51 protein-coding genes and 1 tRNA gene (1 of these 52 cut by a window edge) are annotated in these 56,374 nt (G+C 69.5%); 31 read left to right on the top strand and 21 right to left on the bottom strand.

The features are described 5' to 3' along the window. Positions 1-1,676: the 5' portion of a dihydroxy-acid dehydratase gene (ilvD, locus tag F0Q34_RS15165; RefSeq protein ID WP_149813075.1), read on the bottom strand. The gene continues 175 nt to the left of window position 1, outside the view; only the first 1,676 of its 1,851 coding nucleotides appear in the window; its start codon is at positions 1,674-1,676; the stop codon falls past the left edge of the window. A gap of 229 nt (positions 1,677-1,905) precedes the next feature. Here ilvD and F0Q34_RS15160 point away from each other — a divergent pair, with 229 nt between their 5' ends. Beyond that, positions 1,906-2,529 carry an FMN-binding negative transcriptional regulator gene (locus tag F0Q34_RS15160; protein ID WP_149813074.1) on the top strand — a complete coding sequence of 208 codons (624 nt, stop codon included), beginning with the start codon at positions 1,906-1,908 and terminating at the stop codon, positions 2,527-2,529. 22 nt (positions 2,530-2,551) lie between these two features. Here F0Q34_RS15160 and F0Q34_RS15155 read toward each other — a convergent pair whose 3' ends face one another. Continuing rightward, positions 2,552-3,445 (bottom strand): LysR family transcriptional regulator, encoded by an 894-nt coding sequence (locus F0Q34_RS15155; protein WP_149813073.1) that lies wholly within the window; start codon positions 3,443-3,445, stop codon positions 2,552-2,554. 125 nt (positions 3,446-3,570) lie between these two features. On the opposite strand from F0Q34_RS15155, the gene F0Q34_RS15150 reads away from it, so the two are divergent. The 11 genes from F0Q34_RS15150 to F0Q34_RS15100 all read left to right on the top strand — a co-directional run bounded on the left by F0Q34_RS15150 (position 3,571) and on the right by F0Q34_RS15100 (position 14,515). After that, positions 3,571-4,950, top strand: a complete 1,380-nt coding sequence (locus tag F0Q34_RS15150) for an ABC transporter substrate-binding protein (protein WP_174242058.1) — start codon at positions 3,571-3,573, stop codon at positions 4,948-4,950. A gap of 9 nt (positions 4,951-4,959) precedes the next feature. Next, positions 4,960-5,895, top strand: a complete 936-nt coding sequence (locus tag F0Q34_RS15145; protein ID WP_149813072.1) for a branched-chain amino acid ABC transporter permease — start codon at positions 4,960-4,962, stop codon at positions 5,893-5,895. After that, positions 5,892-6,833, top strand: coding sequence for a branched-chain amino acid ABC transporter permease (locus F0Q34_RS15140; RefSeq protein ID WP_149813071.1), 942 nt, complete (start codon positions 5,892-5,894; stop codon positions 6,831-6,833). Before F0Q34_RS15145 ends, F0Q34_RS15140 begins: the two co-directional genes overlap by 4 nt. Continuing rightward, complete coding sequence (locus tag F0Q34_RS15135; RefSeq protein WP_149813070.1) at positions 6,830-7,624, top strand: ABC transporter ATP-binding protein; 795 nt, start codon at positions 6,830-6,832, stop codon at positions 7,622-7,624. Before F0Q34_RS15140 ends, F0Q34_RS15135 begins: the two co-directional genes overlap by 4 nt. Further along, positions 7,611-8,267, top strand: a complete 657-nt coding sequence (locus F0Q34_RS15130) for an ABC transporter ATP-binding protein (RefSeq protein ID WP_149813069.1) — start codon at positions 7,611-7,613, stop codon at positions 8,265-8,267. Before F0Q34_RS15135 ends, F0Q34_RS15130 begins: the two co-directional genes overlap by 14 nt. 98 nt (positions 8,268-8,365) lie before the next feature. Beyond that, on the top strand, positions 8,366-9,556 hold the full coding sequence (locus F0Q34_RS15125) for a CaiB/BaiF CoA transferase family protein (RefSeq protein ID WP_241665509.1): 1,191 nt from the start codon (positions 8,366-8,368) through the stop codon (positions 9,554-9,556). After that, positions 9,553-10,953: an MmgE/PrpD family protein gene (locus F0Q34_RS15120; RefSeq protein ID WP_149813067.1), complete on the top strand. Its 1,401-nt coding sequence runs from the start codon at positions 9,553-9,555 to the stop codon at positions 10,951-10,953. The genes F0Q34_RS15125 and F0Q34_RS15120 overlap by 4 nt, the downstream gene beginning before the upstream one ends. Before the next feature lie 14 nt (positions 10,954-10,967). Beyond that, on the top strand, positions 10,968-12,137 hold the full coding sequence (locus tag F0Q34_RS15115; protein WP_241665508.1) for an acyl-CoA dehydrogenase family protein: 1,170 nt from the start codon (positions 10,968-10,970) through the stop codon (positions 12,135-12,137). Between the two features lie 3 nt (positions 12,138-12,140). After that, entirely contained in the window at positions 12,141-12,989 is an 849-nt protein-coding gene (locus F0Q34_RS15110) for an FAS1-like dehydratase domain-containing protein (RefSeq protein ID WP_149813066.1), read from the top strand. 41 nt (positions 12,990-13,030) lie between these two features. Beyond that, positions 13,031-14,011 (top strand): Bug family tripartite tricarboxylate transporter substrate binding protein, encoded by a 981-nt coding sequence (locus F0Q34_RS15105; protein ID WP_149813065.1) that lies wholly within the window; start codon positions 13,031-13,033, stop codon positions 14,009-14,011. 75 nt (positions 14,012-14,086) lie between these two features. Further along, positions 14,087-14,515 carry a VOC family protein gene (locus tag F0Q34_RS15100; protein WP_149813064.1) on the top strand — a complete coding sequence of 143 codons (429 nt, stop codon included), beginning with the start codon at positions 14,087-14,089 and terminating at the stop codon, positions 14,513-14,515. Here the strand turns inward: F0Q34_RS15100 and F0Q34_RS15095 are convergent. Next, positions 14,509-16,704 (bottom strand): putative bifunctional diguanylate cyclase/phosphodiesterase, encoded by a 2,196-nt coding sequence (locus tag F0Q34_RS15095; protein WP_149813063.1) that lies wholly within the window; start codon positions 16,702-16,704, stop codon positions 14,509-14,511. The genes F0Q34_RS15100 and F0Q34_RS15095 overlap by 7 nt on opposite strands. 361 nt (positions 16,705-17,065) lie before the next feature. Between F0Q34_RS15095 and F0Q34_RS15090 the strand changes: the two genes are divergently transcribed. The 5 genes from F0Q34_RS15090 to chrA all read left to right on the top strand — a co-directional run bounded on the left by F0Q34_RS15090 (position 17,066) and on the right by chrA (position 21,905). Continuing rightward, a complete protein-coding gene (locus F0Q34_RS15090) occupies positions 17,066-18,088 on the top strand; it encodes a CAP domain-containing protein (protein ID WP_149813062.1) in 1,023 nt (340 codons plus the stop codon). 246 nt (positions 18,089-18,334) lie between these two features. After that, entirely contained in the window at positions 18,335-18,688 is a 354-nt protein-coding gene (locus tag F0Q34_RS15085) for an ArsR/SmtB family transcription factor (protein WP_149813061.1), read from the top strand. Next, the gene (arsC, locus tag F0Q34_RS15080; protein ID WP_149813060.1) at positions 18,685-19,062 is read left to right on the top strand and encodes an arsenate reductase (glutaredoxin); all 378 of its coding nucleotides are present in this window, start codon (positions 18,685-18,687) and stop codon (positions 19,060-19,062) included. The genes F0Q34_RS15085 and arsC overlap by 4 nt, the downstream gene beginning before the upstream one ends. 145 nt (positions 19,063-19,207) lie before the next feature. After that, a complete protein-coding gene (locus tag F0Q34_RS15075) occupies positions 19,208-20,521 on the top strand; it encodes an arsenic transporter (RefSeq protein ID WP_149813059.1) in 1,314 nt (437 codons plus the stop codon). Positions 20,522-20,651: 130 nt separating this feature from the next. Continuing rightward, complete coding sequence (gene chrA, locus F0Q34_RS15070) at positions 20,652-21,905, top strand: chromate efflux transporter (RefSeq protein WP_149813058.1); 1,254 nt, start codon at positions 20,652-20,654, stop codon at positions 21,903-21,905. An 81-nt stretch (positions 21,906-21,986) separates the two neighbouring features. Here chrA and F0Q34_RS15065 read toward each other — a convergent pair whose 3' ends face one another. After that, complete coding sequence (locus F0Q34_RS15065; RefSeq protein ID WP_149813057.1) at positions 21,987-23,456, bottom strand: amidase; 1,470 nt, start codon at positions 23,454-23,456, stop codon at positions 21,987-21,989. A 57-nt stretch (positions 23,457-23,513) separates the two neighbouring features. After that, positions 23,514-24,818: a PQQ-dependent sugar dehydrogenase gene (locus tag F0Q34_RS15060; protein ID WP_456316245.1), complete on the bottom strand. Its 1,305-nt coding sequence runs from the start codon at positions 24,816-24,818 to the stop codon at positions 23,514-23,516. A gap of 430 nt (positions 24,819-25,248) precedes the next feature. Here F0Q34_RS15060 and F0Q34_RS15055 point away from each other — a divergent pair, with 430 nt between their 5' ends. From F0Q34_RS15055 to F0Q34_RS15045, 3 genes are all read left to right on the top strand, one after another. After that, positions 25,249-27,129 carry a hypothetical protein gene (locus F0Q34_RS15055; protein ID WP_206668043.1) on the top strand — a complete coding sequence of 627 codons (1,881 nt, stop codon included), beginning with the start codon at positions 25,249-25,251 and terminating at the stop codon, positions 27,127-27,129. A gap of 21 nt (positions 27,130-27,150) precedes the next feature. Next, positions 27,151-27,906, top strand: a complete 756-nt coding sequence (locus tag F0Q34_RS15050) for a Crp/Fnr family transcriptional regulator (RefSeq protein WP_149813055.1) — start codon at positions 27,151-27,153, stop codon at positions 27,904-27,906. A gap of 113 nt (positions 27,907-28,019) precedes the next feature. Then, positions 28,020-28,412 (top strand): hypothetical protein, encoded by a 393-nt coding sequence (locus tag F0Q34_RS15045; RefSeq protein ID WP_149813054.1) that lies wholly within the window; start codon positions 28,020-28,022, stop codon positions 28,410-28,412. 114 nt (positions 28,413-28,526) lie between these two features. Here the strand turns inward: F0Q34_RS15045 and F0Q34_RS15040 are convergent, their stop codons facing one another. Then, complete coding sequence (locus F0Q34_RS15040) at positions 28,527-31,388, bottom strand: tetratricopeptide repeat protein (RefSeq protein ID WP_149813053.1); 2,862 nt, start codon at positions 31,386-31,388, stop codon at positions 28,527-28,529. 155 nt (positions 31,389-31,543) lie between these two features. On the opposite strand from F0Q34_RS15040, the gene F0Q34_RS15035 reads away from it, so the two are divergent. Next, the gene (locus F0Q34_RS15035; RefSeq protein ID WP_149813052.1) at positions 31,544-32,116 is read left to right on the top strand and encodes an ester cyclase; all 573 of its coding nucleotides are present in this window, start codon (positions 31,544-31,546) and stop codon (positions 32,114-32,116) included. An 85-nt stretch (positions 32,117-32,201) separates the two neighbouring features. Here F0Q34_RS15035 and F0Q34_RS15030 read toward each other — a convergent pair whose 3' ends face one another. Continuing rightward, entirely contained in the window at positions 32,202-32,753 is a 552-nt protein-coding gene (locus tag F0Q34_RS15030) for a cyclase family protein (protein ID WP_149813051.1), read from the bottom strand. Between the two features lie 466 nt (positions 32,754-33,219). Here F0Q34_RS15030 and F0Q34_RS15025 point away from each other — a divergent pair, with 466 nt between their 5' ends. The 8 genes from F0Q34_RS15025 (at position 33,220) to F0Q34_RS14990 (ending at position 41,411) form a co-directional block, all read left to right on the top strand. Then, positions 33,220-34,020, top strand: coding sequence for a DeoR/GlpR family DNA-binding transcription regulator (locus tag F0Q34_RS15025; protein WP_149813050.1), 801 nt, complete (start codon positions 33,220-33,222; stop codon positions 34,018-34,020). Between the two features lie 36 nt (positions 34,021-34,056). Further along, positions 34,057-34,896 (top strand): HAD family hydrolase, encoded by an 840-nt coding sequence (locus tag F0Q34_RS15020; protein WP_174242057.1) that lies wholly within the window; start codon positions 34,057-34,059, stop codon positions 34,894-34,896. Then, positions 34,893-35,984, top strand: coding sequence for a phosphate/phosphite/phosphonate ABC transporter substrate-binding protein (phnD, locus tag F0Q34_RS15015; protein ID WP_149813048.1), 1,092 nt, complete (start codon positions 34,893-34,895; stop codon positions 35,982-35,984). Before F0Q34_RS15020 ends, phnD begins: the two co-directional genes overlap by 4 nt. Positions 35,985-36,011: 27 nt before the next feature. Further along, positions 36,012-36,800, top strand: coding sequence for a phosphonate ABC transporter ATP-binding protein (gene phnC / locus F0Q34_RS15010; protein WP_456316244.1), 789 nt, complete (start codon positions 36,012-36,014; stop codon positions 36,798-36,800). Continuing rightward, positions 36,797-37,588, top strand: a complete 792-nt coding sequence (phnE, locus tag F0Q34_RS15005) for a phosphonate ABC transporter, permease protein PhnE (protein WP_174242056.1) — start codon at positions 36,797-36,799, stop codon at positions 37,586-37,588. The genes phnC and phnE (F0Q34_RS15005) overlap by 4 nt, the downstream gene beginning before the upstream one ends. Further along, positions 37,585-38,406, top strand: a complete 822-nt coding sequence (gene phnE, locus F0Q34_RS15000) for a phosphonate ABC transporter, permease protein PhnE (protein ID WP_149813045.1) — start codon at positions 37,585-37,587, stop codon at positions 38,404-38,406. The genes phnE (F0Q34_RS15005) and phnE (F0Q34_RS15000) overlap by 4 nt, the downstream gene beginning before the upstream one ends. Beyond that, entirely contained in the window at positions 38,406-39,899 is a 1,494-nt protein-coding gene (gene glpD, locus F0Q34_RS14995) for a glycerol-3-phosphate dehydrogenase (RefSeq protein ID WP_149813044.1), read from the top strand. The genes phnE (F0Q34_RS15000) and glpD overlap by 1 nt, the downstream gene beginning before the upstream one ends. A 297-nt stretch (positions 39,900-40,196) precedes the next feature. Next, positions 40,197-41,411, top strand: a complete 1,215-nt coding sequence (locus F0Q34_RS14990) for an MFS transporter (RefSeq protein ID WP_149813043.1) — start codon at positions 40,197-40,199, stop codon at positions 41,409-41,411. A 110-nt stretch (positions 41,412-41,521) separates the two neighbouring features. Here F0Q34_RS14990 and F0Q34_RS14985 read toward each other — a convergent pair whose 3' ends face one another. From F0Q34_RS14985 to F0Q34_RS14935, 11 genes are all read right to left on the bottom strand, one after another. Further along, complete coding sequence (locus tag F0Q34_RS14985) at positions 41,522-42,403, bottom strand: MBL fold metallo-hydrolase (protein WP_149813042.1); 882 nt, start codon at positions 42,401-42,403, stop codon at positions 41,522-41,524. Positions 42,404-42,591: 188 nt separating this feature from the next. Then, a complete protein-coding gene (locus F0Q34_RS14980; RefSeq protein WP_149813041.1) occupies positions 42,592-43,530 on the bottom strand; it encodes an SMP-30/gluconolactonase/LRE family protein in 939 nt (312 codons plus the stop codon). 101 nt (positions 43,531-43,631) lie between these two features. Beyond that, positions 43,632-43,907: a muconolactone Delta-isomerase gene (gene catC / locus F0Q34_RS14975; RefSeq protein ID WP_149813040.1), complete on the bottom strand. Its 276-nt coding sequence runs from the start codon at positions 43,905-43,907 to the stop codon at positions 43,632-43,634. Between the two features lie 25 nt (positions 43,908-43,932). Then, complete coding sequence (locus F0Q34_RS14970; protein WP_149813039.1) at positions 43,933-44,385, bottom strand: nuclear transport factor 2 family protein; 453 nt, start codon at positions 44,383-44,385, stop codon at positions 43,933-43,935. Then, on the bottom strand, positions 44,385-45,116 hold the full coding sequence (locus tag F0Q34_RS14965; protein WP_149813038.1) for an ABC transporter ATP-binding protein: 732 nt from the start codon (positions 45,114-45,116) through the stop codon (positions 44,385-44,387). Before F0Q34_RS14965 ends, F0Q34_RS14970 begins: the two co-directional genes overlap by 1 nt. Beyond that, complete coding sequence (locus tag F0Q34_RS14960; protein ID WP_149813037.1) at positions 45,113-45,862, bottom strand: ABC transporter ATP-binding protein; 750 nt, start codon at positions 45,860-45,862, stop codon at positions 45,113-45,115. Before F0Q34_RS14960 ends, F0Q34_RS14965 begins: the two co-directional genes overlap by 4 nt. Further along, complete coding sequence (locus tag F0Q34_RS14955) at positions 45,862-46,740, bottom strand: branched-chain amino acid ABC transporter permease (protein ID WP_149813036.1); 879 nt, start codon at positions 46,738-46,740, stop codon at positions 45,862-45,864. Before F0Q34_RS14955 ends, F0Q34_RS14960 begins: the two co-directional genes overlap by 1 nt. Beyond that, positions 46,737-47,606, bottom strand: a complete 870-nt coding sequence (locus F0Q34_RS14950) for a branched-chain amino acid ABC transporter permease (protein WP_149813035.1) — start codon at positions 47,604-47,606, stop codon at positions 46,737-46,739. Before F0Q34_RS14950 ends, F0Q34_RS14955 begins: the two co-directional genes overlap by 4 nt. A 4-nt stretch (positions 47,607-47,610) precedes the next feature. Then, a complete protein-coding gene (locus F0Q34_RS14945) occupies positions 47,611-48,738 on the bottom strand; it encodes an ABC transporter substrate-binding protein (RefSeq protein WP_149813034.1) in 1,128 nt (375 codons plus the stop codon). 53 nt (positions 48,739-48,791) lie between these two features. Continuing rightward, entirely contained in the window at positions 48,792-49,457 is a 666-nt protein-coding gene (locus F0Q34_RS14940) for a 3-oxoacid CoA-transferase subunit B (RefSeq protein ID WP_149813033.1), read from the bottom strand. Positions 49,458-49,466: 9 nt separating this feature from the next. Next, positions 49,467-50,153, bottom strand: coding sequence for a 3-oxoacid CoA-transferase subunit A (locus tag F0Q34_RS14935; RefSeq protein ID WP_149813032.1), 687 nt, complete (start codon positions 50,151-50,153; stop codon positions 49,467-49,469). A gap of 303 nt (positions 50,154-50,456) precedes the next feature. On the opposite strand from F0Q34_RS14935, the gene F0Q34_RS14930 reads away from it, so the two are divergent. Then, entirely contained in the window at positions 50,457-51,290 is an 834-nt protein-coding gene (locus F0Q34_RS14930) for an IclR family transcriptional regulator domain-containing protein (protein ID WP_241665506.1), read from the top strand. Positions 51,291-51,317: 27 nt separating this feature from the next. Next, positions 51,318-52,106, top strand: coding sequence for an alpha/beta fold hydrolase (locus tag F0Q34_RS14925; protein ID WP_149813030.1), 789 nt, complete (start codon positions 51,318-51,320; stop codon positions 52,104-52,106). Between the two features lie 480 nt (positions 52,107-52,586). On the opposite strand, the gene gyrB is transcribed toward F0Q34_RS14925, so the two are convergent. From gyrB to F0Q34_RS14910, 3 genes are all read right to left on the bottom strand, one after another. Then, positions 52,587-55,046, bottom strand: a complete 2,460-nt coding sequence (gyrB, locus tag F0Q34_RS14920) for a DNA topoisomerase (ATP-hydrolyzing) subunit B (protein ID WP_149813029.1) — start codon at positions 55,044-55,046, stop codon at positions 52,587-52,589. A gap of 61 nt (positions 55,047-55,107) precedes the next feature. Beyond that, positions 55,108-56,259, bottom strand: coding sequence for a DNA replication/repair protein RecF (gene recF / locus F0Q34_RS14915; RefSeq protein ID WP_241665505.1), 1,152 nt, complete (start codon positions 56,257-56,259; stop codon positions 55,108-55,110). A gap of 40 nt (positions 56,260-56,299) precedes the next feature. Then, a tRNA-Met gene (locus F0Q34_RS14910) sits at positions 56,300-56,373 on the bottom strand. Between the last annotated feature and the right edge of the window lies 1 nt (position 56,374).

The raw sequence follows: 56,374 nt of genomic DNA, 5'->3' as shown, positions 1-56,374 counted from the left end.
GCCAGCACGATGGAGCGGTTGGGGATGTCGATCTCGATCTGGTCGCCATCCTGCACCAGCCCGATCAGCCCGCCTTCCGCCGCCTCGGGCGAGACATGGCCGATCGACAGGCCGGAGGAGCCGCCGGAGAAGCGGCCATCCGTCACCAGGGCGCAGGCCTTCCCCAGCCCCTTCGACTTCAGGTAGGAGGTCGGGTACAGCATCTCCTGCATGCCAGGGCCGCCCTTCGGGCCTTCGTAGCGGATCAGCACGATGTCACCCGGCACGATGCGGCCGCCCAGGATGCCTTCCACCGCCGCGTCCTGGCTTTCGAAGATGCGGGCCGGCCCGTGGAAGGTCAGGATCGAGGCATCGACCCCGGCCGTCTTCACGATGCAGCCATCCTCGGCCAGGTTGCCATACAGCACGGCCAGGCCGCCATCCTTGGAGAAGGCATGGTCGAGGTCGCGGATCACGCCCTTCTCGCGGTCGAGATCCGGCTCCTCCCAGCGGGCGGACTGGCTGAACGCCTCGGTGGTCGGGATGCCGCCGGGCGCCGCGCAGAAGAAGTCGCGCACGCTGGCGCTTTCGGTGCGCTTCAGGTCCCAGCGCTCCAGCGAATCCGCCATGGTGGCGGTGTGGATGGTGTGGACGTCGCGGTTGATCAGCCCGGCGCGGTCCAACTCACCCAGGATGCCCATGATGCCGCCGGCGCGGTGGACATCCTCCACATGGACGTCGGCCACGGCGGGGGCCACCTTGCACAGCACGGGCACGCGGCGGGACAGCCGGTCGATGTCGCGCATGGTGAAGTCGACCTCGCCTTCCTGCGCCGCCGCCAGCAGGTGCAGCACGGTGTTGGTGGAGCCGCCCATGGCGATGTCCAGCGTCATCGCGTTCTCGAAGGCGGCGACGGTCGCGATGTTGCGCGGCAGGGCCGTGGCGTCGTCCTGCTCGTAATAGCGGCGGGCGAGATCGACGATCAGCCGCCCCGCCTCGACAAACAGGCCGCGGCGGTCGGAATGGGTCGCCAGCACGGTGCCGTTGCCCGGCAGCGCCAGGCCCAGCGCCTCGGTCAGGCAGTTCATCGAATTGGCGGTGAACATGCCCGAGCAGGAGCCGCAGGTCGGGCAGGCCGAGCGTTCGATCACCGCCACCTCGGCATCGGTGACGGTGCTGTCGGCGGCGGCCACCATGGCGTCGATCAGGTCGATCGCCCGCTTGGTGCCGCGATGCACCACCTTGCCGGCCTCCATCGGCCCACCCGAGACGAACACCACGGGGATGTTGAGGCGCATCGCCGCCATCAGCATGCCCGGCGTGATCTTGTCGCAGTTGGAGATGCAGACCAGCGCGTCGGCGCAGTGGGCATTCACCATGTACTCGACGGAATCCGCGATCAGCTCGCGCGAGGGCAGGCTGTAGAGCATGCCGCCATGCCCCATGGCGATGCCGTCATCCACCGCGATGGTGTTGAATTCCTTGGCGACGCCGCCGGCCGCCTCGATCTCCCGCGCGACCAGCTGGCCGAGGTCCTTGAGGTGGACATGGCCGGGCACGAACTGGGTGAAGGAGTTGGCCACCGCGATGATCGGCTTGCCGAAATCGCTGTCCTTCATGCCGGTGGCGCGCCAGAGCCCGCGGGCGCCGGCCATGTTGCGGCCATGGGTGGTGGTGCGCGAGCGGTAGGCGGGCATGGTGATGTTCCTCCAGCGGGCAGGGAAGCCGGTGTCGGCCATCGCGTTCAAGGCTGCGCGGCCGGTTCATTGCGGGTTTAGCGCCCTTGGCCCCATGGAGCCAATCCTTGTGGACGAACAGGCGCCCTGCCCCTGCGGCATGGCGGCGGCGCGGGAAGACCTTACCCGGGCGGCAGCAGGCATGGTTCTCTGTTCCACCCGCCAGCGCCGTTTCCCAGGAGCCGTCCCGATGTATGTGCCTCCCGCCTTCCGCGACACCGAGCTTGCCAGCCTGCACGGGGCGATCCGCGCGGCGCGGCTGGCCAACCTGGTCACGGCCACCGCGGAGGGGTTGCTGGCCACGCCCCTGCCCCTGTTCCTGGAAGAAGCCGAAGGCGAGCAGGGCGTGCTGTACGGCCATCTGGCCCGCGCCAACCCGCAATGGAAGCAGCCCGCCCTCGGGGAGGCCCTGGCCATCTTCATGGGACCGGACGCCTATGTCTCGCCCGGCTGGTATCCCACCAAGGCGGAAAGCGGCAAGGTCGTGCCGACCTGGAACTATGTCACCGTCCACGCCACCGGCCCCATCGAGTTCTTCGAGGACCCTGGGCGGCTGCTGGCCGTGGTCAGCCGCCTCACGGAACAACACGAAGCCGGGCGGGCCATGCCCTGGGCCGTGGCCGATGCGCCGGAAAGCTTCGTGCGGGCGCAACTGCGCGGCATTGTCGGCCTGCGCCTGCCGATCGCGCGGCTGGAAGGCAAGCGCAAGCTGAGCCAGAACCGCAGCGAGGCCGACCGGGAGGGCGTGGCGGCCGGGCTGGCCGCCAGCGACGATCCCGCCGACCAGGCGATGGGCGCGCTGATCCCGCGCTGAGCCCGGCGCCCGGGCTTGCGCCTCAGGCGGTGTGCAGGCGGCTGCGCACCAGGTCGCGGAAGGCCGCCGTCACCGCCGGCGCGGCGCGGCGTTGCAGCACCAGGCTCATGGGCGCACGCGGGGCATCCCCCTCGATCGGGCGATAGGTCACGCCGGGCGTGTGGAGGTGGCGCATCGAGGCCGGCACAATGGAGATGCCGATGCCCGCCGCCACCAGCGTCACGGTGGAGCCCATCTGCGGCGCCTCCTGGCCGATCTGCGGGCTGAAGCCGGCGGCGAGGCAGCCGCCCACAATGGCGTCATACAGCGCGCTGCCATTGCGGCGCGGGTAGAGGATAAAGGTTTCCGTTGCCAGCTCCGCCAGCGGCACGGCGGACCACGCCTCGAGGCGGTGGCCGACCGGCAGGGCGACCAGCATCTCCTCGTGGAACAGCACCTCCTCCTCCAGCCCCTCGGTTTCGGCCGCCGCCGGGCGGATAAAGGCGGCGTCCAGTTGCAGGACCCGGAAGCGCGCCAGCAGCGCCGCCGTGTTCTCCTCCATCAGCTGCACGCCGACCTGCGGGAACTCGGCGCGGAAGTCGCGGATCACGCGGGTGACGAACGGGTTGAACGAGGCCGAGGATGTGAAGCCGATGCGGATCGTGCCCAGTTCCCCGCGCGCCGCCGCGCGGGCGTTGTCGGCGGCCTGGTCAAGCTGCGCCAGGATGGAGCGGGCGTCGCGCAGCAGGCGCTGTCCCGCCTCGGTCAGGGCCACGCCGCGCGGCAGGCGGTGAAACAGCGTCACGCCCACCAGCCGCTCCAACTGCTGCATCTGCTGGCTCAAGGGCGGCTGCGCCAGGCCGAGGCGGGCGGCGGCGCGCGTCATGTTCAGTTCCTCCGCGACCGCCACGAAGTAGCGAAGGTGACGCAGTTCCATATGTCTGCCCTATGGCTAGCCGGGGTTCAATATATTGGACAGGCCGGATGGTCGAGGGCAGAGTTCATCGCCCGGCGCCTGGACGCGCCGGAGCAAAGACAAAGAATTTCTGGGGAGAGATGGGGATGGTCGCCAAGATCGTAGCTCCGCCTGCGTTGTCGCAGCCGGGCAGCGGACATGTCCTGGGGCCGGTCACGCGCCGCGCCGCGCTGCTCGGCGCCATGGGCGGCGTTGGCAGCCTGGCGCTGGCCGGACGCAGCGCCCAGGCGCAGGCGAGCAAGCCCGCCGAGATCAAGGTCGGCATCGCCACCTTCCTGTCCGGCCCTTCCAGCGTGTTCGGCGTGCCGGGGCGGCAGGCCGCGGAAATGCTGTTCGACGAGCTGAACGAGGCGGGCGGCATCGGCGGCGTGAAGGTGCGCCCGATCTTTGTCGATGAAGGTCCCGGCGTCGATCACTTCGTCGGCGAGTACCGCCGGCTGGTGCAGAGCGAGAACGTCAACCTGATCTTCGCCGGCATCTCCTCCGCCGACTGCCTGGCCTGCGCGCCGCTGTCGGACGAGATGAAGCGCCCCACCCTGCTGTGGGATTGCGGCACCCAGCGCATCTTCGAGGACGGCAAATACGAATACGCCTTCCGCACCCAGGCCAATGCGACGCCCGAGGTGCTGTCGGCGCTGCTCTACCTGCTGCGCGCCAAGCCGGATTTCCGCTCCATCGCCGTGGTCAACCAGGATTACGCCTGGGGCCGCGATTCCTGGGACATCTTCCGCACCGGCCTGCAGGCGCTGAAGCCCGGGGTGCGCGTCGCGGCGGAGCTGTTCCCGCGCTTCGGCGCCACCGATTTCTCCACCGAGATCACCCGGCTGCTGGCGCTGCGCCCGGATGTGGTGCTGTCCACCACCTGGGGCGGCGACCTGGATGCCTTCATCCGCCAGTCCTTCGACCGCAAGCTGTTCGAGCGCTCCACCTTCGTGCTGCCGTTGGCGGAATCCTCGCTGGAGCGGGTGGGCAAGTCGCTGCCGGCCGGCCACATCATCGGCGCGCGCGGCGACCACTGGTTCCTGCACCCGAGCCCGCGCGACCCGGCGCTGCTGGCCCGCTTCACCGAGAACTACCGCAAGCGCTTCAACACCTACCCGATCTATTCCACGCACCACATGGCGCAGGCGGTGTTCGCCATGAAGGCGGCCTACGAGAAGGCGATCGCGGCCAAGGGCGGCGCCTGGCCCACCGATGCCGAGCTGGCGGCGGCCTTCAAGGGGCTGGAATTCCCTTCCCTCACCGGCTCGGTCCGCATCCGCGAGGATGGGCAGGGGCTGGAGGACCAGCTGATCGGCACCACCCTCCACACCGACAAATACCCCTTCGCCGTGATGACCGACATGGTGGTGTTCCCGGCCGCCTCGGTGACGGCGCCGGTGGGGCAGAAGAGCCTCGACTGGCTGAAGACGCTGAAGCCCGACATGGTGCAGGCCCTGCCGCAACCCGTCGCCTACAAGCCCTGAGGCAGGCCGATGGGGGACTGGCTTTCGCAGAACGGGCTGCTGCTCGGCCTCGCCACGCTGGACGGGCTGTCCTACGCGGCGGCGGTGTTCATGGTGGCGGTCGGGCTGAACCTGGTGTTCGGGGTGCTGCGCATCCTGAACATCGCGCATGGCAGCCTGTATGCCATCGGCGGCTATGCCGCGGCCTCGCTCAGCCTGTTCCTGTCGTCGCGCGGCCTGCCGGAATGGCTGTCGCTGCCGGCGCTGGTGGTGGCGGCCGCCCTGGTCGGCGTGCTGCTCGGCCCGGTGATCGAGCGCCTGCTGCTGCGCCGGGTCGAGGGGCAGGAGCCGGTGCTGCAATTGCTGGTCACCTTTGCCCTGTTCATGGTGCTGGAGGATCTGCAGAAGCTGGTCTGGGGCGTGCAGCCCGTGGTGTCGGACACGCCGGTGCGGCTGCTCGGCAATGTTGAGATCCCCTTCGGGGCCGACACCATTCCCTTCACCGCCTACCAGCTTTTCGTGCTGCCGGGCATCGCCCTGCTGACGCTGGTGGGCCTCGCCTGGTTCCTGCGCCGGACGCTCGCCGGGCGCATGATCGTCGCCGTCACCGAGGACCGCGAGGCGGCGCGCGCCATGGGCATCGACGCCGCCAAGGTGACCCTGCTGACCTTCACCGCGGGCGCGGCGCTGGCGGCGCTGGGCGGCGCGCTCGCCTCCCCCGTCGCCTCGCTGGTGCCGGGCGTGGGGGCGCAGACCATTGTGCTGAGCTTCGCCGTGGTGGCGACGGCCGGCCTCGGCCGGGTGGAGGGCGCGGCGGTCACCGCCCTGCTGATCGGCCTCGGCCGCGCCTTCGCCGTGTATTTCGAGCCGGAGCTGGAGGTGGTGGTGCCCTACATCATCATGGTGCTGGTGCTGCTGATCCGGCCCCAGGGCCTGTTCGGCACGCCGGAGACCCGACGCATATGAGCCGCTCCACGGAAATCCTGCTGGCGCTGATCGGCGCCGCGCTGGTGCTGGCGCTGGCCTGGGCCGTGCCCTGGCTGCGCTTCGTGATGACGATCGCGCTGGCCAAGGGCCTCGCCGTGCTCGGCATCCTGCTGTTGCTGCGCGCGGGGCAGGTGAGCTTCGGGCACGCGCTGTATCTCGCCTTCGCCGCCTATGCCGTGGCCTTCGGCGCATCGGTGGTGCCAGAAACCCTGGTGCTGCTGCCGCTGGCGGCGCTGGGCGCGGCGCTGCTCGGGCTGGTGGTCGGGCTGTTCGTGGTGCGCTACCGCGAGATCTTCTTCGGCATGCTGAACCTGGCGCTGTCCATGGTGTTCTATTCGGTGCTGGAGAAGTTCTACGCCATCACCCATGGCACGGACGGCATCCGCCTGCCGCCCACCACCTTCGCGGGCCAGACCCTGTCCAACGAGGCGCAGGGCTGGGCCATGCTGGTGCTGGCGCTGCTGCTGTCCCTGGGCTTCGGCGCGCTGATCCGCGCTTATCTCGCCTCCCCCATGGGGCAGGCCCTGGCCGGCATCAAGACGCGCGAAACGCGGCTGGAGTTCATGGGCATCTCAGGGCGCCGCGTGCTGCTCGCCGCCTATGTGTTGTCGGCACTGATGGCCGGCTGCGGCGGCGCGGTGCTGGCGATGACCACCCGCCACGTCACCCCGGCCCTGGCCTACTGGACGGCCTCGGGCGAGCTGGTGTTCATCGCCATCCTGGGCGGCGCCGGCAGCGTGTTCGGCCCCTTCCTGGGCGCGGTCGCCTATGAGCTGACGCGGGTCTATGCCGCCGCCCTGGTGGCCGATGCCTGGCAGATGATCCTCGGCCTGGTGCTGCTGCTGGTGATCCTGTTCGCGCCCGGCGGGCTGTGGGGCATGGGGCGCGCCTTGCTGGCGCGGCGGAGGTCGGCATGAGCGTGCTCCTGTCCGCCCGCGGGCTGCGCATCGCCTTCGGTGGCCTGAAGGCCGCCGACGGCATCGACCTGGACGTGATGGAAGGCGAGTTCCTGGCCATCATCGGCCCGAACGGCGCCGGCAAGACCACCTTCATCAACATGGCCACCGGCTATCTCCGCCCGCAGGCCGGCAGCATCACCTATGACGGGCAGCCGATCCTCGGGCTGAAGCCGCGCCGCATCGTCAAGGCCGGCATCGCCCGCTCCTTCCAGTTGCCGCAGCTTTTCACCGAGCACACGGTGCTGGAGAACGCCGCCCTCGCCATCGCCGCGCGGGCCGGGCCATGGGCGCCGCTGGCCCCCCTGCTGCAACGCCGCTTCCGCGCCGAGGCGGAGGAATTGCTGGACCGCTTCGGCCTGCTGCCGCTGGCCGACCGCCGCGCCGACGCGTTGAACGAGGGCGCGCGCAAGCTCGCCGACATCGCCATGGCGGTGGCGCTGAAGCCGCGCCTGCTGCTGATGGACGAGCCCACCAGCGGCGTCGCCTCGGCCGAGAAGATGGCGGTGGTGGAAACCCTGACGCGCGTGCTGCGGGATTCCAGGGTCACCGCCGTGTTCGTGGAGCATGACATGGAGGTGGTGGCGCGCTTCGCCGACCGGGTCGCGGTGTGGGGCCAGGGCAAGATCATGGCGCTGGGACCGCCGCAGCAGATCCTGAACGATCCCGCCGTGCTGCGCGACGTCATTGGCGTGGCGCCCGTGGGAGATGGCGCCGGGACCGGCAAGGAGGGTGCCCATGCTGCGACTTGACGGCGTGTCGGTGGAGATCGCCGGGGCGCCGGTGCTGCGGCGCGTTTCGCTCGCGGTGCCGCCGGGCGGGCGGGTGGCGCTGATCGGCCGCAACGGCGCCGGCAAGACCACCACCCTGCGCACGCTGATGGGGCTGCTGGCGCCCAGTTCGGGGGAGGTGGCGTTGGACGGCAAGCCCTGCACCGCCCTGCCGGCGCATCACCGCGCCCGTCTTGGCATCGGCTACGCGCCGGAGGAGCGCAAGCTGTTCGGCGCCTTCACCGTGCGGGAGAACATGCTGCTGCCGGCGCAGGTGCTCGGCCTGCCGGGCAGCGAGATCACGCGCCGGCTGGAGGCGGTTTATTCGCTGCTGCCGGAACTGCGCGACTTCGCGCCGCGCCGCGCCGCGGGGCTGTCGGGCGGGCAGGGCAAGATGGTGGCGCTGGGCCGCGCGCTGATGGTGGGCACCCGCGCCGTGCTGCTGGACGAGCCCTTCCAGGGCCTCGCCCCCGCACTCGCCCTGCGCTACGCCGAGGCGCTGGGGCGGCTGCGCAGCGCGCTGCCGGATGTCGCCATCCTGATCACCGAAAGCAGCCCCGATCTTCTGCGTTCCCTGGTGGACAGCACCTTTGTCATCGAACGCGGGGAAATCGCCGCCGCCTGACGGCGCTTCCCGCCAAGCAAGACCTGGAAATGGATCATGACGAGCACGATAAGGGTTGCGGCGAAATTGTTGGCGCGGAGCGTGCCGGGGCCGTTCGCGTGAGCGCGCCCCAGCAGAACGGGCTCCAGAACGGACCGCTGGCCGGGCTGACGGTGGTGACGCTGGAACAGGCGGTGGCAGCGCCCTATTGCTCCTCCCGCCTCGCCGATGCGGGCGCCCGGGTCATCAAGATCGAGCGGCCGGAAGGCGATTTCGCACGCGGCTACGATGCCGCCGTGCATGGGTTGTCGAGCTATTTCGTCTGGCTCAACCGCGGCAAGCAGAGCCTCGTCGCCGACATCAAGGACCCGGAGGACGCGGCGCTGCTGCACCGGATCCTGGAAGGCGCCGACGTGTTCATCCAGAACCTGGCGCCCGGCGCGGCGGAACGGGCCGGCTTCGGCTCGGACGAGTTGCGCCGCCGCTATCCCCGCCTGATCACCGTGGATGTCAGCGGCTACGGCGCCAACAACGCTTATGCCAGCATGAAGGCCTATGACCTGCTGGTGCAGGCGGAAAGCGGGCTGGCCTCGATCACCGGGCATCCCGCCGGGCCCGGGCGCGTCGGCGTCTCGGTCTGCGACGTGGCCTGCGGCATGGCGGCGCATGCGGCGGTGCTGGAGGCGCTGATCGCGCGCGGCATCACCGGGCAGGGCCGCAAGCTGGAGGTCAGCCTGTTCGACGGCATGGCCGACTGGATGAACGTGCCGCTGCTCTACTACGAAGGCACGGGCAAGGTGCCGCAGCGCGTGGGCCTCGCGCATCCCTCCATCTGCCCCTATGGCGCCTTCCCGACGGCCGATGGCAGCCTGGTGCTGATCTCGATCCAGAACGAGCGCGAATGGGCGCAGTTCTGCGAGGTGGTGCTGCAGGATGCCGGGCTGGCCACGCGCCCCGGCTTCAACAGCAACAACGCCCGCGTCGGCAACCGGCCCGAGGTGGATGCGCTGGTGGCGGCCCGCCTCGGCGCGCTGAGCCGCGCCGAGGCGGCGGAGCGCCTCAACCGCGCCCGCACCGCCTTCGGCTTCGTCAATGAGCTGCCCGACCTTCCCGGCCATCCGGCGCTGCGCCGCGTGCCGGTGGAAACGCCGGGCGGCATGGCCTCGATCGTCGCGCCGCCCGCCCTCGCCGATGGCGCCGCCCCGGCGCTGGGACCGGTTCCCGCGATCGGGGAGCACAGCGCCGCCATCCGCGCCGAGTTCGCGGCCCCCGGCCGGCAACAGGACCATAGTGGAGAAACGCAGCCATGAGCCCGAACGACGTGAGCGCGGCGCCCGAATCCCCCGTCACCGCCGGCCTGTCGGAATTCGCCGCCGGCGTGACGCTTGCCGCGCTGCCGCCGGAGGTGGTGGCGCGCACCCGGCTGCTGGTGCTCGACCTCGCGGGCAATGCGGTGCGGGCGCGGCATGACGCGGAAAGCACCCCGGCTCTGCTGGCGGCGGTGCGCGCCCTCGGGCTCGACCATGGCAGCAGCCGCGTCTTCGGCGACAGCGCGACCTATGCGCCGGCCGGCGCCGCGCTGATCAACGCGACCCTCGGCCATTCGCTCGATTTCGACGACACCCATGCCGAGGCCGTGGTGCATCCCGGCGCCCCGGTGATCCCCGCCGCGCTGGCCGCCGCCGAGATGGTGGGCGCATCCGGCGCCGAGGTGATGGCCGGCATCGTCGCCGGCTACGAGGTGGCGCTGCGCCTGGCGCTGGCCCTGCCGGCCGGGGCGCATTACGACCGCGGCTACCATCCTTCCGCCACCTGCGGCGCCTTCGGGGCGGCGGCGGCGGCGGGGCGCGTGTTCGGGCTGGACGCGGCTTCCATCGCCTCGGCCTTCGGCATCGCGCTGAGCCAGAGCGCCGGCAGCCTGCAATTCCTGGCCAATGGCGCCTGGACCAAGCGCTTCCAGGTGGGCTGGGCGGGCATGGCGGGGCTGACCGCCGCCACCCTGGCGCGCGAGGGCTTCAAGGGCGCCGCCAACGCCCTGGAGGGCAAGCACGGCTTCCTCCGCTCCTATGCCCCGGCGCCGGTGCCGGAACGCGCGCTGCGCGACCTCGGCCAGGTCTTCGAACTGATGGCGACCGGCGTGAAGCCCTATCCATCCTGCCGCTGGGGCCATGCCGGCATCGACGCGGCGCTGGCGCTGCGCGAGGAGCTGGCGCTGCGGCCGGAGGAGATCGAGGGGGCGACCCTTGGCATTTCCCGCGCTGGGCTTCTGCTGGTGGGCGAGCCCGCGGCGCGCAAGGCCGATCCGCAGAACATCGTGGACGGGCAGTTCAGCGGTCCCTTCGTGATCGCCGCCGCGCTGGCCACCGGGCGGATGGACTGGGACAGCTACAAGGCGCTGCACGACCCGGCGATCCGCACGCTGATGCCACGCATCGCCTGCGAGAACGACCCGGAGATCGAGGCCGAGTTCCCGGCCAACATGTCCGGCAAGCTGACGCTGCGGGCGCGCGGGCAGGTGTTCACCCGCACCGTGATCGTGCCCAAGGGCGAGCCCGCCAACTTCCCCAACGAGGACGAGCTGCGCGGCAAGTTCGCCGGGCTGGCCGATGCCGTGATCGGCGCCGAGCGCGCCGCCGCCCTGGCCGAGGAGGTGCTGCGCCTAGACCGCCTCAACGATGGCGCCGCCCTGCTGCGCCACGCCGCCTGAACAGGAGCCAAGCCATGGATGCGATGAGCCATCGCGACGACCCGCATGCCGATCTGCGCGAGGAAGTGGCCAAGCTCTGCGCCCGCTTCCCCGGCGAATACTGGCGCAAGCTGGACGAGGTGCGCGGCTACCCCACCGAATTCGTCAACGCGCTGACCGAGGCGGGCTACCTTGCCGCCCTGATCCCGGAGGAATATGGCGGCGCCGGCCTCGGCCTGTCCGCCGCTGCCGCCATCCTGGAGGAGGTGCAGCGGCAGGGCTGCAACGGCGCCGCCTGCCACGCGCAGATGTACATCATGGGCACCATCCTGCGGCATGGCAGCGACGCGCAAAAGGCCGAGTACCTGCCCAAGATCGCTTCCGGCGAGCTGCGCCTGCAAGCCTTCGGCGTGACGGAGCCGACCAGCGGCACCGACACCACGGCGCTGCGCACCACGGCGCGGCGGGAAGGCGACAAGTACATCGTCAACGGCCAGAAGATCTGGACCAGCCGCGCCGAGCATTCCGACCTGATGCTGCTGCTGGCGCGCACCACCCCGCGCGAGCAGGTGCAGAAGAAGACTGAGGGGCTGTCCACCTTCATCGTGGACATGCGCACGGTGCTGAACAAGGGCCTGACCATCCGGCCGATCCGCACCATGATGAACCATAATTCCTGCGAAGTGTTCTTCGACAACATGGAGGTTCCCGCCGAGAACCTGGTCGGCGAGGAAGGCCGTGGCTTCCGCTACATCCTCGACGGCATGAACGCCGAGCGGCTGTTGATCGCCAGCGAATGCATCGGCGATGCCAAGTGGTTCATCGAGAAGGCGGTGGGCTACGCCAAGGAGCGCGTGCTGTTCAACCGCCCGATCGGGCAGAACCAGGGCGTGCAGTTCCCCATTGCCAAGGCTTATGCCCAGATGCGCGCCGCCGAGGCCATCGTCCACAAGGGGCTGGAAAAGTTCGAGCGCGGCGAGCGCCCGGGCGAGGAAGCCAATATGGGCAAGATGCTGGCCGCCGAGGCCAGCTGGGCCGCCGGCGAGGCCTGCGTGAACACCCATGGCGGCTTCGGCTTCGCCGAGGAATACGACATCGAGCGCAAGTTCCGCGAAACCCGGCTGTACCAGGTGGCGCCGATCTCCACCAACCTGATCCTGTCCTATCTCGGCGAGCATGTCCTCGGCATGCCCAGGAGCTACTGAGCCATGTCCACCGACTACGCCGCCTGGGTCGGCCGCCAGGAACAGCAGCATGACGTGGTTGTGCCCGGCCCGCTCGACCGCCTGGCGGCGACGCTGGACCGCGACGACCCGCCCTTCGCCGCCGGGGACGCGGCGCCGCCCCTGGCGCACTGGATCCTGTTCCTGCCACAGGCGCGCCATTCCTCGCTGGGGCCGGACGGGCACCCGGCGCGCGGCGGCTTCCTGCCGCCCGTGCATCACCTGCCGCGCCGCATGTGGGCCGGCGGGCGGCTGCGGTTCCACGCGCCGCTGCGCGTCGGCATGGCGCTGACGCGCACCTCCACCATCGCCGAGGTGACGCGGCGCGAAGGCGCCTCGGGCGAGCTGATCTTCGTCACCGTGCGGCACGAGCTGCGCGAGGACGGGCAGGACGCCGTGCTGCTGACGGAGGAGCATGACATCGTCTACCGCTCCGCCGACACGCCGGCGGTGAAGTCGGCTCCCGCCGCGCCGCCGCCGGGCGACTGGCAGCGGCAGATCGTGCCAGACGCGGTGATGCTGTTCCGCTATTCCGCGCTGACCTTCAATGGCCACCGCATCCATTACGACCGCGACTACGTCACGCGGGAGGAAGGCTATCCCGGGCTGATCGTGCATGGCCCGCTGACGGCGACGCTGCTGCTCGACCTCGTGCGGCGGCAGCTTCCGCAGGCCACGGTCACCGCCTTCTCCTTCCGCGCGCTGTCGCCGCTGTTCGATGGCGCGCCGGTGACGCTGCATGGCACGGCGCCGGATGCGGAAGGCCGGATCACGCTCTGGGCCACCAACCCGTCCGGCGGGCTGGCGATGCGGGGGGAAGCGCGCATCGCCTGATCCCCGCCTGCACCCGACAAGAACCACCAGGGAGGACCACCATGATGAAGCGCAGGACGTTGATCGCCGCAACCTCCGGCCTGCTGGCGCTGCCCGCCGTGGCGCGCGCCCAGGGCTGGAAGGCGCAACGGCCGGTCACCATGCAGGTGCCGTTCTCCGCCGGCGGCCCCACCGACGTGATGGCGCGGCTGCTGGCGCAGAAGATGTCCGCCATCCTGGGCCAGCCGGTGCCGGTGGAGAACGTCGGCGGCGCGGGCGGCATCCTCGGCACCCAGCGCACCTCCCGCGCCGAGCCGGATGGCTACACCATCGGGCTCGGCCATATGGGCACGCATTCGGCCAACCCGTCCTTCTACAAGTCGCTGCCCTATGACCCGGTGGCCAGCTTCAGGCCGCTCAGCCTGTTCGCGGTGAACCCGATGGTGCTGGCGGCGAAGCCCAGCTTCGTGCGCAGCCTGCCGGAGCTGCGGCAATGGATCGGCGCCAATCGCGGTCAGCTGACGGTGGCGACAGCCGGCACCGGATCGGTGTCCTTTCTGGGCGCGCTGCTGTTCGACCGCGCGACGGAAGCCGGCGCCACGCTGGTGCCTTATCGCGGCGCCGGCCCGGCCTTGCAGGACACCATGAACGGCGTCACCGACGTGATCGTGGACCAGGCCGTGACGGTGATCCCGCAGGCACGCGGCGGAACGCTGGTGCCGCTGGCGGTCACGGTGCCGCAGCGCCTGCCCCAGTTGCCCGACGTGCCGACCGCCGCCGAGGCTGGGCTGCCCGCCCTCGACATCGCCGTGTGGAACGCCGCCTTCGCCCCCGCCGGCCTGCCGGACGCCCAGGCGCAGGTGCTGACCGCGGCGATCAGCCAGGCGCTGGACGATCAGGCCCTGGCGGCGCGCTTCGCGGAGATGGCGATCCAGGTGACGCCACCCGACCAGCGGGGGCCGGACGCCCTGCGCGCCCTGATCGCGCGGGAGATCCCGCGCTGGGCCAAGCTGACCCAGGAAGCCGGCATCAAGCCCGAATAATCCCGCTTGCGGGCCTGCGCGGCCGCGTGCTTGGCCCCATCTGGCCTTTGGGCCGGATCGCGGAAGGAAGCGAGAATGAACGAAGCCGTGGCGCCACCGCTGGGCGGTGTTCTGGAAACCGGCCTTTACGTCGAGGACCTCGACCGCGCGCGCCGCTTCTATGAGGGGGTGATGGGACTGCGGCCGATGTTCGTGGATGGCCGGCTGGCCGCCTATCCCGCCGCGCCGGGCAGCGTGCTGCTGTTGTTCCGGCAGGGCACCACCGATGCGCCGGCCCATCTGCCCGGCGGCACCATCCCTGGCCATGACGGCCAGGGCCGGCTGCATTACGCCCTGGCCGTGGCGGCGGAGCATCTGGATGCCTGGGCCGAGCGGCTGGCGGCGCATGGCGTGCCTCTGGAAGGGCGGGTCGATTGGCCGAAGGGCAGCCGCAGCCTGTATTTCCGCGACCCGGACGGCCATCTAGTGGAGTTGGCGACGCCCGGGCTCTGGAAGAACTACTGAGCGCCCAGCATCCCCGCCTCGGCCGCGCAGGCGGCCAGGCTGAGCCGCGCCAGCATCTCCGGGATCTCGCCCGCCGGGCAGGGTCGGCTGAACAGGTAGCCCTGGGCCTCGGCGCAGCCCTTGCGGGCGAGGGCCCGGAACTGTTCCTCGGTTTCCACCCCTTCGGCCGTGGTGCGCATGTCGAGCCCCTGGCACAGCCCGGCCACCGCGCGGATGATGGCATCGCTCTGCTGGGTCTGGCCCAGGTCGCGGGTGAAGCAGCGGTCGATCTTGACCTTGTCGAAGGGGAAGCGCTGCAGATAGCTCAGTGATGAATAGCCGGTGCCGAAATCATCCATGGCGATGCGCACGCCAAGGGCCTTCAACCGGTGCAGCGTGGTCAGGGTCGCGTCCGTGTCCTGCAGCATCACCGTTTCCGTGATCTCCAGCTCCAGCCGGCCCGGATCCAGGCCCGCCGCCGCCAGCGCCCGTGCCACGGCATCCACCAGGCCGCGGCTGGCGAATTGCGCCGGCGACAGGTTGACCGCGATGGTGGTGTCGCCGGGCCACCGCGCGGCGTGGGCGCAGGCCTGCTCCAGCACCCACTCGCCCAGCGGGATGATCAGCCCGATCTCCTCGGCCAGGGGAATGAAATGGTCCGGCGGCACCAGGCCCTGCTGCGGATGGTTCCAGCGCAGCAGCGCCTCCAGCCCGGTGACGCGGCGGGAGCGGACCTCCACGATGGGCTGGAAGAACAACTCGAATTCGCGCGCCACCAGGGCGCGGCGCAGGTCCATCTCCAGCCGGCGCCGGGCCTGCATCCGCGCATCCATCTCCGGCTCGAAGAAGCAGAGCCGGCCGCGGCCATCGGCCTTGGCGCGGTACAGCGCCATGTCGCCGTTCTTCAGCAGCGTGTCGGCTCCCTCCCCATCCGCCGGCGCGAGGGAGATGCCGAGGCTCGTGCCGATCACCACCTGATGACCCTCCAGCTCAAAGGGCTGCGACATCACCTCGATCAGGCGGCGGGCCAGCCTGGTGGCCTCCGCCGGCTGCCGCACCCGGGACTGGATGATGGCGAATTCGTCGCCACCCAGGCGGGCAACGGTGTCGATCTCGCGCAGTTCCTCCCGCAGCCGCCCGGCCACTGCGCGCAGCAGCGCATCGCCCAGCGAGTGCCCCAGGCTGTCATTCACTTCCTTGAAGCGGTCCAGGTCGAGGCAGTGCACGGCGAAGCCTTCGCCGCGCTGGGCGCGGGCGATGCTGTCCTCCAGGCGGTTGCGGAACAGCGCGCGGTTGGGCAGGCCGGTCAGCGCGTCATGATGGGCGATATAGGCGATGCGCGCTTCCGCTTCCCGCTGGTCGGTGACGTCGATGATGGCGCCGGTGACGCCGGCGGCGCGCCCCCTCTGGTCATAGGCGAAGCGGAGCCGGGCCTCGAAATGGCGCATCTCGCCATCCGGGCGGCGGATCCGGTAGTCCACGGTCAGGCCCGGGGCGCGGTTGCCGATGGCGATCCGGCTCAGCTCCTCCAGGCGCACGCGGTCCTCCCGCAGCACCGGCCCGAACCATTCGGCGGCGGTGATCACCTCGTTCCCTGGCGGCAGGCCGTACATGGCGCGGGTCTCGGCGCCGCATTGCACGCGGCCGGAGGCGAAGTCGTGCTGGAAGCTGCCGATGCGGCCGACTTCCAGCGTCAGGCGCAGCAGGCTTTCGCTGGCATGCTGCCTTGCCATCGCCTCATGGCCGGCCGTGACATCCTGGACAATGGCGACGCACCGCGCCGGCCGCCCATCCGGGTGCCGCGCCAGGATCGCGACGCTCAGCCGCGCCCAGACCACCCGGCCATCCGGGTGCAGGTAGCGCTTCTCCGCCTCGCGGAAGCGGCCGGTGCGCGCGCCGTCCCGCCACAAGGCCCGGTCCGCGGCCTGGTCATCCGGATGCACCACATGGGAGGGGCTCATGCCGCTGAGCAGGTCCTCGGCCCTGCGCCCGGTCATCTCGCAGAAGCGGCGGTTCACGCGCTGGAAGCACCCGGTGGCCATGTCCAGCACGGCGAAGCCCGCGGTGTCGCTGTTGAACAGGGCGTCAAAGGCCGACGGCCCGGCATCCGCGCCGGGATGCGCGGCGGCGAAACCCGTGGCGGGCGGCCACGCGCCGCCGATCGCAACGGCAGCGCCGGCCAGGGAACAGAAACTCGGGGTTCTGGGCATGGCGGGTTCCCTCGGGACGCCGCCATTTCGCCCCGCCATGGTTACCGAAAAGATAATATCGGCCCGGATTGGTGCCGCGGCATGCGGATCCTGCACAAACGCGCATGGGAAAGATCAGGCGCGGGGGCGCCGATCCCCTTGGGACAGCCTGCCTTTCGGGGGCATCCGGAACCATCCGGCGCCGCCGCAGAATCCTGGCAGGCGGGTGAATGTTCAGTAGCGGGCAGGCTCCTGCGCGACCGCGTGCTTAACAGAAGCAGGCTTGTCCTCTCGGTTTCGCGAGGATAGACGTGGCAGCCAGCTTCTAGTCGCAAATATTGCACTGGATGCCCACGAGAAACGACCTACGGGGCTAAAGCCAATGCCAAACGAACTGCCGACATCCCTCGAATCATACTTCCTTGGACTCATCAATGACTCCCGCTCTAAGGCGGGCGTTAAGCCTTTGTCTTTCGATGGGGAATTGCTCTATTCGGCAGGCCAGCACAGTGACTGGATGGTGGCGAAGGACGTGTTCTCGCATACCGGTGCGAATGGCAGCTCGGCGGGTGACCGCATGAAGGCCGCCGGCTATGGCGCAACCGCCTGGGGCGAGAACATCGCCTATATTGGTGGCTCGCGCGCCGCCACGCTCGATGAGTCGGACGTCCAGCAACTCCATACCAACCTGATGAACTCCTCGGGCCATCGGGCCAACCTGCTGAACCCGAACTTCACCGAAGTAGGTATCGGCCTCACTCAGGGCGACTACAAGGGCCGCCCGGCCATCTTCGTGACCGAGAATTTCGGCCGCCCGAATGCTTCCGAGGCGGCGGAGCCGGACAGCCTCGGCGCCGTCGTGCCCAGCCCGGTCCCGACGCCCGCGCCTACCCCGGCGCCTGCCCCTGCCCCTGCCCCGACTCCGGTCGAGTCGCACGCCGGCGTCACGGCCCTGGAAACCTATTTCCTGAAGCTGGTGAATGCTTCCCGCGCCGATGCCGGCCTCAAGCCCTTCTCCTTCGATGCCGAGCTGGTCGAGGCGGCGGGCCAGCACAGCGAATGGATGGTGGCGCAGGACGTGTTCTCCCACAGGGGCGCGAACGGCAGCAGCCCGTCCGAGCGGGTGACCGATGCCGGCTATGGCTGGACCGCCACGGGGGAAAACATCGCCTATATCGGCGGCTCGCGCGCCGCCACGCTCGATGAGGCGGATGTCGAGCAGCTGCATGCCAACCTGATGAATTCCTCCGGTCACCGGGCGAACATCCTGAGCTCGAAATTCACCGAGATCGGCATCGGCCTGGAGCAGGGCGACTACAATGGCCGCCCCGCCATCTTCGTGACCGAGAATTTCGGCCGCCCGAATGCTTCCGAGGCGCTCGAAACGGATGGCTGGTTCATCTGAGCCAACCAGGCGCGGCCGCCGGTTGCGGCCGGCCGCGCCAACCTTTCCTGTTATCGCCATCATCCATCAGGCCGTGTTGGCCGGTGGCGCGATGCGGGCCATCGCCACCGGCACGAGCCAATCCGGGCAAGGCCGCTTTCCCGGCCGGAGCGGGAAGGGGCGCCGTCTACGGCCGCCTGCGTTTCCCCGCTCCTCGCGCCACGGCACGAGGCTTGACGCGGCAGTCATATCCATCAAGCTCGATCCATGGAAAAGGACGCCGCCCTGGCCTGCTTTGGCGCCGTGTCGCAGGCAACGCGTCCGGAAACCTTCCGCCTGCTGGCGCGGCACGGAGCGGATGGCCTGCCCGCCGGAAAAATCGCCCGCCGGCTCGATATGCCCCAGAACACCCTTTCCACGCATCTGGCCGCACCCAGCCGCGCCGGGCTGCTGCGCCCGGCGCGGCTGGACCATTCCGTCCTTTATCGGGCCGACCTGGACCGCCTGCGCGGAATGATGCTGTTTCCCGCCAAGGAAGGCCGCGACGGGCATGCCGACCCTTGCGCGCGTCCGATCGCCGCCCCTACGCCCTGCCGCCCGACCGGAAAGGCTGTCCAATGACGGTTGATGTCTTGATCTATCACAATCCGGCCTGCGGCACGTCGCGCAACACATTGGCGATGATCCGCGATGCGGGCATCGAGCCACGCATCGTCGAATACCTGAAGGCGCCGCCATCGCGGGAGGAACTCGCCGGCCTCCTTGGGCGCATGGGCATCGGCCCTCGCGGCCTGCTGCGCCAGAAGGGCACGCCCTATGCGGAGCTGGGCCTCGACAACCCGGCCCTGGGCGACGACCAGCTGCTCGACGCCATGATGGCGCATCCCGTCCTCATCAACCGCCCAATCGTGGTGACGCCGCTCGGGGCGAGGCTGTGCAGGCCGCCCGAGACGGTGCTGGACATCCTGCCCGCCCCGCAACAGCAGCCATCATGACGAAGCGTGGCGGGGCAGCCGATGGTGGGCGCCGCCACCACGCGGCCTGAGCGCAGCCCGCCTTCCATTCCCTCACCTCCGCCCGCGCCGCCATTCCCTGGCTGCGAAGCCGCACCGCGCCCGCCGCCCGAAAGACCACGCCGACATGCTGGCCCTGGCCATCTTCCTCGCCACCCTCATCCTTGTCATCTGGCAGCCGCGCGGCTTCGGCATCGGCTGGTCCGCCATGGGCGGCGCCACCCTCGCCCTGCTGAGCGGGGTCATCGGCTGGGCGGATGTGCCGGTGGTCTGGGGGATCGTCTGGGACGCGACCTTCACCTTCATCGGCCTCATCATCATCTCGCTGCTGCTGGATGAGGCGGGGTTCTTCCAGTGGGCGGCGCTGCATGTGGCGCGATGGGGCGGCGGAAAGGGGCGGCGGCTGTTCCCGCTGGTTGTTCTGCTGGGCGCGGTGATCGCCGCCTTCTTCGCCAATGACGGCGCGGCCATGCTGCTGACACCCATCGTCATGGCCATCCTGCTGCGGCTGGACTTCCCGGCCGGCGCCACGCTGGCCTTCATCGTCGCCACGGGCTTCGTCGCGGATACCACCAGCCTGCCGCTGGTCATCTCCAACCTGGTGAACATCGTCTCGGCCAACTACTTCGGCATCACCTTCAACCGCTATGCCGCGGTGATGGTGCCGGTGAACCTGGTGGCGCTGGCGGCGACGCTGGGCGTGCTGTGGGCCTATTACGGCCGCCAGATTCCGGCGGGCTACTCCCTCCACCAGCTTGAGGAGCCGCGGGCGGCGATCCGGGACCACCTGGTGTTCCGCGCGGCCTTCCCGCTGCTGGCGGTCCTGTTGCTGGCCTATTTTGTCCTGGCGCCCCTCGGCGTGCCGGTGGCGGCCGTGACGGGCGCCGCGGCGCTGGTCCTGCTGGCGCTCGCCGGGCGCTGGCACCGGGGCGGCCGGGGCGGGGTTGTTCCGGTCCGCCTGGTGCTGGCCGGGGCGCCCTGGCAGATCGTCATCTTCTCGCTCGGCATGTATCTCGTGGTCTATGGCCTGCGGAATGCGGGGCTCACCGACCATCTGGAGCAGGCGCTGGTCTGGCTCGCCGGCCATGGCCCCTGGGTGGCCACCATCGGCACCGGCTTCGGGGCGGCGCTGCTGTCCTCGGTGATGAACAACCTGCCGGGCGTGCTGATCGGCGCCCTGGCGATCGAGCAGGCGCAGGGCATCCCGCCCGCCATCCGCGAAGCCATGATCTATGCCAACGTGATCGGCTGCGACCTCGGTCCCAAATTCACGCCGATCGGCAGCCTCGCCACCCTGCTCTGGCTGCATGTCCTGGCCAGCAAGGGCACCACCATCACCTGGGGGCAGTACATGAAGGTCGGGCTGGTCATCACCCCGCCCGTGCTGCTCGTGGTGCTGGCCGCGCTGGTGCTGTGGCTGCCGGTGGTGGCCATGCCGTGACAGGGGCGGCGGCAACGCAACCGTCACTGGGCCGGTTCGCGCGTCCGCGCCATGGTTCGCCCCATGGTTCGCGGAAAGCGGACGGCATGACCGCCCCCCGCGGCGCACAGAACAAGGCCCTAGCATCCCGATGCAAGCACCCCTGCTTTCCCCCGCCACGCCGGACCCGGCGGATGCCCCGCGCGAGGTGGCATTCATGGAGATCCTGCTGGTGTTCCTGCGCCTCGGGCTCACCTCCTTCGGCGGGCCGGTCGCGCATCTCGGCTATTTCCGGGAAGAATTCGTCGCCCGGCGGCGTTGGGTCGACGAGAAGGGCTATGCCGACCTCGTGGCACTCGGCCAGTTTCTTCCGGGGCCCGCCAGCAGCCAGGTCGGCTTCGCGCTGGGTGTGCTGAAGGGCGGCCTGCCCGGGGGCCTGGCGGCCTGGCTGGGCTTCACCCTGCCATCGGCCATCATCATGCTGCTGGCCGCCTATGGCGTGGATGCGCTGACTGGCGGGCTGGGCTCGGGCCTCGTGCATGGCCTGAAGCTTGTCGCCGTGGCAGTGGTGGCGCAGGCGGTGTGGGGCATGGCGGCCAGCCTGTGTCCCGAACGCGCCAGGGCCACCCTGGCCCTGTCGACCACCGCAATCCTTCTGGCGCTGCCCTTTGCCTGGGCGCAGATGGCGGTGATCCTGTTCGGGGCGGCCATCGGGCTGGCCTTGTATCGGGATACCGGCCACCGGCCGGAAAGCGATGCCGTCCTGCCTGTCCGGGTGCCTCGGGCCGCCGCCACCGCCGCGCTTGTCGCGTTTCCGGTTTTTCTCGCCGGATTGCCGCTGCTGGCCGCGCTGACCGGCTCCCATGCCGTCGCCACGGCGGAAGCCTTCTACCGGGCCGGTTCCCTGGTGTTTGGCGGCGGCCATGTTGTTCTGCCCTTGCTGGAGCGCGCCATGGTGCCGCCCGGCTGGATTTCCGCCGATGGCTTCCTGGCCGGCTATGGCGTGGCGCAGGCCCTTCCCGGCCCGCTTTTCACCTTCGCGGCGTTTCTGGGCGCCGCCCAGTCGCTCTGGCCCAACGGGATCGCCGGCGGCCTGCTGGCCCTGCTGGGCGTGTCCCTGCCCGGCCTTCTGCTGATGTATGGCGCGCTGCCCTTCTGGGATGCGCTGCGCCGGCGCCCGGCGGCGCGGGCCGCCCTGGCGGGCGTCAACGCGGCCGTGGTCGGCATCCTGCTGGCGGCGCTGTACGATCCGATCTGGACCTCGTCGGTGCGGTCGGGCCTCGACTTCGCCGTGGTGCTGCTGGCCTTCGGCGCCCTGGTGCTGTGGCGGCTTCCCGCCTGGCTGGTCGTGGCATCGACGATGCTGGCCGGAACGGCCGTGGCCACCCTCGCGGGCGCCGGATGACCGCCAGGGGCGTGCCTCCTGCGATCTTCGGAGCCAGGGCCACGGCCGGCCACTCTGTGCCGGCCGTGCCCATGGGGCGCATCACGCGGCGGCGGGCGGCTCCGCCGGCGGCACGCTGCCGGGCCGCGGGTCGATCGGCACCTTCAGGCTGAGGCCGCTTGCCCGCTCGAACAGCGCGGCCGCCTGGAGCGCGACCTCGTCCCGCCGGGGCGGCGCCACCACCTGCAGCCCGACAGGGCGGCCATGCTGGTCGAAGCCGCAGGGAACCGCCACGGCCGGGCATCCCGCCAGGGTAATGGCGGCGTTGATCATCGAGCCGGCCATGTAGTTCTCGAGCTTCACGCCGGCGATGCTGTCCGGGTTGCGCAGCATCACGTCAAAGGCCGGCGTGGTCGCGCCCGGCGTGATGAAGACGTCATAGCGCGTGAACAGCGCGGCCATGCGGCGGTAGAAGGCGGCGCGCTCGCGATCGGCCCAGGCGAGCTGGCTCGGCGTCGCCGCTAGGCCGCGCTCGGTGTTCCAGATGATGTCGGGCTTGAGAAGATCGCGATGCGTCGCGAGTTGCGCTTCACGGTCCACCACGAAGGACTGGCTGCGCAGGATCAGGAAGGCCTCGCCCAGTTCGCCGAGATCGGGCGCGAACTCCTCCACCACGCAGCCCATCGCCTCGAAGGCGCGCACGGCCTCCGCGCAGAGTTCGCGGGTTTCCCGGTCCACGGGAAGCTGGCCGTTGAAATCGGCGGTGAAGGCGATGCGCTTCGGGCGCTCGGCCTCGGCCGCCGCCACGGCCGCGGCATAGGAGCGGGCCGGCGCGTCATAGGTCAGCGGGTCGAGCGGGCACCATCCCGCCATGGTGTCGAGGAACAGCGCCAGGTCCGGCACGTTCCGCGCCATCGGGCCTTCCACCGACAGCGGGGAGAACAGGTTGTTCACCGTCCCCCGCGTCACCCGCCCGGGCGAAGGGCGCAGCCCCACCACCCCGCAATAGGTGGCGGGCCGGCGCAGGCTGCCGCCATGGTCGCTGCCATGGGACAGCCAGGCCTCGCCGGTCGCCAGCGCCACGGCGCCGCCGCCCGTGCTGCCGCCGCAGGTCAGCGCGGTGTTCCAGGGGTTGCGGGTGCGGCCGAACACCTCGTTGAAGGTGGAGCCGCCAGCGCCGAATTCCGGCGTGTTGGACTTGGCGATGACCACGCCGCCATGCGCCTCGATGCGCCGCACCAGCGGGTGCGACTCCTGCGGGACATGGTCCTTGAAGATGGGCGAGCCATAGGTGGTGCGGACGCCGGCCACATCCGTCAGGTCCTTGATGGTCACCGGCAGCCCGGCCAGCCATCCGACCTGGTCCGCAAGCTCTTCCCCCTGCCCCGCCATCAGCCGCTTCGCATGGTCGCGCGCGCGGTCGAGGCAAAGGGTGGGCAGGGCGTTCACCTCCGGCTCGACCGCCGCGATGCGCGCTTCCGCCGCATCAATGAGCTCGAGCGGCGACACCTCGCGGCGGCGCAGGCGGGTGACGGCTTCGGTCGCCGTCAGGCGGATCAGATCGTCATGCATGGGCCGAGCTTGCCATCGCGCCGGCCCCTGCAACAGATGCAAAGGCCGCCCCGCCGCTCAGGCCGCCCGATCGCCGGTGACACGCCAGATCACGTCGCCCACATCGTCGGCCATCAGCACGGCGCCATCGGGGCCAAGCGTCACGCCCACCGGACGCCCATAGGATGCCCGCTCATCCGGTGACAGGAAGCCGGACAGGATGTCGCGCGGCGGCCCGTCCGGGCGGCCATCGGCGAAAGGCACGAAGATCAGCTTGTAGCCGCTCAGCGTGCTGCGGTTCCAGGAACCGTGCTGGCCGATGGCCATGCCCTCGGGGAAGCCGGGCAGCGTGCCGGCCGGCAGCCAGCAAAGCCCCAGCGACGCGGTGTGCCCGCCCAGCGCGTAGTCCGGGGTGATCGCCCGCGCCACGGCGGCCGGGTCCTGCGGCACCCGGTCATCCACGGTCTGCCCCCAGTAGCAGTAGGGCCAGCCATAGAAGCCGCCATCCCGCACGGAGGTGAGGTAGTCCGGCGGCGTTTCGTCGCCCAGCCCGTCCCGCTCATTGACCACCGTCCAGAGAGCGCCGCTGCGCGGCTCCCACGCCATGCCCACGGCGTTGCGCAGGCCATCGGCGAAGATGCGGCTCCGGCCGGTGGCGAGGTCCAGCTCATGGATGGCGGCGCGCCCTTCCTCGGCCTCCATCCCCTGATCGCCGATGTTGCTGAGGGAGCCGACACCCGCGTAAAGCTTCCGCCCGTCGGGACTGACCAGCAGGCTGCGGGTCCAGTGCCCGCCCGGCTTGAACTCCACCAGCTTCCGCCCCGGCGCGGTGATGCGGGTCGCCCCTTCCTCATAGGGGAAGGCCACCACGCCATCCGTGTTGCCGACATAGAAGGTGTCGCCCACCAGGGCCATGCCGAAGGGCTGGTTCAGCCCTTCCAGGAACACCTCCCGGATCTCCGCCACGCCATCGCCATCGGCGTCGCGCAGCAGGGTGATCCGGTTGGCGCTGACGCCCATCGCGGCCGCGCGCTTCATGGTGCTGACCATGGCATAGTCGAAGATCGACCTGGCGCGCCGGGGCACGCTGGAGGCCTCGGCGACCAGCACGTCACCATTGGGCAGCACATGGATCCAGCGGGGATGCTGCAGGCCGGCGGCGAAGGCGTTGACCTTCAGCCCGGGCGCCGCGACCGGCTTCCGCCCGCCGCTCCATCCCGTGGCCGTCGGCATCTTCAGGGTGGGAATGCTGCCCTGCGGCTTGGCCGGCGGAATGGCCGGCGCGCTGCCCCAAGCGGGCTCCGGCGTGCCCCCGGCCATCCGCCGCGACACCACCGTTGCCGCGCCGACCAGCGCCACGATCCGCGCAAAAATACCTGACACGCTCAAGACCCTGCTCCTCCTGGACGCGCGCACGCTAGCCGACGCGCCCATGGCTGGAAATCGGCCATGTCGGAACGCAGCCATGGCGCCACCTGCGGGGAACGGGCCGGAGCGGGGCGCCCCTCCCCATGAATGAAGGACGCCACACGGCTTTCGGTTTGATGCCGGATCATTCTTCCCTGGCAGGCGCCCTGAAGCTCGTGTAGGCTGCGCGGGTCGCGTGCCCCAGGCCATGACCGACACTGCAAGGGCCAACAGGGGAGAGTGCCCCGCGCGCAGCTTTTCGGTGCCGTGAGAGCACCGGATGCCACATGCACGATACGTTGCGGGCAACGCTGAACCCGGTCCCCCTCCAGCGCCAGCCTTGGGTGCGGTGCAATTGCTGCAAGCCTGAAGGTCCATTCTCATGGCACAGGAATCCTGCCGCTCCATGCGGCGACCTGCCTCGCGCGCATTCTTCCTTGCCGCGACCGCCAGCGCCGGCCTCCTGGCCGGCGATGCGCTGGCCTGCCCGCTAGGGGGCCATGACAGCCCGCGGGCGCGCCTGCTGCACGCCCTGGAACAGCGGGAACGGCATGCCGGCCATGGCCCAGTCCTCGCCCAGGCGCCACGGCAGCCCGAGCCATCGCAACAGCTGCAACAAGCCCCGCCATCCGGGCAGCCGGCCCGCAGCGAGATCGGCATCTATGCGCGCGACCTGCCGCATGGCGCCGCCGCGCCCCGCAGCGAGGCCCGCCCGCCCCTGCTCCCGACGCTTGGGCGTCTGACCTATCCCGCCGGCACGGCGAACCCGGAGGCGCAGGACTATTTCGACCAGGGCTACCGGTTGGGCTGGGCCTTCAACCATGCGGAAGCGGCCCGCGCCTTCCGCGTGGCGCAGGCGCTGGACCCGTCCTGCGCCATGTGCTTCTGGGGCGAGGCCTGGGTTCTCGGCCCGCACATCAACTATCCGATGGATGCCGATGCCAACCGGCGCGCCCTGATCGTGCTGGAGGAAGCGCAACGCCTGTCCCCATGGGGAAGCGCGATCCACACGGCCATGATCGATGCCCTGGCACGGCGCTACTCCGCCGATCCGTCGGCCGACCGCAAGGCCCTGGACCAGGCCTATGCCGATGCGATGGAAGCCCTCCAGGCGCGCTTCCCCGAGGACCCGGACATTGCCCTGCTCACCGCCGACGCCTTGATGAATCTGAGCCCATGGGATTACTGGGCCGATGGCGGGCAATCGCCCAAGGGCGCGACGGAACGCATGCTGGCCCTGCTGGAAGGCGTGCTGGGCACGCGGCAGCTGGGCGCGCTGGCGGCGAAGCCCGACCATCCCGGCGCGATCCATCTCTACATCCATGCGGTGGAGGCCTCGGACAAGCCCGAGCGCGCCGCTTCGCACGCGGCGCGGCTGGCGGCGCTGATGCCCGGCGCGGGGCATCTGGTGCATATGCCGAGCCATATCTGGTACCGGCTGGGCCGGTGGCGGGACAGCCTGGATGCCAATCTCCGCGCCGCCGCCGCCGATGAGGCGATGCTGCGGCATGACGGCAGCAGCCTTCTCTACAATGAAGGCTATTACGCCCACAACGTGCACTTCATCCTGGCCTCGGCCATGATGGGCGGCGATGGCGGCACCGCCATATCCGCCGCGGGAAAGCTCGCCGCCCTGGTTTCCGAACGCGCGCAGCGGGAAGTGCCCTGGACGCAGCCCATCGCGGCGGCACCCTTTGTCGCGCATGCGCGCTTCTCGCAGCCCGATGCCGTTCTCGCATTGCCCAGCCCCGGCAGCCACTTCCCCTACGTGCTGGCGCATTGGCATTATGCGCGCGGGGTCGCATTCGCGCGCCAGGGACATGCCGCGGAAGCACAGGCCGAAGCGAAGGCCATCGGGGAAATGATCGCGACCCCCGACATCCAGGCCCTTCCCGCAGGCGGGGTGCCGGGGCCCGATGTTCTCGCCATCGCGCAGCACATCATCCAGGCGCGCATGGCGCAGCAGGCGGGCGACCATGCCAGGGCGGCCGACCTGTTCGCGGCCGCGGCCGGCATCCAGGACAGCCTGCCCTATATGGAGCCGCCCTTCTGGTACTACCCGGTGCATCAATCACTCGGCGCGGCGCTGCTGGCGGCGGGACGGGCCGAGGAGGCGCAGGCCGCGTTCCGCGCGGCCACCCAGCGGTCGCCCAACAATGGCTGGGCCGCCGCCGGGCTCCTGAAGGCAGCCGAGGCGCGGGGCGACGCGGCGGGCGCCGCGGAAGCGCGGGGCCTGCTGGAGAAGAACTGGTTCGGAGGGGAAGCGCCGCCTCTTGAGCAACTCTGACCCAGCCCCGCGCGGCTCCTGATGACGGGCGGGATCGCGGCAGAACCGGGAAACGGCGAGGCCCGGCATGGCGATGCCGGGCTGCGCGATGTCCACCTGTTGCGGGGCGCCGATCCGCGGATCATCGCCCGCCTCGCGGCCGGGGCGCGCTGGCGCACCGCGAAGCCCGGCGAGCTGATCCTGGATTTCGGCGATCCGTCGGGGGAAGTGTTCTTCATCCTTGGCGGCGCAGTGCAGGTTCTGCTGCGCACCTCCGAAGGCAAGGAATTCCTGTTCGGCGAGATCCAGGAAGGCGGCTGCTTCGGCGAGCTTTCCGCGATCGACGGGCAAGCGCGTTCGGCCAATGTCACGGCGCGAACCGCCGCCCGGCTCTGCATCGTGACGGGCTCCGCCTTCCTCGATGCGGTGTTCGCGTCGCCGCCGCTTTGCCTCAACCTCCTGCGTCTTCTGACGCAGCGGCTGCGGGAAAACGGGGAGCGCCTGCTGGAAATCGCGACGCTTCCCATACGCCAGCGCCTGGCCCTCACGCTGTGCCGCCTCGCCCGCCCCCGCAAGGGATCGATGGAGATGATGATCATCAGCCCGCCGCTGACGCACCAGGTGCTGGCCATTCTGATCGGCGCCAGGCGGGAAGCGGTGTCGCGCGAAATGGCCGACATGGCGGCGCAGGGAATGATCGAAACCACGCGCAGCGCCATTGTTATCCTGCGCCCCGACCTGCTCAGGAAGCCGCCGGGCCTGCCCGGCCGCCGGAACAAGGGCGCGGCAGCTTCCTGACCGGCCACGGGGATGCACGTCCTGTGCGATTCGGCACTTCGCCCGGCCTCCCGTCATGAAATTCTTCCTTCAGCAGACATCAACGTCTGCGACGAAAAAATCGAGGAAGTGTCATGATGATCCGTGGTTCCGTTTCCGCCCTGTTCGGCATCGCCGGCGCCTGGTTGGTGGCCGTCGCGCCCGTTTCCCAGGCTTCGGCGCAGCAGCCCGCCATCACCGTGCTGAGCCAGGGCGAGAACTTCGCTATCGAATACGGTCCAGGCCACAGCTTCAACCTGCTGGGCGGGGCGGCGGTTCGCAGCGTGACCGGCGGCGAGGGAGGAAGCATCGCCTATTCCGACGGCAGGGCGATGCAGTCCCCCATGCTGACCAACATCACCGGGCAGGGCGAGAACCAGCAGATCGTTTATTCCGCGCCGGTGGTCCCGGATGTGCTTCTGGCGGGTTCGCGCCAGCCCGCCGGGCTTGTAGAAACTGCGAGCGCGGCGGACCGGGCGGGGCGCTGAGACCGCGGGACGCCGCCGGACCTGACCCGCATGCCGCACGCGACGGCAGCAGGCCAGCCACCAATGGGCGGCGGATGCGCAGCCGCCCGCCAAGGGCGCCCTGGAGCTGGGATGTCACAAAAGGTGCCCCAGCTCCCTGGCCATGGCGACCGCCTCGTCCACGCCCATGGCCCCACCCTCGGCCCAGGCCTTCTGGAAGCGCTCCGGGCCAAGGATGGAGAGCGCGTCCCGCATCTCCGCCTCCTGCTCGGCACGCACCGCCGGCCACAGCGCCAGCGTGCCGCCCTGCTGGGCTGCCACCGCGGCCGCGGAAAGCTGAACGGCCTGCTCCACCCTGCCGGCCTGCCGCAACAGGGAGGACAGGTCCTGCAGACATTCGGCGATCCGGTCCCGCGATCCCACATCGCGGAAGGTCAGGAGGCTTTGGCTGAACATCGCGGCAGCCGCCGCATGCTGTCCTTCCGCCAGGGCAACGCCTCCCAGCCCTGCCTGGGCCAGCCCGACGCCCCATTTGTCCGCCACCTGCCGGCTCAGGGCCATGGCCTGCTGGCAAAGCGCCCGCGCGCGGGCATGGTCGCCTTCCCGCAGGGCCACCTTCGCGAGATAGCCGAGGGCCCGGCCGGTTCCCCAGACATCACCCAGTTCCTGCTGCGCATCGAGGGTCCTCCGGTAGAGCTCCGCCGCCCTGGCGTAATGGCACCGGAAATCCTCGGCCACAGCGAGGTTGAAAAGGGAGCGGGCGATACCGCGCCTGTCGCCGGAGGATAGCCGCAGCGAAAGGCTTTCCTCCAGCAACTCGACACCGGAATCGAGTTCGCCCAGCCATTGCTTCACCAGCCCCAGATGGCTGAGCGCCCAGGCCAGCCCTTCCCTGTCCCCAAGGACGCGCCAGAGCGTGGCAGCTTCTTCCAGCAGCTTTTCGGCGCGGGGAAAGTCGCCCAGCATGCGGGCCAGCGATCCGTCACAGGTCAGCAGCCTGGCGCGGAGCGGCGGCACGTCGGGCGGGCACAGGGCGCAGGCCATCTGGATCCAGCGGCTGCCTTCGCGGAGATAGGCGCGCCGGAACCAGAACACCCAAAGCGCACACGCCATCCTGATGCCGGTTGGCGCATCCCCTCCCTCACCGAACAACCGCGCCAGCGCGCCACGGAAATTGCCGTGCTCCTCGTCAAGGCGCCCCAGCCATTCCGACTGACGCGGGCCGCCGGCCTCCTTCTCGCCCTGTTCCGCGATCCGGAGGAAGTGGATCGCATGACAATGCAGGGCGCGGTCGAGTTCGCCCTGGGCTTCCAGTTGCTCCAGCCCGAATTCGCGGATCGTTTCCAGCATCTGAAAGCGCTTCTGCGCTCCCGGTGCCTCGATGCATTGGAGGAGGTTGCTTTCGACGAGCCATCCCAGGGCATCCAGAAAGGCGAAGCGCGACAGGCCTCCGGGGTGGGCGCCCGGATCGGTCTGCGCGCCGGGGCTTCGTTCAGCCGGCATCATGGCCGCGATCGCGGCGGCGGCCTCAACCGTGAAGCTGCCGACAAAAACGCTGAGCAGCCGGAACAGCGCCTGGTCCTCGGCGTGGAGCAGGCCATAGCTCCAGCCGATCGCCCCCCGCAGCGTGCGGTGGCGTTCCGGCGCGTCACGGGTGCCGCCGGTGAGGAGATCGAGCGAGCCATGCCGCTCATCGCGGGACAGATGGGCCAGCATCTCGCCAGGCGAAAGAATGTTCGCCCTTGCCGCCGCCAGCTCGATGGCGAGGGGCAGGCCATCCAGGCGCGCGCAGATCGCCACCACCGCCGAGAAATTGCCCGCGGTGATGGCGAAGCGCGACGCCGTCGCCTCGGCCCGCTCCGCGAACAGCGCGAGCGCCGGATAGCGGTGGAACGCGGCATGGTCCGGCAGCCCTTCCGCCGGCGGAAAGGCCGGCGGAAAGGAAAGCGGCGGAACGGGGTATTCATGTTCCCCCCGCAGCCGGAGCGCCGCGCGGCTGGTCACCAGGATCTTCAGCTGGGAACAGGATGCCAGCAGCCCGGCCACAAGCGGCGCCGCATCCAGAAGATGCTCGAAATTGTCGAGAACAAGCATCAGGCCGCGGTCACGCAGATAGCCGATCAGCACCTCCTCCAGCGGCATGCCGCCGGATTCCTGCAGTCCCAGCGCCCGCACGATGGTGGAAGCAACCAGCTCCGCATCGCTGACGGCGGCCAGGGCGACAAAGCATACGCCGTCACGGAACGCGCCGCTTTCCTTCCGCGCGACGGCGATCGCAAGCCGCGTCTTGCCCACGCCCGCCGGGCCGACAAGGCTGACAAGGCCGTTCTCCGGCCGCAGAAGAAGGTCGTGGAGTTCCGCCAGCTGCGTTTCGCGCCCCAGCAGGGAGCTCCGCTCCAGCGGAAGATTGAAGCGCCGCACATCGAGCGCCCGCAAGGGCGGGAACTCCGTGGCGAGGCCTTCGGCCAGAAGCTGGAACAGCCGGTCGGTGCCCGACAGGTCGCGCAGCTGGAACTCGCCAAGCGGCTTCAGGCCAAATCCCGGCGGCAGGCGTCCTTCCACCGCCTGGGCCACCTTGTCCGAGACAAGGATCTGGCCGCCATGTCCGGCCTCGCACAGGCGCGCCGCGCGGTGCACGTCGAGGCCCACATAGGTTTCGTCCGGCGAGCGCGGGCCCCGCCTGAAATGACCCACATGGATTCCGGCCCGGACCCGCACCTCGCAGCCGCCGGGCCATGCCTGCCCCGCCAGCGCATGCTGGCACCTGGCCGCCGCCGCCATTGCGTCAAGCGGATCGTTCCGGAACACCGCGAAGCAGGAATCGCCCTGGGTGTCGATCACCCTGCCATGATGCGCCGCGTAGATGCTGCGGAACAACGACCCCAGCGCATCGAGGAGCTGGCCATAGGCTTCATCGCCCACGCTGCGCAACAGGCGTGTCGATCCCTCGATATCCGTGAAGAGGAGCGTGACCTGGACAAGACCGGGGGCGCCCATTCCACGGCAGGTCCCTGTTCATCAGCGTGTCGGGGCAGGTTCGATTTAACCTTACAAGACACCATAGCCACGTCATAATATACCGACAACGTAATAAAATTCCACGCGCAGAAGCAGGCCTCATTCCCCGCAACTCATGTTGAAGGAGCTTGAGAATGGCCGGATGCAGAACGCTGCCAGATCCTTGCGAGACACCTGAGGCGGACCCGCCAAGTCGCGAGGAAAGCGAGAACGTCAAGGTTGTCGGGCAGTTCATCGACACCGTCTGGAACACGGAATGGTCCGACGAGGACACCGCCACCATGCTGGCCGAGCGCAGCCGGGGCAATGCCGCCTTTGTTCCCCGCGCGATCGAGGACGGCCTGAGCACCCTGCGGAACCCAGGATCGGTCCGCCACCGGCGCGATCGAGCGGGAAAGCCCATCAAATCCTCCGGGCCGGATGACTACAGGACATGCGTCAACGCGGTTCACATGGTGGCGCAGGATCTCCGCATCGAGGTCCTGGACATGATCACCTGCGACAACATCGTCGTTGTGCAGATGTTTCTCCGCGGCACGGATCGCCGGGCCGATGGCCGGAAGGATCTGCCGGGCGCGTTCGGTACGCTGCCGCCGACGGGCCAGCGCTTCCGCATGCAGACATCCGTGCTTTTCCAGCTTCATGGCGGCAGGATCATCCGCGACAAGCTCGTCTACGGCGCGCCGCTGATCTACGAAACGTCCTGACCGGCCGCGTTCCAGCGGCGGGAAGATCGCCGGCGGTCCCATGCCCAAGGGCGGGCATGGGACCGCAAGCATGGCGGAATGCGCTTCAGCGCAGCGCGAGGGGCCGCAGGGCCGTGCCCGCCACGGTGCCGCGGATCGCGTTCGTCGTGGCGACATAGGCGAACTCATAGACCTGGTCGGCGCTGAGCCGCTCAAGATTGTGGAACTCGCCGATATGCACGCCCTGCTGCACGAGCAGATACACATGCACGGGGTTGAAGCTGCCGCCGACCGCCTCGGAATCCGCGGGGCGCGGCGGCAGGCATTCCAGGCCGGACGTGTCGGAGGCGACCATCATCGCGCCTTTCTGTTCCACCAGCCAGCGCGCCGCCGCCAGGCCGATCCCCGCCGTGTCGTACTGGCCGATCGTGGCGTGGTCGGCGCCGCTTTCGCCCCAGAAGCGCGCCGTCCCGGTGCGGATCAGCACCACCGTTCTGGGCGTGACATCGACCCGCTGCGCCTGAAGCGCGGCTTCGAGATCCGCCACCGTGATCTCGTAGTTGGAGGGCAGAGCCTCCACCCCCTTCTGCCGTGCCACGTCGATCATCACGCCGCGGGCCACGATGGGCGGGATGGTGGTGACATCGGCCTTGCGCACGCCGAAATCGCCCGTCCATTCGTCCGAACGGAAGCCATTGTACCAATGGTTGTCCTCGCCATGCGCCCCAGCCTTTTCCCTGCGTCCAGCGCTTCATGCCGGCATCCTGCGCCTGGACAGGCGCCGCCGCGGCGAGAACGGCAACGCCAAGCCCTGCCGCGAGAAGTAGGCGACCGATCCGCTTCATGGTGATTCCTCCGGTTTTTGGAAAAGCCGATTGTTCCGGCCTCGCTTCATTCAAGAGGAATGCGGAAGGGCAGGGCAAGCGCGGCGTTCAGGGCTCGGCCAGCGACGGAAGGGCATGGGCAGCCAGGCGGCGCAACGGCACCACATGCGCGTAAGCGGCCCGCCGGACCAGGGACGTGAACGCCGCCGTCCGGGCGAGCGGCCGAGGATGGCGCTTGGAGGCCCCGGCTCCACGCCGATCCGGCTTGCGGCTGGCCGACAATGTGGCACCTTGCAACCCATGGCTCCACGCAACACACAGGCCCTGGGCAAGGCGGCACGGCACGCCGCCATCCTGGAGGCGCTTTCAACCGATCCCACGGTCCGCATCAGCACCCTGGCAGAGGATTTCGGCGTGTCCACCGAAACGGTGCGGCGCGACATCGAGACCTTGTCGGCCCGCGGCATGGTGCGCCGGACCTATGGCGGCGCCTCGGTTTCCCACCCGGCCAGCCAGCCGCGCCTGTCGGAGCGCGAACGGCTGCTGGTGGCCGAGCGTGCCCGCATCGGCCAGGCCGGCGCCGCGCTGGTGGAGGAGGGCATGGTGGTGATGCTGGATGCCGGCAGCACCACAACCCATTTCGCCCGTGCCCTGGCGGCGCGCGGCGTCCGCGCCACCTTGCTGACCAACAGCCTCGATGCGGCCCTCGCCGCCGGGGCGTGCGAGGCGCTGCGGGTGCTGGTGGCGCCCGGCGAGCTGAGCGTGGTGGAGCGTGGCCTTTACGGGCCGGAAACGGCGGCCTTCCTGCGCCGCTTCCATGTGGACATGGCGGTGATCGGCGCTTCCGGCCTGACCGAGGAAGGCCCCTGCGAAGCCGAAAGTCGCGCCGCCTGGGTGAAGCGCGCCATGCTGGAGCGGGCGCCGCGCCGGCTGCTGCTGGTGGATTCCTCCAAGTTCGGCCGGGTGTTTCTGGAACGGATCTGCCCGCCGGAGCAGATCACCGACCTGGTGACGGAAGCCCACCCGCCGGTGCCGCTGGCTGCCGCCCTGGGGCGGCACGGCCTGCGGTTGATTGTCTCAGAAATGCAAAAACATGTTTGACCTGCCACACAAGAAAGTGGCAATCGCAACATATATATGACACAAGAATCGCCCCGGCCCCGTCCGCTCGCCACCGCCCCCGCATCCCAGCTCGCCGCGCTGCGCTGGGTGCTGACCGATATCGACGACACCCTGACCCTGGATGGGCGCCTGCCCGCCGCCACCTATGCCGCTCTGGAAGCGCTGCACCGGGCCGGCATCGCGGTGGTGCCCGTCACCGGCCGCCCGGCCGGCTGGTGCGACGCCATCGCGCGCCACTGGCCGGTGGCCGCCGTGGTGGGGGAGAATGGCGCGCTCTGGTACGCGCTGGACCATGGCGCCCGCCGCATGCTGCGCTGGCAGGCGCAGCCGGAGGCCGAGCGGCTGGCCAACCAGGCGCGGCTGCATGCCCTGGCGGCCGAGGCGCTGCGCGCCGTGCCGGGCAGCGCCATCGCCGCCGACCAGCCCTTCCGCCTGTTCGACGTCGCGGTGGATTTCTGCGAGGACGCCGGCCCGCTCGGCTTCGACGCGGCGGAACGGATCGCCGATGTGTTCCGCGCCGGCGGGGCGGAAGCCAAGGTTTCCTCCATCCACGTCAATGCCTGGATTGGCGGCTGGGACAAGCGTGCCGGCATCGAGGCACTGTTCGACGCCCGCTTCCAGCCCTTCAACAGCGTGCGGGACGCGGTCGCCTTCGCTGGCGACAGCGCCAATGACGCGCCGCTTTTCGCCGCCGTCGCCTGTTCGGTCGGCGTGGCCAATGTCGCGCCTTTCCTGGCCGGCATGGCGACGCCGCCCGCCTACATCACCCGCGCCGAAGGCGGTGCGGGGTTCGCTGAGTTCGCCGACGCGCTGCTGAAGGCGCGGGGCGCCATTCCGGAGGAGAACGCCGCATGAAGACCCTGTTCCTCGCTGGCACCGCACTGGCCCTAGGCCTGGGCGCCATGGCCACCAAGCCGGCCGCCGCCCAGGCGGCGGACTGCGCCTTCCGCGGCGCGCTGGACGAAGCCTATTGCGACGCCAACCGCGACATGGTGGCCGATGCGCCGACCGACGCGTCCAAGCTGCGCGACCCTTCCACCATCGTCTTCACCTATACCCCGGTGGAAGACCCGGCGCTTTACGCCAGCCAGTTCAAGCCCTTCCTGGATTACCTGTCGCAATGCACCGGCAAGCGCGCCGTGTATTTCCAGGTGACCTCCAACGCGGCGCAGGTCGAGGCGATGCGCTCCGGCCGCCTGCATGTGGCGGGCTTCTCCACCGGCCCGACGGCCTTCGCCGTCAATCTGGCCGGCGCCGTGCCCTTCGCCGTGAAGGGCAATGCGGATGGCTTCGAGAGCTACAAGGTCGTCATGCTGGTGAAGGCGGACAGCCCCTACAAGACGCTGGCGGACCTGAAGGGCAAGCGGGTGGCGCACACCTCCGCCACCTCCAACTCCGGCAACCTGGCGCCGCGCGCCTTCTTCCCTGGCCTGGGGCTGAAGCCGGAGGAGGACTATCAGGTGGTCTATTCCGGCGGCCATGACCGCAGCGTGATGGGTGTCAATGCCGGCGACTACGATGCCGCGCCGGTGGCCTCCGATGTCTGGACCCGCATGGCGGCGCGCGGCCAGGTGAAGCGCGAGAATTTCCGCGTGATCTGGGAAAGCGAGCCCTTCCCCACCAGCGGCTTCGCCGTCGCCAGCGACCTGAAGCCGGAACTGTCCCAGAAGATCCGCCAGTGCTTCCTGGACTACCGCTTCCCCGAGCAGATGGCCAAGGACCTGGGCGGCAATGACCGCTTCTGGCCCGCGACCTATGCGGAGCAGTGGGCCCCTGTGCGCGCCGTCGCCGATGCGGTGAACGCCCCCTACAACCGCGCGGCCTTCGATGCCGAGAGCCGGCGTGAGCTGGAGGCCGAGGCGCGCAAGAAGGCCCAGGCGCAGCAGCCCGCCGCCCCCACCCATGTCGCACCCACCGGCGCCACGCCGGCCCCGGCGCGCTAAACGGAAAAAGCCAGGATGTCTGCCACCATGACCGCTGCGCCCCGCGCCGCCGCGCCGGCCTCCGGCACCGTGCTCCAGATCAAGGGGCTGGTGAAGGAATATGCCGCCGGCAAGCCGGTGCTGAAGGGCATCGACGTCGCCGTGCCGGCCGAGGGGATCACCGCCATCATCGGCCCCTCCGGCACCGGCAAGTCGACGCTGATCCGCTGCATCAACCGCCTGGTGGAGCCGACCAGCGGCTCCATCACCCTGCATGGCGCGGAGCTGACCGGCCTGCGCGGGCGGGAGCTGCGGCTGGCGCGCCGGCGCATCGGCATGGTGTTCCAGGAATACAACCTGGTGGAGCGCCTGACGGTGATGGAGAACGTGCTGAGCGGAAGGCTCGGCTACGTTCCCCTTTGGCGCGCCTGGCTGCGCAAGTACCCCGAGGAGGACATCCAGCGCGCCTTCATGCTGCTGGATGCCGTCGGCCTGCCGGAGCACGCGACGCGGCGCGCCGACGCACTCTCCGGCGGTCAGCGCCAGCGCGTGGGCATCGCCCGCGCGCTGATGCAGCGCCCCGAGATCCTGCTGGCCGATGAGCCCACCTCCTCCCTCGACCCCCGCACGGCGGTCGAGGTGCTGGAGCTGCTGACACGGCTGACGGCGGCAGAGGGCGTGCCTGTCATCATCAACATCCACAACGTCGATCTCGCCAAGCGCTTCGCCCGCCGCATCATCGGCATGTCCGGCGGCAGCGTGATCTTCGACGGCCCGCCAGAGGAGCTGGAGCAGCACCACCTGCGCGCCATCTATGGCGGCGAGGACTGGCTGTGAGCGCCACCACCTCCCAACCCCGCCGGCTCGCCTTCGCCCCCAACTGGGCGATGCGCGCGGCGCTGCTGGTGCTGGCAATCTATACCGTCTGGGCCAGCACCCGCCTCGGCCTGACCTGGGACCGCGTTGTCCATGGCATGGGCGAAGGCGGCCGCCTGCTCGCCCGCATGGTGCCGCCGAATTTCGAGCGCTGGCAGTTGCTGCTGGAAGGCCTGCTGGAAAGCCTGCAGATCGCGGTGCTGGCCTCGGCCATCGGCATCCTGATCTCGCTGCCGCTCGGCGTGCTGGCGGCGCGCAACCTTTCGCCGCTCTGGATCGCCGGGCCGGTGCGCGCGGTGATCGCGGTCTGCCGCTCCCTGCACTACGTCATCGTCGCCATTCTCTTCGTGAAGGCCATCGGCTTCGGCGCGCTGGCGGGCACGGCGGCGCTGGTGGTGGCCTCCGTCGGCTTCATCGCCAAGCTTTTCGCCGAAGCCATCGAGGAAATCTCGATGAAGCAGGTGGAAGCCATCCGCGCCACCGGCGCGGGCGTGATGAAGGTGCTGGCCTATGCGGTGCTGCCGCAGGTCTCCTCCCGCTTCATCGGCTTCTGCCTCTACCAGCTCGACAGCAACCTGCGGAACTCCACGCTGGTGGGCATCGTCGGCGCCGGCGGCATCGGCGGCACGCTTTTCGCGGCCTTCAAGCGCTTCGACTATGACTTCGTGGCGGCCATCCTGCTCGCCATCATCGCCCTCATCTTCCTGGCCGAGATCATCTCCGGCCGTGTCCGGGCCGCCCTGCGATGAACAGCATCACTCATGACCCCGTGGCGCCGCTGCGGCGCGAATGGCAGCGCCACACGCCGGCTCAGCGCATCTCCCGTTGGCTGGTCTGGCTGGTCTGCGTCGCCGCCGTGGTCTGGGCCATCCGCAGCATCGACATCATCCCGGAATTCCTGGCCGATGCGCCGGAACAGATGGGCGACATGCTGGTGCGGATGTGGCCGCCCGACCTGTCGCACTACTACCCCGAAGTGCACAACGCGCTGATCGAGACGCTGCATATCGCGACGCTGGGCACCGTCTTCTGCTTCGTGCTGGCCGTGCCGCTGGCGCTGCTGGCGGCGCGCAACATCTGCACCATCCGGCCGCTGAACGCGCTGGCGCAGCTCGGGCTGGTGGCCTCGCGCTCGGTCAATTCGCTGGTCTGGGCGCTGCTCTTCGTGGCGATCTTCGGCCCCGGCGCGGCGGCGGGCGTCTTCGCCATCGCCTTCCGCTCGGTGGGCTTCGTGGGCAAGCTGCTGGCCGAGGCGCTGGAGGAAGCCAATCCCGGCCCGCGGGAAGCGCTGCGCGCCGCCGGCGCCCCCTGGGGCGCGGAAATGCTGAAGGGCGTCTGGCCGCAGGTGCAGCCGGCCTTCTGGGGCATCGCGCTTTTCCGCTGGGACATCAATGTGCGTGAAAGCGCGGTGCTGGGCCTGGTCGGCGCCGGCGGCATCGGCCTCGTGCTCGACGACGCCATCAACTTCTTCCAGTGGGAGCGCGTTTCCACCGTGCTGCTGGCCATCCTGGTGGTGGTGCTGCTGGCCGAGATCGTGGTGAACCGCATCCGCACGAGGCTAATCTGATGCGCGAGACCGTGGACCTGCTGGTGATCGGTGGCGGCGCCAATGGCGCCGGCATCGCGCGGGATGCGGCGGGGCGCGGCCTTTCCGTGCTGCTGGTGGAGCGTGGCGACCTTGGCGGCGCCACCTCCTCCGCCTCGTCCAAGCTGGTGCATGGTGGGCTGCGCTACCTGGAGCATTACGAGTTCCGGCTGGTCCGGGAAGCCCTGGCGGAGCGCGAGGTGCTGCTGCGCCTGGCGCCCCACATCGTCTGGCCCATGCGCTTCGTGCTGCCGCATGTGCCGGACATGCGGCCGCGCTGGATGCTGCGCGCCGGCCTCTTCCTCTACGACCACCTGGCCAAGCGCGTGACCCTGCCGGGCAGCGAATCGCTGGACTTCCGCCGCCACCCCTGGGGCGCGCCGCTGAACGGCCAGGCCACCCATGGCTTCGCCTATTCCGATGCCTGGGTGGAGGATGCACGGCTGGTGGTGCTGAACGCGCGGGATGCCGCCGCGCGCGGTGCCGAGATCCGCGTCCGCACCGCCTTCACCAGTGCCAAGCGCGCCGCCGATGGCTGGACCGTGACGATGACGGGTGAGGATGGCCGCGTGGAGACGGTGCGCGCCCGCGCCATCGCCAATGCCGCCGGTCCCTGGGTGATGCAGGCGCTGGAGGATACCGGCGTGCAGGCGCCCGACCGCATCCGGCTGGTGCGCGGCAGCCATATCGTGGTGCCCGCGCTCTATGAGGGCAGCCAGGCCTATATCCTGCAGAACGACGACCGCCGCGTGGTCTTCGTGATCCCCTATGAAGGGCGCTTCACGCTGATCGGCACCACCGACGTGCCGCACGACCCCGCCAGCGGCTCGCCACACTGCACGCCGGAGGAAGCGGCCTATCTCTGCCGTGCTGTTTCCCGCCAGTTCCGCAAGCCGGTGACGCCGGAGGACATCGTCTGGACCTATTCCGGCGTCCGCCCGCTGCATGACGACGGCGCCGAGAATCCCTCGGCCGTGACGCGCGACTATGTGCTGAAGATGGACCGCTCGGCGGCGCCGCTTCTCTCGGTCTTCGGCGGCAAGATCACCACCTTCCGCCGGCTGGCGGAGGATGCGGCGACGCAGCTCTGCGAGGCACTGGGCCAGCCCCGCCCCGCCTGGACCGCCAGCGCCGCCCTGCCCGGCGGCGACCTGGGCGGGCGGACGGTGGAAGCCTTCCTGGCCGAGGCCGCGAACCACTACCCGTTCCTGGAGCCGTCGCGGCTGCGCCGCCTGTTCCATTGCTATGGCGGGGAGCTGGATGCCGTGCTGGGCCATGCCCGGAGCGCCGCCGACCTCGGCGCGGAACTGGGCGGCGGCATCACAGAGCGCGAACTGGAATGGATGGTGCGGCAGGAATGGGTGCGCGCGCCGGAGGACGCGCTGTGGCGCCGCACCAAGCGCGGGCTGCACATGTCCGCGGCCGAGCGGGACAGCTTCGCCCAGGCGTTCGGCCGGGTCGCCCAGGCGGCCTGATTGGCGGGCATCGCCGGCTCCGCTGGCCTCCGCGTGCCGAGCGTTGGGCCGGCCCCCGCACTGGCGCTGGCCGCCCCCTTGGGCCAGACTGGGCTCCGGGTGCCTGTATCGACAGGCGGGACGTGGTGCAGGGAAAATGCTGGGCATGGGTGTGTTTGAGGCGATCCCGATGATCGCCACATCGGCATGGTCTGATTCCAACATGGTGCCTGGCAGCCCGACGCCCCTTGTGGACCCTCGCCTTCCGGCCGTGGAATACGCCCCTTCCGCCGGCGTCGCGGGTGCTGGGCCGGCGGCATGACCGGCGAGCATCTGCTGGACTCGCGGGCCGCCTGGATCCGGCTTTCCGCCACCGTCGCGCTTTCGGCGCTGGGCGGTGTGGGGATGTGGTCCGTCATCGTGGCGCTGCCTTATGTGCAGGCGGAGTTCGGCGTCACGCGCGGCGCGGCATCGCTGCCCTACACGCTCACCATGCTGGGCTTCGGCGCGGGCGGGATCCTGATGGGCCGCCTCGCGGACCGTCATGGCGTGATGAAGCCGATGCTTTTCGCAACGGTGATGCTGTCCGGCGGCTACGTCCTCGCCGGGCTGGCGCCGAGCCTCGCCTGGTTCACCCTGGCGCAGGGCCTGATGATCGGCATGCTCGGCGCCTCAGCCTCCCTCGTGCCGCTGATGGCCGATGCCTCGCTCTGGTTCCGGCGGCGACGCGGCATCGCGGTCGCGCTGGCGGCCTCCGGCAATTACCTGGCGGGCACCGTCTGGCCTCCGGTCCTGACCTGGCTGATCGCGGAACATGGATGGCGCATGGCCCATGTCACCGTGGGCATCATCTGCCTGGTGACGATGCTGCCGCTTTCGCTGATGCTGCGCGCCCGGGCGCCGGGATCGCGTGGTGGCGGCGCCGTGAGCGACAGCGGGGACAGCAGGCCGCTCGGCCTTTCGCGCAACGGGCTGACGGCGGTGCTGTCCTGCGCGGGCGTGGCGTGCTGCGTCGCGATGGCGATGCCGCAGGTTCATATTGTCGCCTATTGCGGCGACCTCGGCTATGGCGTGGCGCGGGGCGCGGAAATGCTGTCCCTGATGCTGGCCTGCGGCATCGTTTCGCGGGTCGGCTCCGGCCTCATCGCCGACCGAATCGGCGGGCTGCGCACGCTGATGCTGGGCTCCGTGCTGCAAGGGGTGGCGCTGTCGCTGTTCCTGTTCTTCGACGGCATGATCTCGCTTTTCGTGCTGTCGGCGCTGTTCGGCCTGTTCCAGGGCGGCATCGTGCCGGCCTATGCGGTGATCGTGCGGGAAAGCTTCCCGGCCTCCGAGGTCGGGACGCGGGTCGGCATCGTGCTGATGGCGACGCTGGTAGGAATGGCGCTGGGCGGCTGGCTTTCCGGCGTGATCTTTGATGCCACCGGCAGCTACGCCGCCGCATTCCTCAACGGCGTCGCCTGGAACGCGGCGAATGTGCTGATCGTCGCGACGCTGCTGCTGCGGAGCCGGGCCCGCCTCGCTTCCGCATGAGCGCATGGAGCCTGTTCCGCGCCAGGGGACAGGCTCCATGGATGGGCGCCGGGCAGAAGGCGCCCTTGAGGCCGCGTCATGCCGGTGCCGCGCGCGCAGCCGGCCATTGGCTACAGCGCCACGTTCCAGGCTTCCGGCACCAGGACATAGCCATCGCCCCGGCGGGCCAGATGCGCGAAGCCGGGGAAGTGCAGATGCATCCCGGCGACCAGCAGCCGGTCCGTCGCCACCATGTCAAAGATCCGGCGGCGCGTCGCGATGGCCTGCTCCGGCTCCACATCGAACTGCATGCCGACTTCCGGGCGGGGCACCTGGATTTCCGGCACATGGACGATGTCGCCCCAGATCAGCAGCGTTTCCCCGCCGGAGGCGACCGCGTAGCCGCTATGGCCCGGCGTATGGCCGGGGAGCGGCGTGGCGGTGACGCCGGGGAAGACCTCGCCGCCCTCGAACAGGCGCAGCCGCTGGCGGTAAGGCGCCAGCTGGGCCTGCGCCGCCGCGAAATATGGCACGCCCTGGCCGGTTTCCGCGGCGCGGGCGGCGGAAGCGGGGTCGTCCCAATAGGCAAGCTCCGCCCGGTGCATGCACAGCTCGGCATTCGGGAACAATGCCTGCCCGTCGGCGCCGGTCAGGCCGTTGGAATGATCGGGGTGCAGATGGGTCAGCAGGATGGTGTCAATCCCGGCCGGATCGACGCCGGCCGCGGCCAAATTGCCGAACAACTGCCCGGCGCTGGCCTGCATGGAAGGGCCGCAGCCCGTGTCGATCAGCGCCGTCCGGCCGCCGCCGCGCAGCAGGAAGGTGTTGACCGAGCCGCGGCGCGGCGTCGGCCGGAAGGCTTCCGTCAGCATGCGCGCGGCATCGTCGCCGGAGATGTTCTGCAGCGCGGCGTTGGAGCCGTTCAGGAAGCCGTCGCTGACGGCGCTGAGCAGGATCTCGCCGACCCTGCGGTGATACAGGCCCGGGACCTGCGCTTCAGGTAGCTTCGCCATGTCGGGATGTCCTTGTCGCCGCCTGGACGCGGCCCGTGTGACAATCGGCAGGAAAAAGGCCGGGCTGCAACCCGGTCCGCCCTTCCAGAGCATTTTCCGTTCGTGCTGGCTCACTTCAAATGCTCTGGCTCCTTGTTCTGTCGAGCATCTTCACCCGATCAGGCAATCCTGCGCGATCGGGATCTGCTCTAGGCCGCGTGGGGCAGTGCCAGGCCCGGCTCGTGCCACGGCATGGCCGCGAGACGCCCGGTGGTGGAAAGCGTGATATAGGCCGTCCGCAGATCGGGGCCACCGAAGCAGATATTGGTCGGCATCAGGTCCGGCATGCGGATGCTGTGCACGATCCGCCCTTCCGGGGAAACCGTGTTGATTTCCCCGCTGACCAGCGTGGCGACGACAATGTTGCCCGAGGCGGCGACCGCCAGGCTGTCCAGCCGGCGGAAGCCGGGGAACTGGCACAGGACGCTGCCGCCATGCGGGCTGGGCCAGGGCGCCTTGCGCAATTGGCCGGAGCCCAGCACGTCCCAGGCCCAGAGCCGCCCCGTCTCGGTTTCCGCGACGTAAAGCACCTTGCCATCCGGCGATAGGCCGATGCCGTTGGCGCCGCCGGGAATGGGAAAGGCGGCTTCCACGATGCGGGAACCGTCCGCCGCCGCCCAGTAAACGCCGCCATGGTCGCGGTCCCGGGGGCGGGACTTGCCGAGATCGCTGAACCAGAAGCCTTCCTGGCCATCGAAGACGAGGTCGTTCGGCCCCTTCAGGCGCTCGCCATCGCAGGAATCATACAGCCGGGTGATCTCGCCGCTGCGCGGATCGATGCGCTCGATGCGGCCGGTGGTGTAGTCCTTCGCCTGCCCGACGGCGCGCAGGATCCCAGGCTCCTCATGCCAGGCGAAGCCGCCATTGTTGCACAACACCATCATGCCGTCCGGGCCGAGCGCCAGGCCGTTGGGGCCGCCCGGCACATGCGCGATCACGCTGCGCGCGCCATCCGCCGCGATGCGGGTGACGGTGCGCGCCTCGATCTCCACCAGCGCCACGGAGCCATCCGCCAGGGCCACCGGCCCCTCGGGGAAGCGAAGCCCCTCGGCCATGATGCGCAGGCCGGGCGGGGTATCATCTGACATGGGCGTTTCCTCCTGCTATTGAGGAAGGTCCGGCGAGCGGCGCCCCCGGCCCCCTGCTTCTTCTTGTCGGGTGGAAGCGACGGCCCGCGGCCGCCAGCGGCTCAGAGCGCGGAGGGATGCTTCGCCAGCGCCGTCACCTTGATGTCCATGTAGGGAAACAGCGGCAGGGAGGACAGGATGCCGTGCAGTTCGTCCGTGTCGGCCACGTCGAAGATGGAGATGTTGGCGTAGCGGCCGGCGACGCGCCACAGATGCGGCCACTTGCCGGAACGCTGCACCTCCTGGGCGAAGGCCTTTTCCCGCGCCTTGATGTCGTTGGCCTGCTCGGCCGGCATGTCGGGCGGAAGGCGGACTTCCATGGCAACATGGAACAGCATGCGGGATCTCCCGAAGGAAAAAGGTTCAGCGGCCGGGAAAGGGGCGCCCGGCCCAGCCCTGGCTGAGCGGGGCCAGGTAGTAGAAAGTGATGACGCGGGACTGGAAGCGCCAGCGCCCGCCCTGACGCACCATGACATCGTCGTAATGACCGGCGGAAACATGGGACACGCCATTGGTCGCCGAGAGATATTCCAGCGTGATCCGCCCCCTGGCGGTGTCGCCGTCGATCTCCACTGTGCCGTTGGTGCAGAAATGCCAGAAATCCTCGGCGAGCTTCGGCACGCGCTGGCTGAAGAATTCCATCAGGGCGGCGTGGCCCCGCACCGCCTCCAGCCCCTGGAAAACGCCATCCGGGGTGAAAAGTTCGACAAAGGCCGGCCAGTCCCGGTCATCCAGAAGATGGCAATAGCGGGCGCGCAACTGGCCGATGGCCAGCTCATCCTCGATGCGTTGGATGCGCTGCTCCAGGGAGGCCATCAGAACATCTCCATCAGCCGCGCATGGTCGGAAAGATCGGCCGGCACGCCGTTGAAGATCATGCGGCCGGATTTCATGACGGCCACACGATCGGAGGCGGCGAAGGCCTCGCCCACATTCTGCTCGACCAGCAGGATAGACATGTCCAGCTTCTGTTGCAGCGCGCGGATCGGCGCCATCAGGTCCTGGAAAGTCTTGGGCGCGAGGCCGATGGAAGGCTCGTCCAGCAGCAGGATGGAGGGACGGGACAGCAGGGCACGTCCGATCGAGACCATCTGCTGCTGCCCGCCGGAAAGCTGCCCGGCACGCCGCGTCCAGAATTCGCGGATGCGCGGCAGGACGGTGAGAACCTCCTCCGTGCGCGCCTCGGCTTCCGCACCTTGCAGCCTGGCGGACCACAGGGCGAGGGCGAAATTGTCCCGCACCGGCAGGCCCGGGAAAACCCCCCGGCCTTCCGGCACATAGGCGACGCCTTCGCGCGCCATGGCATCCGGCCTGGGCTGTATCGTCCGCCCCCGCAGATGGATGGTGCCGGCGCTCGCCTGATGCAGCCCGAACAGCAGCTTCAGCAATGTCGACTTGCCTGCGCCATTATGGCCGACAAGGCAAAGCACCTCCCCCTGGGGCAGCGCCAGATCCAGCGCCGACAACACCTCGCGGCCGCCATAGCCGGAGGTCAGGCCGCGCACCTCCAGCGCCGGCGGCGCGGCGTGCCCCGTGACAGCATTCATGTCCGGCGCTCCCCGAAATAGATGCCGATCAGCTCGGGGTCGCGCAGAATGGCCTGCGGCTCCCCTTCCGCCAGCTTGGCGCCGCGATCAAGGAAGGCGATGCGCGTCGCGAGCTCGGTGACGATGTCCAGGTTGTGCTCGATCAGGCAGATCGTCACGCCGTCCGCCACCGCGGAGCGCACCAGCGAAACGAAGCGCGCGCGCGAATGCGGGTCGAGGCCCGAGGCGGGCTCATCCAGCAGCCAGATGCGCCCGCCCGTGGCCAGGATGCGCGCCATGGAGAGGAATTTGCGTTCGGCATAGGCCAGGTCGGCCGCGCGCGCATCGGCCAGGGCCGTCAGGCCAGTGCGGTCCAGCGCCGCATCAACCGCGGCTTCGCGCGCGCGCCGCGCCGCGCCGCCGCCCGGCTGCCAGAGCCAGGCGCTGTGCTCGATGGCGGCCAGCACGTTGTCCCGCACCGACATGCGCCCGAACAGCCGCAGATCCTGGAAGCTGCGCGCGACGCCCATCCGGGCGATGCGGTGCGGCACCATGCCGCGCACCGGCTTACCATTCACCAGCACCTCTCCCGCATCGGGCGGGATGTTGCCGGTGATCAGGTTGAAGATCGTGGTCTTGCCGGCGCCGTTCGGCCCGACCAGCGCGGTGCAGATGCCGGCCTGGAGGTCCAGATCGACGTCCTGCACCGCGGTCAGCCCGCCGAACTTCTTGTTCAGGCCACGCACGGAAAGCGGAAGATCCGTCATCAGCGGCGCCCCGTCGATTGCCCGGCGAGGCCTGCGGGGCGGAAGATCATCAGCAGCGTCATGGCGCCGCCATAGATGAGCTGCTGCACGGCGCCGATCTGCGTCGGCGGGATGAAGGGCAGGAAGGACAGCGCGGCCGGCAGCAGCAACAGCAGCAGCACGCCGACCAGCGGGCCCGCCAGCGTCGCGGTGCCGCCGATGATCACCATGGCCATCACCAGGATCGACTGCTCCAGCGTGAAGCTCTCGACATTCACGAAAGCCATGTAGAAGGCGAACAACGCGCCCGCGACGCCCGCCAGCGTGCAGCCGAGGCCGACCGCCAGCGTCTTCAGCCGCGGCACGTCCTTGCCGAAGGCTTCCGCCGCGCTTTCGCTGTCGCGGATGGCCATCAGCGCCCGGCCGAAGCTGCCGCGCATCAGCATGCGGATGGCCAGCAGCACGCCGCCCAGCACCAGCAGGCAGAAGACCAGGAAGGTGGCGGGCTCGGAAATGTCGATGCCGAACAGGGTCGGCATCGGGATGCCGACCAGGCCGCCATGCCCTCCCGTCAGTGAATGCGCCTCGGAGAACAGCGTGACCGCCATCATCTGCAGGCCCAGGCTGGCCGCGACGAAATACTCGCCCCGCACCCGCAGCGCCGGCAGCGCCAGGCAGAGCGACAGGGCGCCCGCCAGCACCCCGCCGGCCAGGCAGGCCAGCAGCACATCGGGAATGAACAGGATGGCGAGCTGCGCCCCCGTATAGGCGCCGATGCCAAAGAACACGGCATGGGCGATGCTGAAGATGCCGGCATAGCCGATCAGCAGGTTCAGGCTCGCGGCCAGGATGCCGAAAACCGTGGCCAGCGTGGCCAGGTTGAGCAGATAGGCGATCATCGCGTCACCGCCTGCCCGAAAAGGCCGCTGGGCTTGAACAGGATGAAGATGAACAGCACGACGAAGCCTGCGGCGCTGCTCCATTGCGTGTCCAGCACGGAGATCACGAGGTTTTCCACCACGCCCAGCAGCAGGCCCGCCAGGGCCGCGCCCCTCAGGCTGCCGATGCCGCCGACCACCGCGGAAGCCAGGCTGATCAGCATGACCTGCGCCGAGATCGCGGGTTGCAGGCCCGAGGTCACGGCGGTCAGCACCGCGCCCGGCACAGTGAGCGCGGAGCCGAGCCCGAAGGCCAGGGCGGAAAGCTTGCGGGATGACAGGCCATAGGCGCGCAGCAACTCCGGGTTCTCGGACAATGCGCGCAGGCCGATGCCGGCGCGGGTGCGCTCCAGGAACAGCCCCACAATGGCGAAAAGCACCACCGCGACCCCGACGGCGACCCAGAAGATGTTGGCGAGGTAGAGGCCGGGCATGACCTCCTTCGCCATGGTCAGGGCGCTGGGCACCACCGCGAAGCCGCGGCCGAAGCCGATCTCGATCAGGCTCTGCACCACGATGGTCATGCCGAAGGCAGCCACGAAAACGGTGAAGAAGGAACCTTCGTGGCGCTGGATCGGGCGGTAGATGAAGGCATCCATGCCAAGCCCGAAGGCGACCGCCACGGCCAGCGCGGCGAGGCAGCCCACCGGCCAGGGCAGGCCAGCCTGGCTGCACATCAGGAAAGCGTAGCCGGCAAGGGCGAAGCTGGCGCCATGCGCCACATGGAAGATCCGCGTGGCACCGAAGATCAGGGCGAATCCCGCCGCCGTCAGCGCATAGATCGCGCCGGTCTGGATGCCATTGAACAGAAGCTGCAGAAAGAGCATGGCGTCACGCGATCTTCTGGAAGCTGCCGCCCTGGATGCGGTTGATCTGCATGGGCATGCTCATGGTGCCCTGATCCTCGAAGCTGCCCTCGCCGCCGACCATGGGGAAGCGGCGGACGCGCAGCAATTCCTCGCGCAGGTTTTCGCCGGTCACCGGCTTGTCCGCCTTCTCAAGACCCTGGGCCAACAGGCCGAACAGCCGCATGGCGTTGTAGTAGTTCTGGTTGTAGCTGGTGGGATCGGAATTGTACCTGGCGCGCCAGTCGGTGACGAAGCGCTGCGTCAGCGGATCGGGCGCGGACCAGTCGGAAGCCTGGCTGGTGAAGACCAGGCCGTCGCTTTCCGGCAATCCCACGACGGAGGGGATGCTGCCCGCGGAATAGGTCAGGATCTGCTGCGACACGCCGTTGTCGCGCAGCTGCTTGATGATCTGCGCCTGCTGCGCGCCATAGCTGGCGAAGTAGACGGCATCTGGCCGGGTGTCGCGCACGCGGGCGGCGATGGCGGCGAATTGCTGCGTCGCGGGCGGGATGCTGAAGCTGCCCACAAGGCTGCCGCCGGCGCCCGGCAGGCCGTCCTTCAGCTGCTGCAGGATGCCGTTGCCCAGCGGGTCATCGACATAGATCAGCGCGATCCTGGACAGGTTCTGCTGCTTCAGCCAGGGCAGAAGAACCTGCACCTCCTGGTTGACCAGCGGAATGACGTTCCAGAAGTAAGGGGAAAGATTGGCCAGGTCCGGCCCGACGCCGCCGCCATTGATCATCATGACCTTGCTGCGGGTGCCGATCGGCGCCGCCGCCTTGGAAACGCCTGTGAAGCCCAGCATCACGTAGGACGCCTTGTCGACATTGGCCAGCTTCGTCATGCCGACGGCGCCGCCCTGCGGCGTCGCCAGGCTGTCCTGGGCGCGGATCTCGACCGGCCTCTTCAGCATACCCTCGGCGCGGAGATGCTCGGCCGCGAGCTGGATGCCATTGGTGAAGATCGTGCCATATTCGGCATTCGGGCCAGCCATGGGGAAAAGCGTTCCGACCACATAGGCACCCTCCTGGGCCCGCAGGATGCGCGGCGCGGCCAGGCTGGCGGCACCTGCGGCGAGGGTGGTGGCAAGCAGGCTGCGGCGATCAAGCATTTGGGTCTCCCTAACCCTGTGTTTCTTGGTTGGACGCGAGGAAGGCGGTGGCGTCAGCCTTGCCGCAGCGGCGCCTCCGTCATGGCCTGCAAGGCCTCGAAGCTGAGGCCATCGACCATATCCACCACGCGAAAGCCTTCCGGCGTGACATCGATCACCGCCAGATTGGTGTAGATGCGTGAAACGGCCGCGGCGGCTGTCAGCGGGTAGGAACAACGCTTCACAAGGCGGGGCCGCCCTTCCCGCGTCGTGTGCTCCATCGCGACCCAAAGGCGGCGCGCGCCCACGGCGAGGTCCATGGCACCGCCCACGGCCGGCGCCGTGTCCGTGGCCGACACCGCCCAATTGGCGATGTCCCCGTTTTCCGCGACCTCGAAGGCACCGAGGACGCACAAGTCCAGATGCCCGCCGCGGATCATGGCGAAGCTGTCGGCGTGATGGATGTAGGCGCCGCCCTTGCGCAGCGTCACTGGCTGCTTGCCGGCGTTGATCAGCCAGGGATTCACGGCATCGGCGGCGGGCGCCGGGCCGAAGCCGATGACGCCGTTCTCCGACTGGAAGATCACCTCGCGTTCCTCGGGCACCTGGTCCGCCACCAGCGTCGGGATGCCGATGCCGAGATTCACCACCCAGCCCTCGGGAATGTCGCGCGCCACGCGGCTGGCGATCTGGCTGCGGTTGCGGGGCTTCCAGCCCTGTTCCGTTGCGGTCTGCACCATGGCTTCCCTTCAGGCCGCCGCCGCGGCTGTGGCATAGGGCACATGCACGATGCGGTCGACAAAGACGCCCGAGGTGACGATCGCCTCGGGGTCCAGCTCGCCGAGCTCGACGATGTGCTGCGCCTGCGCGATTGTCAGCTTGCCCGCCATGGCCATGACCGGATTGAAGTTCCGCGCGGATTCGCGATAGGTGAGGTTGCCCCAGCGATCGGCGCGCCATCCCTCGATCAGCGCCACATCGCCATGCAGCGCCTTTTCCAGCAGATAAGGGCGGCCATCGATCTCGCGCACCTCCTTGCCTTCCGCCAGCAGCGTGCCGACGCCGGTCGGGGTGTAGAAGGCCGGGACGCCGGCGCCGGCCGCGCGCAGCCGTTCCGCCAGCGTGCCCTGCGGCACGATCTCCAGCTCGATGCGCCCGGCCCGGTAGAGTTCCTCGAAGACCGACGAGCCCGGGCTGCGCGGGAAGCTGCAGATCATGCGGCGGACACGGCCGAGTTCCAGCAGCCGCGCCAGGCCGGTGCGGCCGGAGCCCGCATTGTTGGCGACCACGGTGAGGTTTGTGGCGCCCTGCTCGATCAGGCCGTCGATCAGCGCATCCGCCTGGCCCACGGCGCCGAAGCCGCCCAGCAGGATGCAGGCGCCATCCGGCACATCGGCCAGCGCATCGGCCACCATTCGCACGCGCTTGTCGATCATTGGGCCCCGCGCTCCGCCTGGTGGTGCGGAGCCGTGGTCCCGAAGCCTGTGAGGCTGGTCATCGCTTTCTGGCGCCTCCCGCGCGGGCCTCTCCGGGCCATGACGCTTTTTTGCGGTTTGTCCGCATAGTGGACAATTGTCCGTAAATCCCGAATATGACGAACCACGGGAACCGTGCTGTCAAGCAGATTTTCCGTGCCGGAAAATGTGGCTTGCGAGCGAATGCGCCGCAGCGGTAAGCGATCGGCGGCGCCGAGGCAGGATCGAGGGAATGGCTGTGCAGGCAGCACGGATAATTTTGCCTTGACAACGAATATCGCTGCCTCTGCGAAGAAGGCCTCGCGGGGGGCGGCGCCTGCCCTGAATGACACATCCGGCCGCGGCCCGGATTTCGTCGCCGCGCTGGAGCGCGGGCTGACGGTGCTGGAAACTTTTGGCCGGGGGCGGGAAAGACTCACCCTGTCCGAGGTCGCGGCACACACGAAGCTCAGCCGCGGAACCGCGCGCCGCTTCCTGCTGACACTTGTGGAACTGCAGTTCCTGGCCAGCGACGGCAAGAATTTCTGGCTGACGCCAAAGGTGCTGAATCTCAGCCATGGCTACCTGACCTCCTTCGGGCGCGGCGAGGTCGCCCGGCCGGTGTTGCAGGCGGTGTCGGACAGGTTCCAGGAATCCTGTTCCATGGCCGTGCTGGAAGGCGCGGATGTGGTTTATGTCGCGCGGGTGGAGGCACGGCGTGTGTTCTCATCCCGCATCGATGTCGGAACCCGGCTGCCGGCCCATTGCTCCTCGCTGGGCCGCGTGCTGCTCGCCGCCCTGCCGGAAGATCAGTTCGAGGCCTGGATGGCACGGCATGATCTGGTGGCCTGGACGGAGCGGACGATCACCGATCCCGGCCGCTTCCGCGCCCGCATCCAGGATGTGCGGCGCGCGCGGCACGCGATCATCGACGGGGAGATCGAACTCGGCAGCCGGTCTATCGCCGTTCCCATCGTCAACCGTTCCGGCGCCACCGTGGCGGCGCTGAACATCGGAACATCGGCGGCGCGTGTTTCGCTGGATCAGCTGCGCCGCACCTTCCTGCCCGTGCTGCGGGAAGCGGCGCAGCAGATCGGCGGCGCCCTGGATGGCTGGTGACGCCGTGGAAACAACAAGAACGGGGAGATGCGGATGGACTGGATCGAGGTGAATGGGATTGGGCTGCGTTACGCACTGAGCGGCGAGGGCCACGAAACGCTGGTGCTGGTGCACGAAATGGGCGGCACGATGGACAGCTGGGACATGCTGGTCCCGCAGCTCGACCCGCGTTTCCGGGTGCTGCGCTACGACACGCGCGGCGCCGGGCTTTCCACCAAGGCGCGTTCGCCACTCGGCATCGACACCATGGCGCAGGACCTCGAAGCGCTGCTCGATGCGCTGGGCATCGGCCCTGTTCTGCTCGCGGGCTGTGCCGTTGGCGGCGCGATCGCGCTGCATTTCGCGGCGACGCGGCCGCAGCGCGTGCGCGGACTGATCGCGATGGGTCCGGCGACCGGCATTCCCGCCGAACGCCGGCAGGCCGTGCTGGACCACGCCGACACGGTGCAACGCAACGGCATGGCCGCCGTGGCCGAGGTGGAGCTAGGCCGCAGCTATCCGGAGATCCTGCGCGGCGACGCGGCGCGCTTCCGGCGTTTCCGCGCACGCTGGCTCGCCAATGATCCCGATAGCTACGCAGCCATCTACCGCATGCTGGCCGGCCTGGAGATGCAGGCCGGCATCGCCTCGATCCGCTGCCCGACATTGTTCCTGGCCGGCGAGCACGATCCGCTGCGCCCTCCCGCCATGATCGAGCCGCTGTCGCGGCTGGTGCCGGGCGCCTCGTTCCAGCCGGTGGAAAGCGGGCACTTCATGGCGGTGCAAACGCCGGAGCTTGTCGCCGGGGCCTTCAACGCCTTTCTGGCGAGGTTCTGATGCACCGCAGGCAGGCATGCTGCCCTCCGCGAGGATAATGCCTGCGCCTGGAATCTGTTCGCCTGACTGATGTTCCGCCCACGGGCGGCCTCGCGGCCCGCATGGATGCGGGCTTCCCCGCGCCGGTTCGCCATGTGCGCTGGAGCACAGCCGGCTCGCGGGTACCGCCCTACAAGGCGTCCCGGGGCGCGCTTGCGGCAAGCGCGCCGGATCGGAAGGGCGGGATGATGGCTCAGGCAGCACGGCCCCGGAACAAGAGCATGGGATCATGCAAGGAAGCGCCTCACGGCGGCATCCCTTGCCTCATCCATGCCGCGCTGGATGCGATGCGCCACTGGTGGCGGATCGGGCGGCACTACCGGCCGGAGCGCCGGTACATGAGGGGCGGGCGGCGTGATGCCGCCTCTGCCATCATGGATCGCTGAGCATCGCCTGCCGGACGGCCCGGAACGGCGAAGACAGGCACGCCATCTCCGGACCTCACACGTCCAGATTGGCCACCTTCAGGGCGTTGCCGACAATGAACTCGCGGCGCGGCTCGACCACATCCCCCATCAGGGTGGAGAACACCTGCTCGGCATCCTCCACATCCTCGATCTTCACCTGCAGCAGGGTGCGCACCGCCGGGTCCAGCGTGGTGCTCCAGAGCTGGTCCGGGTTCATCTCGCCCAGGCCCTTGAAGCGCTGAATGGCGAGACCCTTGCGGCCCTGCAACAGGATGCGGTCGAAGGCCGCTAGCGGTCCCGCGACCGCCGTGGCGGCACCGGACTCCATTTCAAGCGTCGCCGGCTCCGTCCAGGCGGCGGCGAGGGCGGCGTGGCGTTCGTTCAGCCAGCGTGCCTCGGGGCTGCGCAGAGTGGCATTGTCCAGGCGGTGCCGCTCGGCCACGCCGCGCACCGTGCGGCCCATCACCAGCCCCTCGGCGCCCGGCGCGACCTTCCAGCCGCGCTCGGTGATCAGCGCCAGCGCATCCAGCCGCGCCGCCAGCAGCGGGGCGGCGGCCATGGCGCGCTCCTTTTCCCCGGTCAGGGCGCCGGCAATGGCCGCCTGCTCCACCAGCTCGCTCGGCAGGTTGGTGGACAGGCGGCGGATGCGGTGCGCGGTCTGGCGCAGGCTTTCCACCACCTCGTGCAGCTCATCGCCCTCCACCCGGCGGCCATCGGCGAAGCGCAGGCTGGCGCCGTGCAGGGCCTTCTCCAGCAGGAAGTCCTCCAGCGCGCGGTCGTCCTTCAGGTAGCGCTCCTCCTGGCCGCGCTTGGCGCGGTAGAGCGGCGGCTGGGCGATGTAGAGATGGCCGCGCTGCAACAGCTCCGGCATCTGCCGGAAGAAGAAGGTCAGCAGCAGGGTGCGGATGTGCGAGCCGTCCACGTCGGCGTCGGTCATGATGACGATGCGGTGGTAGCGCAGCTTGTCGGCCGAGAAGCCGCCCTTCTCCACCGGCCCGGTGCCGATGCCGGTGCCGAGCGCCGTGATCAGCGTGCCGATCTCGGCCGAGGACAGCATCTTGTCGATGCGCGCGCGCTCGACGTTCAGGATCTTGCCCTTCAGCGGCAGGATGGCCTGGAAGCGGCGGTCGCGGCCCTGCTTGGCGGAACCGCCGGCCGAGTCACCCTCGACCAGGAAGATCTCGCACTTGGTGGGGTCCTTCTCCTGGCAGTCGGCCAGCTTGCCGGGCAGGGTCGAGATATCGAGCGCGTTCTTGCGGCCGACCTTCTCGCGCGCCAGCTGCGCCGCCTTGCGGGCGGCGGCGGCGAGCACGACCTGGTCCAGGATGATCCGGGCCTCCTTCGGATGCGTCTCGAACCAGTGGGAGAGCGCATCGGCCACCGCCATCTGCACCACCGGCTGCACCTCGGAGGAGACCAGCTTGTCCTTGGTCTGGGAGGAGAATTTCGGGTCCGGCACCTTCACGGACAGGACGGCCGTCAGGCCCTCGCGCATGTCCTCTCCGGACAGCTCGACCTTTTCCTTCTTCGCCAGTTCCTCGGCGTATTTCATCACCACGCGGGTCAGGGCCTGGCGGAAGCCCGCCTGGTGCGTGCCGCCGTCGCGCTGGGGGATGTTGTTGGTGAAGCACAGCGCCAGCTCATGCGGGCTGGTGTTCCACCACATCGCCAGCTCGACCTGGATGCCGGTGCCTTCCTTGGCCTTCAGGCTGATGGCCGGCTTGAACAACGGCTCCTTGGCGCGGTCCAGCCATTCCACGAAAGCGATCAGGCCGCCCTCGAAGCAGAAGGAAACCTCCTTGGGCGGCTCGCCGGCTTCAGCGAGGCGCTCATCGCGCAGCACAATGGCCAGGCCCGAGTTCAGGAAAGCCAGTTCGCGCAGGCGCTTCTCCAGCACGGCGAACTCGTATTCGGTGCGGGTGAAGGTGCCGGCGGACGGCTTGAAGGTCACGCGGGTGCCGTTGCCGCGCCCGGCCGGGCCGACCACCTTGAGCGGCTGCACCGTTTCGCCATGCTCGAAGCGAATGAAATGCTCGGTGCCGTCACGCCAGATGGTCACGTCCATCCATTCGGACAGCGCGTTCACCACCGCGGCGCCGACGCCATGCAGGCCGCCGGACACCTTGTAGGAGTTCTGGTTGAACTTGCCGCCGGCATGGAGCCGGGTCAGCACCACCTCGGCGGCGGACACGCCTTCCTCGACATGGATGTCGGTGGGAATGCCGCGGCCATCATCGGTGACGCTGACGGAGCCGTCGGCGTTCAGCACCACCTCGCAGCGCGTGGCATAGCCGGCCTGGGCTTCGTCCACGGCGTTGTCGATGATCTCGAACGCCATGTGGTGCAGGCCCGAGCCGTCATCGGTGTCGCCGATATACATGCCGGGGCGCTTGCGGACGGCTTCCAGTCCCCGCAACACGGTGATGGAGGCGCTGTCATAGGCATCCGCCATCGGGTCGGTGACGGGGGACGGCGCGCGCGCGGACTCACTCATGCCGGCGGGAAACTCCTGCTTTTGGTCGGGCTGATCCATTGGATTTTATAGCGGTTTTTGGTCATCCCGGCACGGGGAAATCAGCAAGGGGGCGCAGCCCGCCGGGAATGGCTTCCAGGAACTGCGCCTGGTCCCTCATGGGGGCGAAGGGCGCTGCCTCGGTGCCGGTCAGGAAGCACTGGGCGGGAAGCGCCCGCAGCGCGGTGAACAGGGATGCGCGGCGGCCAGGGTCCAGATGCGCCGCGACCTCATCCAGCAGCAGCAGGGGGGCGAAGCCGCGATGCGCCGCCACCAGGGCCGCCTGGGCCAGGATGACGCTGACCAGCAAGGCCTTCTGCTCGCCGGTGGAGCACAGCTCCGCCGGGATGTCCTGCGGCAGCAGCACCATGCGCAGATCGGTCCGGTGGGCGCCCTGACGGGCTCCGCCGGCCGCGGCATCCCGCACGCGGTCCGCGGCCAAGCCGGCCCGCAGATCCTCCTCCACCGCAAGTGCCGGCCGTGCCGCCAGGGCATCGGCGATCGGGCAAAGCAGCGACAGGCTGGCGGAAGGAAAGCTGCCCGACAGGCCGGCCCGCAGAACGCCGTTCAGCCCTGCCAGCGCCGCCTGACGGGCAGCAATGGCGGCGACGGCATGACGCGCCATGGCGTCCTCCAGCGCGTCCAGCCAGGCCACGTCCCGGCGCCCTTCCGACAGCAGGCGGTTGCGCTGGGTCATGGCCGTATCGTGGGCCGCGACCTCCCGTGCATGGGAAGGCTCCAGCGACCAGACCAGCCGATCCAGGAAGCGGCGGCGGCCGCTGGCGCTTTCCTGGAAAAGCCGGTCCATCTGGGGTGTCAGCCACAGCACGGCGATATGGTGGGACAACTCGGCTTGGCTGCGCACGGCATTGCCGTCCAGCCGGAAGCTGCGGCGATCGGCCCCGGCCTCGGCGCCGGTGCCGATGGTCACCGGGCCGGAGGGTGCCTCGAAATGCCCGGCGGCGGCCCAACTGAGCGCGGCTTCGGAATGGCGCGGCAACTCCGCCCCGCGGGCACCGCGCAAGCCACGGCCTGGGGAAAGCAGGGAGATCGCTTCCAGCAGATTGGTCTTGCCGGTGCCATTGGGGCCGGCCACGACAATGCTGTCGTGGTCAAAGGTCTGGCTTAGGGAAGGGTAGCTTCGGAAGTCCTGCAGGATCAGGCGCTGGAGCCGAAGCTTTGGGATGTCATGCACCAGGGTGGTTTAGCACCAATGGCCCGCCATGACGAACGGGATGCGGGGACAGGATTTGAACCTGTGACCTTCAGGTTATGAGCCTGACGAGCTACCGGGCTGCTCCACCCCGCGT

This window comes from Teichococcus oryzae (assembly GCF_008386565.1).
GTDB classification, from domain to species: domain Bacteria; phylum Pseudomonadota; class Alphaproteobacteria; order Acetobacterales; family Acetobacteraceae; genus Pseudoroseomonas; species Pseudoroseomonas oryzae.
The sequence above is the reverse complement of the archived record's forward strand: the minus strand, read 5'-3'. Positions and strand labels throughout refer to the sequence as shown.

Coding starts and splice junctions, on each gene's coding strand:
- chrA (WP_149813058.1), top strand. CDS start 20,652: ATGCAAGCACCCCTGCTTTCCCCCGCCACGCCGGACCCGGCGGATGCC.
- F0Q34_RS14980 (WP_149813041.1), bottom strand. CDS start 43,530: ATGTCAGATGATACCCCGCCCGGCCTGCGCATCATGGCCGAGGGGCTT.
- F0Q34_RS15075 (WP_149813059.1), top strand. CDS start 19,208: ATGCTGGCCCTGGCCATCTTCCTCGCCACCCTCATCCTTGTCATCTGG.
- F0Q34_RS15115 (WP_241665508.1), top strand. CDS start 10,968: ATGGATGCGATGAGCCATCGCGACGACCCGCATGCCGATCTGCGCGAG.
- F0Q34_RS15025 (WP_149813050.1), top strand. CDS start 33,220: ATGGCTCCACGCAACACACAGGCCCTGGGCAAGGCGGCACGGCACGCC.
- F0Q34_RS15135 (WP_149813070.1), top strand. CDS start 6,830: ATGAGCGTGCTCCTGTCCGCCCGCGGGCTGCGCATCGCCTTCGGTGGC.
- F0Q34_RS14985 (WP_149813042.1), bottom strand. CDS start 42,403: ATGGCGAAGCTACCTGAAGCGCAGGTCCCGGGCCTGTATCACCGCAGG.
- F0Q34_RS15090 (WP_149813062.1), top strand. CDS start 17,066: ATGCCAAACGAACTGCCGACATCCCTCGAATCATACTTCCTTGGACTC.
- F0Q34_RS15050 (WP_149813055.1), top strand. CDS start 27,151: ATGACGGGCGGGATCGCGGCAGAACCGGGAAACGGCGAGGCCCGGCAT.
- F0Q34_RS15150 (WP_174242058.1), top strand. CDS start 3,571: ATGGTCGCCAAGATCGTAGCTCCGCCTGCGTTGTCGCAGCCGGGCAGC.
- F0Q34_RS15085 (WP_149813061.1), top strand. CDS start 18,335: ATGGAAAAGGACGCCGCCCTGGCCTGCTTTGGCGCCGTGTCGCAGGCA.
- F0Q34_RS14990 (WP_149813043.1), top strand. CDS start 40,197: ATGACCGGCGAGCATCTGCTGGACTCGCGGGCCGCCTGGATCCGGCTT.
- F0Q34_RS15095 (WP_149813063.1), bottom strand. CDS start 16,704: ATGCCCAGAACCCCGAGTTTCTGTTCCCTGGCCGGCGCTGCCGTTGCG.
- F0Q34_RS14925 (WP_149813030.1), top strand. CDS start 51,318: ATGCGGATGGACTGGATCGAGGTGAATGGGATTGGGCTGCGTTACGCA.
- F0Q34_RS15045 (WP_149813054.1), top strand. CDS start 28,020: ATGATGATCCGTGGTTCCGTTTCCGCCCTGTTCGGCATCGCCGGCGCC.
- arsC (WP_149813060.1), top strand. CDS start 18,685: ATGACGGTTGATGTCTTGATCTATCACAATCCGGCCTGCGGCACGTCG.
- F0Q34_RS14960 (WP_149813037.1), bottom strand. CDS start 45,862: ATGACGGATCTTCCGCTTTCCGTGCGTGGCCTGAACAAGAAGTTCGGC.
- F0Q34_RS15160 (WP_149813074.1), top strand. CDS start 1,906: ATGTATGTGCCTCCCGCCTTCCGCGACACCGAGCTTGCCAGCCTGCAC.
- F0Q34_RS15145 (WP_149813072.1), top strand. CDS start 4,960: ATGGGGGACTGGCTTTCGCAGAACGGGCTGCTGCTCGGCCTCGCCACG.
- F0Q34_RS14950 (WP_149813035.1), bottom strand. CDS start 47,606: ATGCTCTTTCTGCAGCTTCTGTTCAATGGCATCCAGACCGGCGCGATC.
- F0Q34_RS15035 (WP_149813052.1), top strand. CDS start 31,544: ATGGCCGGATGCAGAACGCTGCCAGATCCTTGCGAGACACCTGAGGCG.
- F0Q34_RS15140 (WP_149813071.1), top strand. CDS start 5,892: ATGAGCCGCTCCACGGAAATCCTGCTGGCGCTGATCGGCGCCGCGCTG.
- F0Q34_RS15020 (WP_174242057.1), top strand. CDS start 34,057: ATGACACAAGAATCGCCCCGGCCCCGTCCGCTCGCCACCGCCCCCGCA.
- F0Q34_RS14945 (WP_149813034.1), bottom strand. CDS start 48,738: ATGCTTGATCGCCGCAGCCTGCTTGCCACCACCCTCGCCGCAGGTGCC.
- F0Q34_RS14955 (WP_149813036.1), bottom strand. CDS start 46,740: ATGATCGCCTATCTGCTCAACCTGGCCACGCTGGCCACGGTTTTCGGC.
- phnC (WP_456316244.1), top strand. CDS start 36,012: ATGACCGCTGCGCCCCGCGCCGCCGCGCCGGCCTCCGGCACCGTGCTC.
- F0Q34_RS15155 (WP_149813073.1), bottom strand. CDS start 3,445: ATGGAACTGCGTCACCTTCGCTACTTCGTGGCGGTCGCGGAGGAACTG.
- F0Q34_RS15105 (WP_149813065.1), top strand. CDS start 13,031: ATGATGAAGCGCAGGACGTTGATCGCCGCAACCTCCGGCCTGCTGGCG.
- F0Q34_RS15040 (WP_149813053.1), bottom strand. CDS start 31,388: ATGGGCGCCCCCGGTCTTGTCCAGGTCACGCTCCTCTTCACGGATATC.
- catC (WP_149813040.1), bottom strand. CDS start 43,907: ATGCTGTTCCATGTTGCCATGGAAGTCCGCCTTCCGCCCGACATGCCG.
- F0Q34_RS15120 (WP_149813067.1), top strand. CDS start 9,553: ATGAGCCCGAACGACGTGAGCGCGGCGCCCGAATCCCCCGTCACCGCC.
- F0Q34_RS14935 (WP_149813032.1), bottom strand. CDS start 50,153: ATGATCGACAAGCGCGTGCGAATGGTGGCCGATGCGCTGGCCGATGTG.
- F0Q34_RS14970 (WP_149813039.1), bottom strand. CDS start 44,385: ATGGCCTCCCTGGAGCAGCGCATCCAACGCATCGAGGATGAGCTGGCC.
- phnE (WP_149813045.1), top strand. CDS start 37,585: ATGAACAGCATCACTCATGACCCCGTGGCGCCGCTGCGGCGCGAATGG.
- F0Q34_RS15055 (WP_206668043.1), top strand. CDS start 25,249: ATGCGGCGACCTGCCTCGCGCGCATTCTTCCTTGCCGCGACCGCCAGC.
- F0Q34_RS14940 (WP_149813033.1), bottom strand. CDS start 49,457: ATGGTGCAGACCGCAACGGAACAGGGCTGGAAGCCCCGCAACCGCAGC.
- phnD (WP_149813048.1), top strand. CDS start 34,893: ATGAAGACCCTGTTCCTCGCTGGCACCGCACTGGCCCTAGGCCTGGGC.
- F0Q34_RS15130 (WP_149813069.1), top strand. CDS start 7,611: ATGCTGCGACTTGACGGCGTGTCGGTGGAGATCGCCGGGGCGCCGGTG.
- glpD (WP_149813044.1), top strand. CDS start 38,406: ATGCGCGAGACCGTGGACCTGCTGGTGATCGGTGGCGGCGCCAATGGC.
- F0Q34_RS15110 (WP_149813066.1), top strand. CDS start 12,141: ATGTCCACCGACTACGCCGCCTGGGTCGGCCGCCAGGAACAGCAGCAT.
- gyrB (WP_149813029.1), bottom strand. CDS start 55,046: ATGAGTGAGTCCGCGCGCGCGCCGTCCCCCGTCACCGACCCGATGGCG.
- F0Q34_RS15065 (WP_149813057.1), bottom strand. CDS start 23,456: ATGCATGACGATCTGATCCGCCTGACGGCGACCGAAGCCGTCACCCGC.
- F0Q34_RS14965 (WP_149813038.1), bottom strand. CDS start 45,116: ATGAATGCTGTCACGGGGCACGCCGCGCCGCCGGCGCTGGAGGTGCGC.
- F0Q34_RS15100 (WP_149813064.1), top strand. CDS start 14,087: ATGAACGAAGCCGTGGCGCCACCGCTGGGCGGTGTTCTGGAAACCGGC.